The organism is Cohnella sp. SGD-V74 (genome assembly GCF_003001675.1).
GTDB lineage: Bacteria > Bacillota > Bacilli > Paenibacillales > Paenibacillaceae > Cohnella.
On record NZ_PVYW01000008.1, the window covers coordinates 230,686 to 288,356 of the forward strand.

A 57,671-nucleotide genomic window follows, 5' to 3' on the forward strand; every position below is an offset into this window, starting at 1 on the left:
GGGGGGCGATCTTCATCGTTGTGCTGCTGCTCGTGCTGCGGCTGGACAACGAATTTCCCGAGCGGAACAAAAGGGAGGCGGCGCAGGGCAACCGGTTCATGATTACCTACCGGGCTGCCTGGTTCGTGCTGATCCCGGGACTGCTGTACGGATTAATGGAGGCTTCCATGAACAGCAGCTTCCCGCTGTACGGCTTGCGGATCGGACTGGAGGGACACTGGATATCGCTGCTGCTATTGGCGTTCGGCGTGGGTTCGCTTGTGCTGCAGCTTCCGCTTGGCATGCTCAGCGACAGAATCGGGCGCAAGCCGGTGCTGATCGTCTGCGGACTGACGGGTGCTTTCGCGTTCCTGGCGATTCCGGCGGCGGGAAGCCAAGTCGCGGCGCTGTTCCTGCTGTTCGCCCTTGCGGGAGGAGTGGTCGGCTCGTTCTATACGCTCGGCCTCGCTTATGCGGCGGATATTTTGCCCCGGCCCATGCTGCCGACGGCGAACGTGATCGCTTCGATTCATTTCAGTGTCGGCAGTATGTTAGGCCCGGCGCTTGGCGGATTCGGCATACGCTACGTATCCGTTCACAGCATATTTCTCATTCTGGGGGCCGCGTTTCTCGTATTCTCTTTGCTGGGTTTCGTATTCCGTCCGGGAAGAAGCCAAGGCCCGGCCGAGCAAGGCGGGGTGCCTTGACAGCCGGGCCTCGGTGCGAGGGTGAGCGTTATTTCTTTACAGCTTCCAAATCCGGTACAGAATGACCGCCGCTTCCGCGCGGGTCAGCGCATCTTTGGGCGCGATTTTGCCGTTCTTGCCGTTGATGACGCCGGCCTTCACGAGAGCCTCCGCGCTAGTTTTCGCGTCGCCGGTCATACTCGCCGCGTCGGAGAACGCGTCCAGGCTTCCGCCTGCCTCCAGAGGTTTGCCCGCTGCTTCCAGCGCGCGTCTCGTCAGCACGATCATGTCCTGCCGGGAGAGGCTGCCGTTCGCGTTCGCTCCGCCGCCGTTGTTCAGGTCGTCTGCGTTCGGCAGCTCCAGCGTCTTGACGAGAAGCGCGACGAAGTCCGCTCTGGATACGGAGGATGCCGGAGAGAAGCGATTGCCTTCCTCGCCTTGCACGATTTCTCGGGATGCCATGACTTCGATTGCCTGTTTAGCCCATGGCACGTTTCGTACATCTTCGAAAGTTGCGAATACGAATGCTGCTGCATAAGTGCTGAAGTGGCTCGTTCGGAACACGACGGTTCCCGTTGCCGCGTCGTAACGTCCGTTCGGGATCGCCGTCGTCCGACCTTCTCCGTCGATATACCATACGACGATTCGCTCTGGATTTAGACGCTCCTCCGCCGTCGGCGTATACGGAACGGATACCGTAACGTTTGCCCCGGAGCCCCACGCCACCTCTTCGCCGTTTGCCGTCAGGCTGAGTTCGATCAACGGGTGATTGCCGATCCGCTCGCGAGTCGCGGCATCGAGCTTATCTCTGGAGCCTTCGGCAACGCGAACGGACACGTGCTCCGTGTCTACGCCCGCGCCGGACAGCAACCCGCCGGGAAGTTGAAGCGTTGCGTAAGGCGTCTGCACCGACAGCAGGAAGTTGTCCTCACTCTGCAAGATTCGGGTCGGCAATTGCGCTTCATAGGTTGTAGTGTCTGCTTGTTTCGTCAGCTCGATGACGATGTGTTTGGCGCCGTTCGCGGCTGGAACCGCCTGTTCGAGCGCCTTCTTCAAGCTGTCGTAGGAGACAGCGGCAATTGCGCGACCGTTCTCATTCTTGATTTCGGGTTTGATCCTGCCGTTTTCGGCCCCCATCGAAGGAGTGCCGCCGCCATTATTGCCTCCGCCGTTGTCGACTTTACCGACGAGCGTCAGTACTCCGAACACGGAAGGGTCCATATAGCCCGTGCCGGTCGTATCGTTCCAAGCGGCTACGCTCTGACGGGCGCCGTCCTTCGCGTCGTTGATCTGGGCGTCGAACCCGAGCTTGACGTCGTTGCCCGGCGTGATCGTCTTAAACGGGATCTTCATCTCGACCGTATAATTCGTTCCCGATACTTGAACGGCCGACTCGAAGCCGTCTCCGAGTCCGGGCGGATTAAACGAAGTTTCGTTGTCGAAGTTGATTCTGAACTGTCCGTCGTCGCTCTGATAGAACGACGTCTTGCCGTTGTTCTCGTCCAGGAACACTTCGACGGAATCCTGCTCCCATACGTTCGCGTTCGACTTGTCGAGCTGCGCGTCGCTGACCCGGATCAGGACGTACAGATGCCTGTCGTCCCAGAGCGCCTTGGCCGTTCCGGTCGCTCCGTGCCAAGCCGTCTGGTACCGGCTGATCGGCATTTCCGGCGCCAGGCTCCAAATCTGGTCCGCCGCACCGTCGATCTTCGGCGTACCGAAACGGGCAATCGATTGATTTGCATCCGTCGACTCGGGCTCATGCTCCGCAATGAAAGCTTCCGGATCGATAACGCCGTAGTAAGCCGGCTTCGCCTGCAGGTTCTTATCGAACAGCAGCGGATTGGAAGAGGCTCGCCAACTCGTGTTATCGTCCAAGCCCCAGAAAGTTACGCGCTTGATGTCCGAGGCATGAGCTTTGAACAGCTCGAACAGCCGGGCGTACAAGTACCCTTGGGCGTTGGCCAGCCTCTCGGATAGCTCGTAGTTGCTGCCCGCCTGAACGTCCAGCTCGGTAATGCTTACCTCCACGCCAAGAGAAATGAATTTCTCCAAAGACAGCTTCACGTTTTCCGGGTTCGTATTAACGTTGTAATGTCCCTGCATGCCGACGCCGTCGATCAGCAGTTTGTCGGGATTGTCCAACGCGTACCGGTCGTTGATGTCTTTGACCATATTGTAGATGGCCTGCGCCTTATTCTGGTTATCCTCGTTGTAATCGTTGTAATACAGCTTGATATCCCACTCCGGATGTTCGTCCAGCACTTCCCTCGCCGCCAGGAACGCCTGCTCCACGTAGTCCGGCCCGATGGCGCGGTACCATGGAGTTTGCCGCAAGGACGCCTGCCAGTCCGCGGGCTCCGGCGGATTGTCGTTCATTGCTTCGTTGACGACGTCCCAGGAAATGACCCTGTCGCCGAAATGCTCCATGACAGTGCGGATATGAGTCCGCAAGTTGTCGAGCGCCTCTTCCCGGCTCAGCGGGTTGCCGTCTGCCGTATTCATCCACGGAGGAGATTGCTGATGCCAGACCAGCACGTGTCCGTGCATCTGCATCCCTTCCTCCAGCACCTTATCGACTAGCGCATCCGCCGTCTCGAAAGTAAAGTTGCCCTTCGAAGGCTGCAAGGCGTCCGGCTTCATCGCGTTGCCGGCGGTCGCTGCGTTGTGGTGCATCTTCAGCAGCTCCAGACGGACGCCCTCGAGATCCTCCGCGGAGATCGCGTTGCCGATCAGGAAGCTTTCCTGGTAAGCGTCTTTGATCGGAGTCAAGTCTTTCTGAATTTCGCTCGGTCCGGAACCTGTGGGCTCGAAACCGATATCGTCGATATAAAAGGAGGCCGTGGCATTATTCGAGCTTTCTAAGTAGATCGTCAAAAATTCGCTGCTCACGTTGTTGTAACGGTAGCTTCCTTCGAACTGGACCCAGCCGTCCGCGGCATTGATTGTTTTGGCCGACAGCTGCACGTAATTGGCGCTGCTTCCGTCGCCGACCTGCGTGGACAGCTGAAGCTGGGAGCTGGCGGGCTCGATCAGCTTCACCCAAGCCGTCACCTTGTACTCGCGGCCTTTGTCCACGTACTTCTCCACACGAAGCGCCGGTCCGTGCCAAGTGCCGGTCCTGCCTTCCACCTTCAAGGCGTAGGAGCCGCCCTCCGTATGGTTCGCCTCGTCGGTGACGGTCAGCGTCTCCGTCCCGGCCCTGCCCGCAAAGCCGCCAGCGGTTTCATCTTCGAACGTTATCGCGGCGAACTCCAAAGCCGGCGGTCTCGGATTTTCTTCCTCTTCTCCCGGGGCCGTCTTCTCCGTAATGCGTATATCCCCGATGTAAAAAGGAACCGACGCGCCGTTATCATTGGATTGAACACGCAAGGCCCTGTCCTTGCTCGTATCGACGGTGAATTCCCGCGTCAGGGAGAAGGCCGCTCCTGCGACCAGGTCCGCGCCTGCCAGCCAGCCGTAGCTGTCGACGGTTTGTAAATACGCCTGCGCGCCCGCAGGTACGGTCTCGTTCTCGTCGATGTACCCGCTGACGGTTACCGTGTAGGTTTTGCCGTTTTCCAGACCGATGTCGCCGAAGCCGAAGTCCGCCGCGTCCCAGTTGTTCGCTCTGTTGCTCACATACAAAGCCGCGCCGTCGTCGTTCCCGTCGAATGCTTTCCCTGTGACCGGCGTCAAGCTGGCTCCCCCGGCCTGCGCTGCCGCTCCGGCGCCTTCGGCGAACGTTTCATGGTAGATCGTCGTATCCGCCGCCGCTTCGCCGCCGTCGGCTCTCGCAACCGGGGCAAGCCATCCCGACGGTACGAGCAGCGCGGACGCAAGCAGCAGATGGGCGAATTTCCTGAATTTTTTAACCATTCATCACATTCCCCTCCAAAGTGATATGGCGAAATCACTAAAGCGCTTACACAATAATTGGAAAACCCTCCTTTCCTAAGCAAGATTATAGCGACTTCCGAAAACGCGGTTTACCCGGGGAACTTAACATCGTACTGCATTTTTTAAAGAAGTGGGCGGAAAACGGGGGTAAGAGAAGGAAGAAACGGAAGCAAGGGGGGCGGAAGGGAGAGTCGGAGTGGGATTGGAGACGAAAGTGCGGCGTGAGGAGTAAGCAACGGGCAGGAACAGAGATTTCGGGTGAGAAAGGAAGAACGGATGAGAACGGGCAGCGGGAAGGATGGTGAGAGGGGTTGGAGAAAGGAGGGAGCTTAGGAGGCGAGCGCTTCGTTCGTGATTTTCTCGATGTCGATCGGGGAGCGGGAGCCTTCGCTGACGAGATCGGGGAGGATGTTTCGCAGGAAGTAATCGACGCAATGGAGCTTGATTTGTTTGATTTTGATCAAGGCGTTGCGGTACATCGTGACGAATTCCTTTTCCGTGTTGCCCAGCTGCAGCTCCGAGAAAGCCTCGTAGATCTGATCCATTTTGTCGGCGACTTCCAGGATCTGGCCTTCGACCGAGTTGTCTTTGCCTTCGCGCAGCTGTCTGTGGAAGATCGGCTGGAATTCGGCGGGAATGTGCTCGTCGATGAAATGGTCGACCATGCCTTCCTCGACCTGCTGCAGCATGGCTCGCAGCTCCAACGAAGAATGCTTCACGGGCGTCTTGATGTCGCCGATGAATATTTCTCCGTAATCGTGGCTGCTCGTAATTTCGTACAGCTTCTTCCAGTCGATGGCGACTCCGTTGCTCTCTTCGATGTCCGCCAACGTTTTCGCGTACTGCACGACCTTCCACGAATGCGCCGACACGCTGTGCTCCTGAAACTTGAACTTGCCCGGGCAGCGGATAATCCGCTCCAGGTCGGTTAACGATTGAAAATACGTATGAATTCCCATAGACCTCATTCCTTTCGCATATCTGGATGACAAGCAGTTGCTTTACACCCAGTATACAATCGGTTTGTTAAGGGAGAATTAACGGCGGGTCATGTGCGTCTTTGTTAGAAGAAAATCAATCTCAGAGACCCCGCCGCCGACAGTCCGAGCACGCAATATTGGAACCAGCGCTCGGGCAGCTTGGCCAGCACGCGAATGCCGACCCAGGCTCCGACGACAATCGGAACGATCATCAGCGAGTTGAAGAGCAGCGAATCCCAAGTGATGATGCCGAGCTGTACGGAGAAAGGCACCTTCAGCAGGTTGACGAGGAAGAAAAACCAGGCTCCGGTGCCGACGAACACCTCCTTGGGCAGCTTCTTGGCCAGCAAATAGATCGACATGACGCCTCCCGCGGCGTTGCCGATCATCGTCGCGAATCCGGCCGTTCCTCCCAGAAAAGGATTGAACCACGAAGCGAGCCATCCCTGGCCCGAGAATTTGTCGCCGAACCGCTCCCGAATAAGATGCAGCGCGATAAGCGCCAGCACAAGCCAGCCGATGGTCAGCTTAAGCGTATGATCGCTGACGATGTCCAGGAAGAAATAACCTGCGACGACTCCGACCAAAACCCATGGAATAAGCACGATCAAATATTTCCAGACGACCTTGCGCCGGTAATAGGCAACCGCGATGATATCCCCGAAAATGAGCATCGGCAGAATGATGCCTACGGAATCTTTGGCCGGGAACGCCATCGCCATCAGAGTCACCGCGAATATCCCCGAGCTCGGAATCCCCGTCTTCGAGAATCCGATCATTAAACCGGCGGCAACGCCGATCAAGAGCTCCAATCCGTCCAGTTGCAAGAAACCTCTCCCCGATCTCGCTGTTTCGTTCATTGTAACACGGAAGCCCATTTACGAAACAAACGAATTATGAGACGGAATACCAGAGAATTCCTGCTGAGTATCCCGTATTTCCGTTAGCTGCTGTCGAGGACGAATTATGACGTTAACAACTACGACTGACAATTGACTTACAAATAGCTTGCCAGATCTCTTGCGCGTAAAGAATGTCTGCCGGACCGTTAGGGGCGGCCAACGGCCCGGATTCGCACGCGTAACGGTCTGCCGGACCGTTAGGGGCGGCCAACGGCCCGGATTCGCACGCGTAACGGTCTACCGGACCGTTAGGGGCGGCCAACGGCCCGGATTCGCGGGTGTAACGGTCTACCGGACCGTTAGAGGCGGCCAACGGCCCGGATTCGCACGCGTAACGGTCTGCCGGACCGTTAGGGGCGGTCAATTCGAGTGGCTCTATCTGAATTCTTTCGGTGTGTGCGCTCATGTGTGTGAATTGGCCCGTCGTAGAAAACAGCCCCCGGCATACACCGAGGGCTGTTGACTTTGCTTACCGCTGGAAAAACTCGATCCATTCCTTATCCGGACCATGAATGAAGAAGTAGCGATGTCCGTTCGGCAGCGCCGTAATCTCCTCGAATCCGGGCACGAAGGGGATGTTTAAGCTTTTGATCCGCTCGTGCTCCGCCTCGACGTCGTCCACGGTTACCGCGAAATGGTGCACCTTGCCCTCTGCGGGCAGTTGGTCGTTATACCCTTGGATCAGTTCGATCTCGGTTTCGTCGGAGCCTCCGGCTCCGAGAAAGGCCAATTGCAGCACGCCATTCGTATGGGCGACCCGGCTTTTGACCTCCAGTCCCACAATCTCCGTGTAGAAACGAATCGTCGTTTCGAGATCCTTCACCATTACGCCGACATGATCGATTCTTTTCGTTGCCATCCTTATAACCTCCGAATCCTGGAAATGCCTCTATCCTACTGGATCAAATCCGAGTCGTCAAGGAGGATATGGCTTAAACGGAATCTCCTGCCATCCCTAAGATGCAGTTCTACTCTAAAAAAAGTTGAAATTAGTTTAATCGCGAAACGGTGGGAAAATCAAAGTTTGATGAATTTTTTGAAAAATGGTATAGAAGGGAAAAGGATTTAACCTTGAAATTATAGGAAAAAGGACAAGTTAGATTCAATATATTCTGAAACTTTTAATTAATAAGTTGAAAATAATTGATATTTGTTTAAAGGTGTGATAGAGTGTAAGCGCAATCATCATTTCGTAAAAGGGGAAGAGAAGGATGACGATGAGACAGGGATGGCGACAGAGGCTGGCTCTTCTGCTCGTTTTCGCTCTGGCGTTCGGCGTCGCCGCGCCGGGCGGGGGCGGATGGAGCCGAGCGGCGAGCGCCGCGAGCGTGAATCTGATCGCGAACGGGGATTTCGAATCCGGGAACCTGGACGGTTGGAATACGAGCGGCAACAGCAAGTTCAAGGCGACCGATTCCGAAGCGCGCGGCGGTTCCTACGCGCTTGAGATCGGCGGGCCGCAAAACTGGAACGGCATCAAATATACGGCCGACGTGGAGCCGAACACGAATTATGCGCTGAAGTTTTACGGCAAAGGGGCGGGAGGAGCCGCCTACAAAGTGCTTCAGGCATCCGATGAGGCGCAGCTGACCGAGCATTACACCGGAGCGAACGACAACTGGACGCTCTATACGGTGGAATTCAACAGCGGCGCTAACGACGGGGTCGTCATCTACTTGTCCGATGCGGGCGGTGTCGCTTTTTACGACGATTTCACGCTCGAACGGGTGTTGAACAATCTGTTCTCCAACGGAGATTTCGAATCCGGGAACTTGGACGGCTGGAATACGGGCGGCAACGACAAGTTCAAGGTGACCGATGCCGAAGCGCGCGGCGGAGCTTACGCGCTTGAGATCGGCGGACCGCAAAACTGGAACGGCATCAAGTATACGGTGAACGTTGCGCCGAATACCGATTATACGCTGACGTTCTACGGCAAAGGCGCGGGCGGCGCGGCATACAAGGTGCTGCAGGCATCGGACGAAGCGCAGATCACGGAGAACTATACGGGCGCCCATGACGACTGGCATCTGTATACGGTGAACTTCAACAGCGGAGCGAACTCCGCGATCATTGTGTACCTCTCCGATGCGGGCGGCACGGCCTACTACGACGATTTCTACATCGGCGATCCGATCGTTAGCGTCCTGCCGCAAGCGAGCGGAGTGACGATCGGCGGCGCGGCGAAAGTGGCGGGCGCGCTCGTCGGTTCGTTCGACTACGCGCATTCCGGCGGGACGGCGGAAGGCTACTCGATGTACCGGTGGCTGCAAGCGGACGAAGAAGACGGGGCGTACGCGCCCATTCCGAGAGGCTGGGGCCAGACATTCACACTGACGCAAGCCCAGGAAGGCAAGTACGTGAAGCTGGAGGTGACGCCGGTGGACGCCGCGGGCGTTGCAGGCGAGCCGGTGCTGGGCGCAGACGCGGTCGGACCGGTGGCGGCCGCGACAGCCAACGACTGGCTGGGACTGCGGCTCGGCGAGGCCAGCCGCGAATTGAGCGCCGCGCCGATCGGCGACGGATATGCGCAATATCCGCTTGCCGCCTGGAACAGCCTCGACGAGGCGATTTCCGTAGCGGAATCGGTGTACACGGCGAATACGGCGACGCAAGGCGATATCGATCTGTTGAATGCGGCGATCGCGGCTTTCGACGGTTCGCGCAACAAGAAAGACGCGGGCTTCGACCGTTTCGTCACGACCTCCGGCACGAAGCTGATGGACGGAAGCGATGAGCTGCGGTTCATTTCGTTTAACTATCCGGGCGGGCTCTACAACGAAGACGAAGGCCCTTACGGCATCATGCCGACGGAATTCGAAATGGAGGACGCGCTTCGGACGGCCGTGCAGACCGGCGGCCAAGTGCTGCGCACGTATACGCTGACCGTTCGGGATAAAGCCGATCCTCCGCATGTGCTGCGGCATATCGACGGACCGGGCGTACTGAACGACGAGGCGTTCAAGTCGATGGACAAGCTGCTGGAGCTGGCGAACAAGCACGGCGTGCGGCTCATTATTCCGTTTATCGACAACTGGGATTGGCCGCCGGGCGGCATTACCGACTTCGCCCATTTCCGGGGCAAGGGCCGATTCGATTTTTACACCGATCCGCAGTTGATCGAGGACTTCAAGCTGGTCATCGAGCAAGTGATGAACCGCGTTAACACCTACACGGGCGTGCGCTACAAGGACGATCCGGCCATCCTCGCCTGGGAGACGGGCAACGAGCTGATGGTCGCGCCGGAGTGGATGTCGGAGATCGCGGCTTTCTACAAGAGCGTGAACCCGAACCAGCTGCTCGTCTCGGGCAACCAGATGGAGCTGCCGCATTTCTACCGGAATCTCTCTCCGCAAGCGCTGGCCGACCCGAACATCGATATCGTCAAGAGCCACTACTACGACGGCAACTACGCGAACCGGGTCAGAACCGACAAAGCGCTGGCGGAGGCGCACGGCAAGCCGTTCTTCGTCGGAGAGTTCGGCTTCAAGCCGACGTCGGAAGTCGTCTCGATGCTCAACGAAACGATCGCGGGCGGAGCGTCGGGCGCGCTGATCTGGAGCTTGCGTCCGCACAGCGCCCAGGGCGGATTCGTTCGCCACAGCGAGTACGAGGTCGGCGGCATTTTGTATCGCGCTTACCATTGGCCGGGCATGCCGTCCGGAGATTATCTGGATGCGACGAATTTGCTGCGCGTCGTGCGCGACAAAGCTTACGAAATTCAAGGGAAGCCGGTGCCTCCGCTGCCTTCTCCGGAACCGGCGCCTGAGCTGCTTGCATCCGATTCCGTGACCAAGCTGTCTTGGCTCGGTTCGACGGGAGCCAGCTACTATACGGTGGAGCGGGCGGAATCTCCTGCAGGTCCTTGGACGGTCGTGGGAGAGAACGTGCTCGACGATGTCGAGCCGGGCGAGAACATGTTCTCCGACTGGACGGCGGTAACCGGAACCGCATATTACTATCGGGTCAAAGGAATAAACGCGAGCGGGGCGAGCGATTATTCGCCGACGCTCGGTCCGATTGCGGCGAAATACGTGCTGGAAGACGATCGGACGGACGAGTCGAAGCAGTATTACTCGGAGCCGGGCGCGGTCGTGTACCGGACGCCGAGCGCGATCAAAGGCTTTGTCGTCGACGCGCAAAGCGCCGGGGGCGGAGAACCGTTCACGTTCCTCGTCTCGGACGACGGCATTGCGTACGTGCCGGTGACGCCGGTGCGTGCAGGCACGGAATATACGTGGACTGCGCCTTCCGTTTCGGCGGCGAACCATCTGAAAATCGTCTACCCGGACGGCGATGAAAATAACGGCACGATCGTCCGCGTCGAAATCGAGTTCGTCGGAGACGGCTCCGCGCTGACGCCGGTTCAGCCGCTTCTGACTTCGGGCGTATTGACGGATCGGCTGGACAATTTCAATTCGATTTTCTACAGGGAAGGTCAGTTGGCGTTCGATACGGCGACTCCCGAGCTGTACGGCGGGGACGGCTCCAGGCTGGCGCGCGGCGGCAGCGATGAAGCGTTCGTCGTGTACCGGACGCAAGGGGAGATGAAGGCGTTTAAGCTCGAAGGGTATTACGCGGCGGAGCCGGCTTCGGAAGACGCGTTCCGATTCTACGGCTCGACGGACGGAGAAACCTATTCGGAGCTGGAGACGGAAGTCGTGCCGCTCGGCGGCGATCGCTTCAAGGCGAACAGCATGGCGAAGCAGCTTCCGGCAGGCATCAAGTTTTTGAAAGTCGTCTTCCCGGAAACGGGCAATCCGCAAATCGGCGGCGTGCAAATCGCGGTCGGCGCGGGAACGATCTCGCTGCCGGGCGAGCCTCCGGCTCACGTGATCGATGCCGGGGACCATTACGGCGGAGAGAATCTGCTGCTTGCCAAAGCCTACCGGACGGAACCGGAAGGCGGAGTGCAGCTAAGCTTGGATTCCGAAACGAAGCGGTCAGGCGAATACGCGCTGCGTCTGGCGTTCGATCTCGGCTCCGTTTCACGGGCGGGCATCGTGAAACCTTTGGCCGATGCAGACCGCAGCCGCTATGACACCTTGCAGCTGTGGGTGCGTCCGGACGGCCAGCCGCGCGCGCTGAGCGTCGCGTTGAAGGACGAAGCCGGACGAACGTGGACGAGAACGTTTACGGCATCCAACGTGCAAGGCGGCTATATCAGTCTGCCGCTTAACGCGCAGCAAGCGGATTTGACGACGCTGACCGAGTTTTCGCTTCATGTGCTCGGCGGCACCGGACCGTCGGCAGGGTACGTGCATCTCGACGATATCCGCTTCACCCAGACGCGTGTGATCGACGACTTCGAAGGCTATGCCGGCAATGAGGCGGCTTTCGCGGCTCGTTACGGAACCCGCAACACGGGCGGCGGCGCGATTGCCGCGTCGCTGTCGGATGAAGTCAGGGGCGGCGGAACGTACTCGATGCAAGTCGACTACGACATGACGGGACCGGGTTATGCCGGCCTCATCACGCAGCTTCCGAGTGCCGACTGGTCGGCGTATACCGGCTTGCAGTTCTGGATTCAGCCGGGTCCGAGCTCGCATAAGCTGACGATTCAAGTGAAAACGGGCGCGGGCGAATATATGGAAGCGACCGCAGAGATCGAGGGCGGCGCGGATGCGCATCTCGTAGAAATTCCGTTCGCCGACTTCGATTATCCGTCCTGGTATGGCGGGTCGGGGACGCTGGATCCGCGAGAAATTTTAGAATTCAACATGTACTTGGGCTTGTTGAACGAACCGGCGGGATCATTCCACCTGGACGACATCCGCTTGACCGGCCAGGCCGGTCCGGGACCGAACCCAAATCCGAACCCGGGATCGGGATCAGGATCAGGTTCGAGTCCGGGCAGCGGAACGGCTGACGGAACCGTCGCGATCGACAATCCGAGCGTCGACGCAAGCGGCAACATCGCGGCCGCATTGTCGGACGCGACCAGGCTGACGATTCCGGCGAACGCGAGCGCTTGGGCGCAAGCGAAATCGCTGGTCGTAAGCGGCAACGGATTCTCGGCAGCGATTCCGGCCGACGTCATTCGGCAAATTCAAAGCCTTGCGGGAGCAGGGGCGTTGGCGGACAGCGACATTTATTTCGAAGCGGTGCCTGTTGCCGGCGCGAACGCATTGCTGGATCAGGCGGGCCGGAAAAATACAGTCGGCATACGGGCGGCGGGAACGGTGTATACGTTCCGCATCGGCCTCGTCGGACCGGACGGCAAGGAGTTGCCGCTCGAACGATTCGAAGGCGGCATCGCGCTGTCGTTCGAGCTGAATGAAGGAGCGGATCGCGACCTGGTCGGCATCTATTGGATCGGCGCGGACGGTTCGCTCGAGTACGCAGGCGGAGAGATTGAGGGCAATCGGATTACGGTTCGCGTTCGCCACTTCAGCGCTTATGCTCCGCTTGAATACCGCAAGACGTTCGCGGACGTGAAGAGCGGACATTGGGCGGCCGACGTTATTGCGAAAGTCGCGGCCAAGCACATCGTGCAAGGCGTAAGCGCGACGGAATTCGCTCCGTCTCGCAGCGTAACCCGGGCCGAGTTCGCGGCGTTCCTCGCCCGCGCGCTGAAGCTGGAAGCTTCCGGGGCGGCGCCGTTCGCGGACGTTGCCGCAGGCAAGTGGTACGCGGGCGTTGTCGCCGCCGCATCCGAGGCGGGCATCGTGCAAGGGCGCACGGCGGACCGGTTTGCCCCGGATGAGACGATTACAAGAGAGGAAATGGCGGTCATGATCGTTCGGGCGTACGAGCGCCGGACAGGCGCGAAAGCTTCCGGTCAACCCGATGCCCCGTTCGCGGATGCAAGCGAAGTGAGCGGATGGGCTGCGGCATCGGTGGATGCGGCGTCCGCGCTCGGACTGATTCAAGGCAAGGGCGGCAGTCGGTTTGATCCGAAGGGCAGTCAGCTGCGGTCGGAAAGCGCTCAAGTCATCTGGAATTTACTCACTCGTTAAGCGCTGGTTTTCCGGCGCACGTTCCCCCTTCCGGCACGCTCGGGAGGGGGATTTTTTCCGGAGAGGAGGTGGTGCGGGCATCGTCCCTATACAAGCGGTTTTTTCGGAGAGGAGAAGAGAGAGCCGGCTGATCTATTAAGGAGGTTGGAAGTGATGAACGGTTCTGTCGGTACCGCGCGCGTTCCTGCATTAAGGTTTCGGAGAGGTTTGTTTATGGCTTTGGCCGCCGTTCTCTTGCTCGGAGGGCTGTCGCTGGCTCCGCCCAAAGCGGAGGCAGCCGTTAACCTGGCATACGGAAAACCGGTTACGGTATCGTCTGCGGAATCGGGCGCGTACGGAGGGCAGTATGCGGTTGATGCGAACGGAAATACAAGATGGGCATCCGCCTGGTCGGATCAGCAGCATATCATCGTCGATCTTGGCAGCGTGCAGACGGTCGCGCGCGTAAGGCTTGCATGGGAGGCGGCCTACGCGCTCGGATATCAAATTCAGACTTCGACGAACAACACGACGTGGACGACCGTCTACTCGAACTACAACGGAACCGGCGGCAGCGACACGATCAACTTTGCGGCGACGCAGGCGCGATATGTGAAAATGTACGCGTTCCAGCGCGCGACGGCGTACGGGTATTCGTTGTACGAGTTCGAAATTTACAACAATCAAAGCACGGGAGGAGGAACAGGGACGACGAACTTGGCCTACGGCAGGCCGGTAACCGTCTCGTCATCCGAATCGGGCGCGTACGGAGGGCAGTATGCGGTCGATGCGAACGGCAATACAAGATGGGCGTCCGCCTGGTCCGATCAGCAGCATATCATCGTCGATCTCGGCAGCATGCAGACGGTAACGAGCGTCAGGCTCGCATGGGAGGCGGCCTATGCGCTCGGGTACCAGATTCAGACTTCGACGAACAATACGACGTGGACGACCGTCTATTCGAACTACAACGGAACCGGCGGCAGCGACACGATCAACTTTGCGGCGACGCAGGCGCGATATGTGAAAATGTACGCGTTCCAGCGCGCGACGGCGTACGGGTATTCGTTGTACGAGTTCGAAATCTACGGAAGCTCATCCGGCGGAGGGGGCGGCGGCCCGATCGGAGTGCTGCAATATTTGCAGAGCATCAGCGGCAGCCAGACGGTGGTCGGCATTCATAATCGGGAACCGAACGCCCAGCCCGCTCTGCAAACCAACACCGTATTTGGCATTACCGGACGCTACCCCGGTCTGTGGAGCGGGGACTTCCTGTTTTCCCAGAGCGACGTGAACAACCGCTGGAACATGATCTACGAAGCGAAGCGGCAGTGGGACAACGGGGCGCTCGTCAACATTATGATGCATGTGACGAATCCGAAGCAGGGCGAAGTGGGCTCATGGGACGGAGGAGTCGTCAGCTCCTTGACGAACGCCGAGTGGAATTCCTTGATTACGAACGGCGGCACGCTGAACACGGCATGGAAGCAGCGTCTCGATACGTATGCCGTCTACCTGCAATACTTGGAGGACAACGGCGTAACGGTGCTGTTCCGTCCGTTCCATGAAATGAACCAGGGCGTTTTCTGGTGGGCCGGCCGCTCCGGTCCGAACGGCACGGCGGCGCTGTACCGGTTGACGCACGACTATTTGGAAAATGTCAAAGGCTTGAGCAATCTCGTCTGGGTGTGGAACATGCAGGATCTCGACTTGAACTGGAGCGCCTACAACCCAGGCAACAATTATTGGGATGTGTTCTCGGTCGACATCTACAACCCGGACGGATTTACGACGGCCAAATACAATGCGGCGATCGGCGTCGCGGGCAACAAACCGATCGCGATCGGCGAATGCGCGGTGCTGCCGACGGCAAGCCAGCTTCTGGCCCAGCCGCGCTGGACGTTCGTCATGAGCTGGGCCGAGCTGACGTTCCAGAACAATTCGAACGCGCAGCTTCAGGCGCTGTACAATGCGTCTAACGTCATTACGAGGGACGAGCTTCCGACGTTCTTGTAACGAGACGCGCAAACGATAAAAACAAACCTCGGCCCGTTCGGACCGAGGTTTGTTTGGGTTAAAGCGCGTCCAGCTGGTGCGGAAGCCGCTTACGGGCAATCGCCGAGCAGCTGCCAGACGTCCCATTGGCCGCTTCTCAGATCGGGCCTTTCGTTCAGCGTCCACCATTTGGCTTGATACTTTTTCCCGTTATACGTGACTTGGTCTCCGTTCACATACACTTGCGATGAGCTCCAGGGAGCCGGACAGGTGACCGTGTCTGAAGTCGTCGCCGTATGCGCATTGCTTGCCGGAGATACGTTGCCGGCCTCGTCGGCCGCGTAGACGGTGAACGTGTAGGCAGTGTTCGGCGACAGTCCCGTTACGTTGTAGGTAAGCGTCGAGCCGTTAACGGTGTCAACCAGCGTAGAACCGTTGTAAATCCGGTATTCCGAGACGCCGACGTTATCGGTCGCCGGTCCCCACATCAGAGATACGCTGGTCGCCGTAACGCCCATGTCGTGCAAGCCTGCCGGAGCTGTCGGAGCTTGCGTGTCCGGGACGGGAGGGGTTGTCGTTGCCGCCGCCGTATTGCTGTCGGGCGACGAATTGCCCGCAAGATCCCGCGCCACGACCTTGTACGAGTAGGAGGTATTGGCCGCAAGTCCGGTATCCTGATAAGCGGTCGTCGCGCCGTTCACCGTGCCGACGAGCGCTCCGTTGCGATAGATCCGGTACTCGTTAACGCCGACATTGTCGGTCGCCGCCGTCCAGGCGATCGATACGGTCGAGGAAGTCTCGTTCGTTACGGCCAGATTGGTCGGAGCGGTAGGCGGAATCGTGTCGGCCGGACCGGCGAAGTTGACGTCGATCACGTTATAGAAGGCGTTGGCCGTATCGGCGATTTCCCATACCGCCAGGATGACGTGGTAGCCGGTACGAACCGGAATGTCGCACGTATGGGAGAACGTAAACGGCGGCTGGCCGCTGTATGGCAGGTTGCAGAACGGAGTCAGGTCGAACGAAGCTCTGGACAGCGGCGCGTTCGGATCCCAATCCGGCTTCGTGATGTAATACTTCCAACTGGCGGTGGAATGCGCGGCTGTCAGCTTCCAGGTGAAGGTCGTCGGTCCCGGGGTGACGTTCACCTTCGCCCAGCGGGTGGCGGACTGCTCATCCAGCTTGGGGAAGACGCCGCCAGCGCTGGCGATCTTGCCGTCGGCCGGGCCGGCGTTGGGCCAGCCTTTGGGCGCTTCGAGGCTTTGCGGCTCGTAGACGATCGCTCCGCAATCGGTATTCACATTGTTTTTGCACAGAATCGCCCTGCTGGAAGGAGAATCGACGTATCCGTGAGCGGATGCGCTGTCGGCCAGCCACGCGGAGAGGGCGAACGCGATAACCATTCCGCCTGCGGCGACGAGCAGCTTAAACCATCTGGCAGAGTCTAACCGGACTTGCTTCATCATTAATAATTCCTCCTCATAATTAGGGTTTGGCCGGGCTTTTTGAACAGAAAAGTTTCTTTGATCACCTCCGATTTTGACGGATCGCTGAAATGGGCGGAACATGAGGACGCAACGACGGTTCGGCGAGGAATTACAGGATCGGCAGGAAAACCATCACCCCCTTTACTCGTTCGGTAATCGGACCTGATACGATCATCGGCGACTGAGTGCGCGAGCGGTGCGGCGGACAGGGACGGGAATTAGCGAGAAGCGGTAGAAGCGTATGGGGAAAGCCTGAAAAGAAAACGCTTACTTATAAAATAAACCCGAAAATCGGAAAATGAAGGGAGAAAAATATATAAAAAGGATAAATTCCTACAAAAAGGAGAAAATGCTGCATCGAAGCTTTGATGTTCCTCCGATCAGCCGCATTGAAGCTCGCCGATCCGTTTACGCCCCTATTTGCGGCACGCGGACAGAGGTACAAGCGCGACAAGCCTTCCGGCCATAAGCTGAAGGATGACGGACAACCGTAAAGCGGCGCCTGCGCGGGAGCGAGGCGGGCGCCGCAGGCATGTCCGGGCTAAGAAGGGAGAGGTGCGAAATGGCGAACATCACCCGTTCGCAAGCGCGGAAGCTGCTTGGAAAGCACGTCTACGCGGTCCGCAAGGACGGCTCGGTCGCTTCGGGCAAGCTTGTCCGGATCTCCGGAGACAAGCTCATTCTGGAGCAGCCGCGAGGCAAAAAAGCGAGGACCAACGCGATTCTTCCGCTCGTCCTGTTCGATCTGCTGGCGCTGGGCACGGTGGCCGGCGGAGGCTGGGGAGGCGGTTGGGGCGGAGGCGGCTGGGGAGGCGGCTTCGGCGGAGGATTGGGCGGCGGTTGGGGCGGTGGCTGGTGGTAAACGGCGGTCTCCACCCGCGACGACGCCCTGTGCGCGCATTTACGTATATAAGGACTTGAAGAGCTCGACGACTTTTAACGACGGAATAACGCTGAGCGTATCGTAACCGAGCCGGCGGTAAAACCGCAGAGCCCGATAATTATGATCGTCGACGAATACGTGCGACGCGACGCAGCCCTGGCTTCGTCCGTAGATCTCGGCGCGCTGCATCAGCGCCGTTCCGTATTTTTTGTTCTGATGCCTGGAATCTACGGCCAGCAAGTCGATGAACAGCTTCGGATGCCGAAACTCCATGTGGAGAAAGCCGAGCGGGGGGCTTCGGTCCGTCTTCGACGCGACCAGCGTAGCGCCTTTGCGAAGCCGCTTGACGATATCCGCATGCAATCTTCCGTCCCTGGGATGCTGCCAAGGGGAGATCGGAACGAGCTGCGTGCGGACGAGTTCCACGATGGCTTTGTCGTCGCGAGTTCTTCTCCATCGGATCAACGGTATTCCTCCTTCTTTTTATAGAAGCTCGACATAGGCCCGGAAGCTGCGGAATTGCGGTTTTATAACGTATGAACAAGTCGTTCCGCCCGGAACGGCTAAGATGTGTATTGACGAATGTCCCCGCGGGGAATATAATAAATGCTAAATCGACTGAACATTCAATAGCCGTGATGAGGAAAAAGCGATAGGGCTCTTATGCTCAGAGAGCGTCGGATTAGCTGAGACCGATGCCTTAATCCCTGTTAGCGAAGTCTCCTCGGAGCTGTTCCCCTGAACCGCCGCAAGGCTCATTAGGGAGAATCGGAGTGGCGCTCGTTATTGCGCTTGGAGTACGAACGGCGGCATGATCTGCCTCGTACTTTATAAGGCCGTCATCGCGAGGTGACCGGCAAACTCGGGTGGTACCACGGAAGCTATTAGCCTTTCGTCCCTAGACGTCATTTTGTCGTCGGGACGAAGGGCTTTTTTGATTCGTTGAAAGGAGGAAAAAAGATGAGCGCACAGGAAACTACCATCAAATCCAAAGAAGAATTGATCGCAAAATGGAGCAAGCCGGAAGTGATCACCGGGTCGGAAATGCTGCTTCGCAGTCTGTTACTGGAGGGTGCGGAGTGCGTCTTCGGCTATCCGGGCGGCGCGGTGCTCTTCATCTACGACGCTATGCACGGCTTCGACGATTTCCACCATCTGTTGACGAGGCACGAGCAGGGCGCTATTCACGCGGCGGACGGCTACGCCCGTTCCACCGGCAAAGTCGGCGTCTGCATCGCGACTTCCGGCCCGGGGGCGACAAACCTGGTCACGGGCATCGCGACCGCGTACATGGATTCGGTGCCGCTGGTCGTCATTACGGGCAACGTAGCGACGCATTTGATCGGAACGGACGCTTTCCAGGAAGCGGATATCGTCGGCATCACGATGCCGATCACGAAGCACAGCTATCTCGTGCGCAAGGCGGAGGATCTGCCCCGCATCATTCACGAAGCGTTCCATATTGCCAACAGCGGACGCAAAGGTCCGGTGCTCATCGATATTCCTAAGGACGTGTCGGCCGAGAAGACGCTGTTCCAGCCGGTATCCGGCGTGCAGCTTCGCGGGTACAACCCGACGGTCCAACCGAACAAAAACCAGGTGGACAAATTGATCCGCGCGATCGAAAGCTCCGAAAAACCGGTCATTCTGGCGGGCGGCGGAGTCGTCTACTCCGGGGCGCACGAAGAACTGTACGAGTTCGTCACGAAGACGGGCATTCCGACGACGACGACGCTGCTCGGATTGGGCGGCTTCCCGAGCGGCAACGAGCTGCACATGGGCATGCCCGGCATGCACGGCACGTGGACGGCGAATACGGCGATCCAGTCGGCGGATCTGCTGATCAACATCGGCGCGCGCTTCGACGACCGCGTCACGGGCAAGCTGTCCGGCTTCGCGCCGAAAGCGAAGATCGTTCACATCGACATTGATCCGGCGGAGATCGGCAAGAACGTGCCGACCGACATTCCGATCGTCGGCGACGTCAAGGCGGTGCTGCAGCAGGTGAACGCCCTTGTCAAACCTGCGGCGAAGGCGGACGCCTGGCGCAAGCAGATTCAGGAATGGAAGGCCGAGAAGCCTTATTCCTACGTGGATTCGGAGACGGAACTGAAGCCGCAATGGGTCGTCTCGATGATCCACGAGACGACGCGCGGCGACGCGATCGTCACGACGGACGTCGGCCAGCATCAGATGTGGGCGGCGCAATACTACCCGTTTAACCAGCCGCGCTCATGGGTTACCTCGGGCGGTCTCGGAACGATGGGCTTCGGCTTTCCGTCCGCGATCGGCGCCCAGATGGGCAACCCGGACAGAACGGTCGTCTCGATCAACGGCGACGGCGGCATGCAGATGTGCGCCCAGGAGCTGGCGATCTGCGCGATCAACAACATTCCGGTCAAAGTGGTCATCATCAACAACCAGGTGCTCGGAATGGTTCGCCAGTGGCAGGAACTGATCTACGACAACCGGTACAGCCACATCGATCTGGCCGGCAGTCCGGATTTCGTCAAGCTGGCGGAAGCTTACGGGGTGAAAGGCTATCGCGCCGCGAACAAGGACGACGCCCTTCGCGTCTGGAAGGAAGCGCTCGAGCATCCGGGTCCGGCGGTCGTGGAGTTCGTCGTTCGCAAGCACGAAAACGTCTATCCGATGGTTACCCAAGGTAGCACGATCGACCAGATGATCATGGGGGATGCCGAATGAACCGTAAATTTACGATAGCGATTCTCGTCAACGACCAGCCTGGCGTGCTGCAACGGGTTTCCGGCCTGTTCGGCCGCCGCGGCTTCAATATCGAGAGCATTACCGTCGGAGCTTCCGAGGAGCCGGGTCTGTCCCGTATGGTCATCGTCACGACGGGCGACGACCATACGCTGGAGCAGATTCAGAAGCAACTGTATAAGCTGATCGACGTCATCAAAGTCATCGACGTCAGCGGCAACCCGATGGTCGGCCGCGAGCTCGCCCTGATCAAGATCAGCGCCGAGCCGTCGATGCGCCCCGAAATTCTCGGCATCGTGGAGACGTTCCGCGCGGCGGTCGTGGATATCGGCCCGTCGAGCCTGATCGTTCAGGTCGTCGGCGATTCGGAGAAGATTGACGCGATGATCGAGCTGCTTAAGCCTTACGGCATCCGCGAGCTGTCGCGGACGGGCGTAACGGCGATGAACAGGGGCGCCAGATAAGGAGCCCTTGGCCTGGACAAGCAATCGTACCCGCGGAGCGGGTATTCGAGGAGAGAAACCCGACGCGCGAACCGGGCCGCCGGAGCCGTCTCTCTTGGAACGCCCGCTTCGAGGGTCGACAAATATTGACTTATTTTAAGGAGGAACACAGTTCAATGGCAGTTAACTTGTTTCATGAGAAAGACGCCGACCTCGGCGTTCTTAAAGGCAAAACGATCGCAGTTATCGGTTACGGCAGCCAAGGACACGCGCAAGCGCAAAACCTCCGCGACAGCGGCGTAAACGTCATCATCGGTCTGCGCGAAGGCAAATCCGCGGAAAGCGCGCGCAACGACGGCTTCGAAGTACTGTCCGTCGCCGACGCTACCCGCAAAGCGGACGTCGTGCAAATTCTGATGCCGGACGAGACGCAAGCAAGCGTCTATAAAAACGAAATCGAGCCTAACCTGAAAAAAGGCGCCGCTCTGATGTTCTCCCACGGCTTTAACGTACACTTCGGCCAAATCGTCGCTCCGGCGGACGCGGACGTTCTGCTCGTCGCTCCGAAATCCCCGGGCCACATGGTTCGCCGCACTTATGTCGAAGGCTTCGGCGTTCCGGGACTGATCGCCATTCATCAGAACGGTACGGGCAAAGCGTTCGAGATCGGCATGGCTTACGCCAAAGGCATCGGCTGTACCCGCGCAGGGGTTATCGAGACGACGTTTAAGGAAGAGACCGAAACCGACCTGTTCGGCGAACAAGCCGTTCTGTGCGGCGGCGCTTCCGCGCTCGTCAAAGCCGGCTTTGAAACGCTTGTCGAAGCGGGCTACGCGCCTGAGATGGCTTACTTCGAGTGCTTGCACGAGCTGAAGCTGATCGTCGACCTGATGTACGAAGGCGGACTGGCGTCCATGCGCCACTCCATCTCCAACACGGCGGAGTACGGCGACTATGTCACCGGCCCTCGCGTCGTAACGGAAGAGACGAAGAAGGAAATGAAACGCGTGCTGTCCGACATCCAGCAAGGCAAGTTCGCTCGCGACTTCATCCTTGAAAACCAATCCGGACGCGCCTTCCTGACGGCTACCCGCCGCAACGAAGCCGAGCATCCGATCGAAGTCGTCGGCGCTCAGCTGCGCGGCATGATGCACTGGATCAAGAAATAAGACCAACCGCCACGCGCGGATACGAAACCCCGGCATGCGCTGCCGGGGTTTTTGTTAAATAACGACAGACGGTGTGCTATAATTTGAAGATAGCTCAGATTTGCTTCAGGAGGTGCGGGTAATTCCCCCGACATGAGAAAAATTTATATTTTCGACACGACGCTTCGCGACGGAGAGCAGTCTCCGGGCGTGAACTTGAACACTCAAGAGAAGGTAGAGATCGCGCTGCAGCTCGAGAAGCTGGGCGTCGACCGCATTGAGGCCGGTTTCCCCGCGGCTTCTCCAGGCGACCTGGCGGCGGTCAACGCCGTGGCGAAAGCGGTCAAGAACGCCACCGTCATCGGCCTTGCCCGTTCGCGGGAGCAGGATATCGACGCCGTGAAGGAAGCGCTTAAAGGCGCGGAAGACCCGGGCATCCATCTGTTCCTGGCCACTTCCCCGATTCACCGCCAGCACAAGCTGCGGATGGATAAGGATCAGGTCCTGGAGACGGCGGATCGGGCGATTCGCTATGCCAAGCAATATTTCGACAAAATCGAATTTTCTCCCGAAGACGCGGGCCGCACCGAACTGGACTATCTGTGCCAGGTTACGGAAATGGCGATCAACGCCGGGGCGACCGTCGTCAACATTCCGGACACGGTCGGCTACATGACGCCTCAGGAGTTCGGCAACATCTTCAAAGTGCTGAAGGAGAAGGTGCCGGGAATCGAGCGCATTCAGCTGTCCGCCCACTGCCATGACGATCTCGGCATGGCGACCGCGAACGCGCTGGCCGCGATTCTGAACGGAGCCGACCAGGTGGAAGGCACGATCAACGGCATCGGCGAACGCGCCGGCAACACCTCGCTGGAGGAAGTGGCCCTGACGCTGGCGACGCGCGCGGAGTTCTTCCAGGCGACGACGACGCTGAACCTGAAGGAGATCGCGCGCACGAGCCGCCTCGTCAGCAAGCTGACCGGCATGGTCGTGCCGGGCAACAAGGCGATCGTCGGCGCGAACGCGTTCGCGCACGAGTCCGGCATTCACCAGGACGGCGTGCTGAAGGAGAAGACGACGTACGAGATTATCTCGCCGGAGACGATCGGCCTGCGCGACAGCAAGCTGGTGCTCGGCAAGCACTCCGGACGCCACGCGTTCCGCGAGAAGCTGATCGATCTCGGCTACGAGCAGTTGACGGAGGATCAAGTGAACGCCGCGTTCGGCAAGTTCAAGGATCTTGCCGACCGCAAGAAGAACGTCAGCGATGAGGACATTCGCGCGCTGCTCGAAGAGAAGCTCGTCGAGACGCCGGAAGTGTTCGCGCTGGAGAAGCTGGTCGTGTCGTTCGACAGCCATGCGACTCCGACGGCGACGGTTACGCTGAAGACGCAGCAAGGCATCGTGAAGAAGGAGTCCGAGGGCAACGGCTCGGTCGACGCGATCTATCAGGCGATCGACGCGCTGACCGGCGAGACGGTCGAATTGGACGATTACACGATCAAGTCGGTCACGGACGGAACGGACGCGCTGGGCGAAGTCCACGTCGTTCTGAAGCAAGGGGATACGTCCGCCCAAGGACGCGGAGTCAGCACGGACATTCTGGAAGCGAGCGCACGGGCCTACGTGGACGCGCTGAACAGGCTCATCGACAAACGCAACGCGCCTGCGCGCAACAAGCGCGACAACGTCACTCTGATCTAACAGAAATGGGGAGCTTCGGATGAACTATCGGTATTCCAAAAGGCTCGACTCCTTCTCCTCGTCGGCGGTTCGGGAAATTCTGAAGCTGACGCAGAGAAAATCGATTATCTCCTTCGCGGGCGGACTGCCCGCGGAGGAGCATTTTCCGGTCGCGGCGATCGGGGAAGCGTTCGAGCGGGTGCTGGCGGCGGGCAACAAGGCGCTGCAGTACGGCTTGACGGAGGGCTATCTCCCGCTTCGCGAGAGCATCTGCAAGTGGATGGAGCCTAAAGGCGTAACGATTACGCCGGACGATCTGCTCATCACGACCGGCTCGCAGCAAGCGATCGATCTGCTGACGCGGATCTACATCGACCCGGGCGACGTCATCCTGGTCGAGAAGCCGACCTATCTGTCGGCGCTGCAGGTGTTCCGCTCGTACGGCGCAACGCTCGTCTCCGTCGAAGCCGACGAGGACGGCATGGTGCTGGACGATCTGGCAGCCAAGCTGAAGGAGCATTCGCCCAAGCTCGTATACGTCATCCCGACGTTCTCCAACCCGACGGGCAAGGCGTGGAGCCTGGAGCGCCGTAAGGGCGTGCTGGAGCTGTGCCGCGCGAGCGACGCGCTCATTCTCGAGGACGATCCGTACGGCGAGTTGAAATTCGGCGACGCATCCGTGACTTATCCTTCTTTATTTTCGCTGGATGAGCATCCGCAAGGCTCGTGCGTCGTCTACACGAGCACGTTCTCCAAGACGGTCGCTCCGGCGCTGCGCACCGGCTGGGTCATGGCCGATCCGGAAGTGATCCGCCATCTGGCCCGCGCCAAGCAGGCCGCGGACTTGCATTCCAGTTCTCTCGACCAGCAAGCGCTGCATCAGCTGATCGAGCACTTCGATCTCGCGGGCCACATCGAGTTCGTTCGCAAGGAATACGAAGCGCGCATGCGCCAGATGGCCGAGCTGCTGTCGCAGCAGCAATGGCCGGGCGTGACATGGAACGAGCCGAAGGGCGGCATGTTCTTCTGGCTGGAGCTGCCGGAGTCGATAGACACCGGGGAACTGCTCAAGACGGCCGTCGACCTGGGCGTAGCGTTCGTGCCGGGCGTCTCCTTCTTCGCGGACGGCTCGGGCCGCAACACGATGCGGCTCAACTTCACGCACACCGACTTCGAAGGCACGGTCGCAGGCATGAAGCGCCTCAATCAGGCGATGGAGAGCGTATTGGTGAAGTAGGACGATCAGGCATCAGGCGCTGAAGAGCATATTGGTTGAGCAGGGCGATCAGGCGTCAGGCTGATGGAGCGCATTGGTGGAATAGGGCGATCAGGCGCTGAAGAGTGCATTGGTGGAATAGGGCGATCAGACGCTGAAGAGCATATTGGTTGAAGTAGGACGACGCGTCTCCGGCCTAACCGAGATCGGTTAGGCCGGCTTGGCGCTCTTTTTACGCTATCCCCTTGGATCAGGGGGCGGTCCATTGGACGAGGGACACCGTAATAAGCCCGTCCGGCGAGCCTAGGGGTCCTGCCGTAGACGGAGACACCGTAATAAGCCCGCCCGGCGAGCTTAAGGGGCCCGCTGTGGATGGGGACACCGTAATAAGCCCGCCCGGCGAGCTTAGGGGTCCCGACGTAGACGGGGACACGGCAATAAGCCCGCCCGGCGAGCTTAGGGGTCCCGCCGTAGACGGAGACACGGCAATAAGCCCGTCCGGCGAGCTAGGGGTCCTGCCGTAGACGGAGACACGGCAATAAGCCCGTCCGGCGAGCTTAGGGGTCCCGCCGTGGACGGAGACACCGTAATAAGCCCGCCCGGCGAGCTTAAGGGTCCCGCTGTGGATGGGGACACCGTAATAAGCTCGTCCGGCGAGCTTAGGGGTCCCGCCGTAGATGGGGACCAGGTAATAAGCTCGCACGCCGCGAACTCCAAATAGGCATTGCCTATAGAAACGATAGTTATTATATATTTTCATTCGCGGACGAAGTGTACTACAATTGAGAGAAAGTCTCAATGGACAATAACCTACAGGTGGAGTGGATACGACAGATGTCAGAAGTTAAAAAAATCGCCGTCATCGCCGGAGACGGCATCGGCCCCGAAGTCGTCGCGGAAGCGATCAAAGTGATGAAGAAGACGGAGGAGCTGTTCGGCTACAAGTTCGAATTCCAGCACGGCCTGTTCGGCGGCATCGCCATCGACGAGAAGGGTACTCCCCTTCCGCAGGAGACGCTGGAAATTTGCCAAAACTCCGACGCTGTGCTGCTCGGAGCGGTAGGCGGCCCGAAATGGGACAACAACTCGAAGGAGCTCCGTCCGGAGACCGGACTGCTCGGCATTCGCAAAGCGCTCGGCCTGTTCTCCAACATTCGTCCGGCGGTCGTGTTCGATTGCCTGAAGGATGCCTCCACGTTGAAGCCGGAAGTGCTGGAAGGCACCGACCTGATCGTCGTTCGCGAGCTGACGGGCGGCATCTACTTCGGCGAGAAGTTCCGCCGCGACGGCGCGCAAGGTCAGGAAGCGGTCGACACCTGCGTCTATAACGTAACGGAAATCGAGCGCATCGTTCGCCAAGCGTTCGAAGTGGCTCAGAAGCGCAGCAAGCGTCTGGCTTCCGTCGATAAAGCGAACGTACTGGAGACGTCCCGCCTGTGGAGAGAGACGGTTAACCGCATCGCTCCGGAATATCCGGACGTCGAGCTGGAGCACGTGCTCGTCGACAACTGCGCGATGCAGTTGCTGCGCCGTCCGTCGAGCTTCGACGTCATCGTGACGGAAAACATGTTCGGCGACATTCTGAGCGACGAAGCGGCGATGCTGACCGGCTCGATCGGCATGCTGTCGTCGGCATCGCTGGGCGAAGGCAGCTTCGGTCTGTACGAGCCGGTGCACGGCTCCGCTCCGGATATTGCCGGCCAAGGCATCGCCAACCCGATCGCGACGATTCTGTCCGTCGCGCTCATGTTCCGCTTGACGTTCGGCTATGAGGACGCTGCGACCGCGATCGAGACGGCTGTCAAAAACGTGCTCGACGCCGGACACCGCACCGGAGACATCGCGACCGACAAGAGCAGCGCGATCGGCACGACCGCCATGGGCGATCTGATCGTCGCGGCATTGGCCAGGTAATCGAAGACCGCCCGAACGAGGGCGATCGTCATAGAAACTCCCCGGGGCAAGCGCCCCGGGGAGTTTTTAACCTCGCGTCCTCATTTTCCGGCAGGAATTGTGTTCATGTGTAGAGAATATAGTGAGAAGAATAAGGGATACCGATTTAGCGATTCAGGGAGGGAAGGCGATGAGCTTTTGCTGTGGAGCTAGCATGATCGGGACGAAAGGGACGCTGAAGCATTACCGGACGAGAATCCATAACGTGCCGATTTTGTTTTGTCCCGTATGCCATCGGGTCGAAGTCCACTACTTGGTGGAGAACGAATACGAAATTTTGGCCGAATATGCGCATGGCGACGGAGCATCTGAAGTCGACTTCCAGGATTACGTCGATGAATCGGATAAAGCGCTGCACGAAAATTGCGTGAACAACGAAGAGGAAGATCCGATGGCGATCGTGCAAAATCAGATCGACATGTCTCTCGATCTGCTGACCTTCGCCAAGGAGCTTGGCGATACGGAATGGCAGCAGCAGTTGAAGAAGCGTCTGATCGTCCTCAGCCAACGGCGCCACAAGCTTAAGCTGAAGCGCGCGCCGGGCGGAGCGGTCTAGGCAATGCGATAGAAACGGAACAGGTTCGGAGCTGTCCGGCGGATCGTGCGATCATGCCGGGACGCTCCTTTTTTTCTACCACTGCTCAATTGACATACAGCCTTCGCCAGATCCTAGGGCGTGTAAGCAAACCCGCTCAGGGGCATCTATCACCGCCCCTGCTTCGTCACTTTTGCTTGGCGTACCTCCGGTACGCCTTCACAAAAGTTCCTTGCATGGAACGAAAATTCGGCAATATCTGCTTTCCTCGGAGGTTGCATACACGCCCTAGTCTGGAGTGCCGATGTGCGATTCTTTAGAACAACACCTCTAGTTTGAGCACCATGGGGGAGACGTTACACGATTTCTTAGAACAACGCCCTCCGTTCGACCGCCAATCGGGAGACGTTAAGCGACTATTTAGAACAACTCGCTTGGCGAAGAACTTCAATGTTACGAGTCCATGTACGCGAATTGGTCAGCCGTAGTTTTTTGGCGGATTTATTCGACAAAAGTCGCATGACTTCGGTCCGTATGCGTTCGTCACGACTCGACAACTTCTTCGGTTGACATCCGCGATCGTTAATAGATATGATTTGGTTAATTTGAAGCGGCGGGGTCTGAGACTGCTCTGGCAATGGAGGGTTCTCGATATGAACGGATGGAAAACTCGTTATTTTCCGGTTCTCGCGGAGTTCGCCCGAAGCGGCGGACACGTCGTTCGACCGGAAATGCAGGAGCTGTGGATCGAACTGATCGGATTGCCGGCATCCGTTATTCTTAGGCACCATGAAGAGAGCGTAAAGTTTCTGCTTTCCTACGCGGAACCAGAAGACCGGATGACGTTAGTCCACCGGTCTCTTTTGTTTATTACCGAGCTGCTCGTTTCCTTGCGCCTGCCCGAAGCGGCAGCGGCCGAAGAGAAGCGGGACGAGGACAAGCTGCTCTATAACGCCGGCGCGATCCACTCGGAGCACATGGACGAGACGCCTTCGAACAAATTTGAAACCGTTCTCCAACATATGGACAGCGGAGTCGCCCTGTTCGATGCCGCGGGCAACCTCCGATTCGTGAACGTGCAAATGTCGAAACTGCTGAAGGCTCCTCGCAAGGCGTTGATCGGAAGCACGCTGTTCCGGCTTTTTTTTCACGAAAATCTGAGCCGGTCGATCCGCAAGCACGTTCTGAGAATTTACCGGGGATTGGCGCTGTACCGCCGCTATCACGACGAGTTCCAGGACGCCGCCGGACGCCATCTGCTGGTCAGCATCTCGCAGCCGGACGAGCTGGAGGGGGATTACTTGGTCAGCGTGAAGGACGTGTCGGAGTATAAGCTGATCGAGCAGGCGGCATTCCAGAACGACAAGCTGGCGATGCTGGGCAAGACCGCGGCGGCGATCGCCCACGAAATCCGCAATCCGCTCACCTCGATCAGAGGGTTCATCCAGCTGCTTAACCCCTATTTATCGGAGATTGGCAAGCAGGAGTACGGCAGAATTATTTTGTCGGAGATCGATCGGGCCAACGACATCATTTACGAGTTTCTGAACTCGTCCAAGCCGTCCGCGCCGATGAAGCAGAAAGTTCTCGTGGACATGCTGCTCAGGGAGTCGATTCTCATTTCCGAGAGCGAAGCGAACATGCAGGGCTGTGAAATCCATTGTGAAAATTTCGAGCCGGAGCTGACTGTGGCAGTCGACGTGAAGCAGATCAAGCAGGTGCTGCTGAACATTATGAAGAACGCGATAGACGCTATTCAGGACGTGATCGGGGAGCGAAAAGGACGCATCGATATTTCGGCCAGAACGGAGGGAAGGTTCGCGGTCATTTCCATCAGGGACAACGGAAAAGGGATGGAGCGAGCGATTCTGAACCGGCTGTTCGACCCGTTCTTCACGACGAAGGAAGCCGGCACGGGATTGGGGCTGTCGGTCAGCTACCGGATCATCACCAACCATGGAGGCACCATTCAAGTGAACAGCCAAATTCGCGAAGGAACCGAATTCATGATTTATTTGCCTTACGTCGAGTAGTACGAGTAAAATCGGTGTAGCTGCGCTAGGGCGTGTATGCATACACACCCTGGATTAGCGGCGATGAGGGAACTTCTAGGTAACATTCGGTACAACATGGGGGAACATCGCGATGAGCGGTTGGATCAAAGGAATGAAGCGCGCGCTCTCGGTCCGCAGAAGCGAATCCGAGAACCGCAAAAGCCTCAGAATCTCGTTGATCGAGGGCATTCCGGCGAATATATTGGGGAATCTGCTTGGCGGTCCGTTGCAGACCGTCTTTTTGACGTACCTCGGGTTTAGCGCGTTCCATATCGGCCTCGTGCTGGCGATACCGCCGTTCGCCCTGCTCATTCAGGTGCTGATCGCGTTCGCGATGCAGAGCTGGCACAATCGCCGGTTTTTCGTCGCGCTGTTCGGCATCGTCCACCGGACGGTGTGGGTCGGAACCGGGCTGATCCCGCTGGCGTTTCCGGAGGATTCCTGGATTCCGGTTTACTTGGCCATGTGGCTCGTCTGCATGGTTTCCGGCCAGGCCGGGGGCGTCGTCTGGACGTCCCTGATGGCGGATATCGTTCCCGCCAGCGTCAGGGGCAAATATTTCGGCATCCGCAACACGGTCCACTGGGCCGTCGTCTGCATGACGCTGCTGCTCGGAGGGCAGATTATGGAATGGCTGCCGGGTCCGCGGGGATTCGTCGTGCTGTTCGGCATCAGCGCCGCCTGCGTCATCTGGAACGGCTGGGCGCTGACGCAATATCCAAACCCTCCTTTTCAACCGTCGGAGAGCGGAAAGTCGCTCCGCATGTTTGCGCGTCCGTTCGCGGACAGGCGGTTTCTGATGGCGACGCTGTTCATCGCCCTGTTCATTTTGCTCCAGAACGTCGCCGTTCCGCTGTTCGCGTACGTTATGCTTGAAGTGATGAAGCTGAGCGCGAGCAAAGTCACGCTGATCATCATGCTGCAAAATCTGGTGATGATGATCAGCTACTATTATTGGGGCTTGCTCAACAGCCGATATTCGACGAATGCGCTTCTGCTCTGGACATTCCCGATTATCGCGGGGTCGTGCGCGATCTGGGCGGGCATGGCCGTGCTGCCCGTGCTGCTCATCCTGATCGTGGCGCACGCGCTGCTCGGCTTCGGGCTGGCCGGCTACAACCTGCTCGTATTCAACTTCCTGATCGGGGATTCTCCCAAATCGGAGAGGCCGATGTACGTCGCCGTCTTCTCGGCTTTCACGGGCATCGCGGGATTCGTCGGGCCGATCGCGGGCGGGTGGCTGTACGATCAAGCGGTCGGAGGGCCGCTGTGGATTCAATCTTACGGCATCGCTTCATTCGCGGGCGCGGCTCTGATGGCGCTGTCGCTGGCGGTTGCGCCGTTCGTGTTCAGAAGCGGACGGCGCCCGGGCGGGCCGAAGCCTATACCTCGTTCCGGGGAAATGCATAAAGTATAGCATAAGGCCGGCGGCAGCCGCGGCGGAGGCTGTCGAACGGCGGAATTGACAATCGCAACTGTAATATTTATAATTACAGTATATCCAGTGGCGGAAATAGACGGCGAGCAGGCAGCAATGCGGATCGTCGATTTTTTTCTCCGAATTGTAATATAAGTGATTACAGTTTTGCGCAATCCATATTTATAGACGGGCGGTGGGCAACATGAAATTCGAGATCGGCGATTGGGTGCAAGCCAAGACGAGAAACGGGGAATTCGTGCACGGGTTTATCGAGTCGATAGATCATTCGAAAGGATTGGCGAAAGTATTCGTCGTTCGCTCCGATAACGAGGAGTCGACGGGCAAATCGACCTCCGTGCTGGAGCACTGGCTTCGGGAACTGCCGTCTTACGCGATGGACGAGGAGAGTTCGCTGTACAATCTGATCGACCTCGCGCTGGCGACTCGAGACGAATCGTGGTTCATGGAATTGACCCGTTCGCTGGCCGCGCGTTCCGGGCCGGAGCGCCAGGCGGAAGGATTTTCCTTCCGTCGTAAGGCGCCCGTCAATCGGCTGGGGCATACAGCAAGGCCGTAAGAGGTCGTCCTTAGCCTCCGCAAGGCGGGTCGATATCGAAGCGGGACGAGCTTGGCGCGGAAATTTGGATAGATTGGGCCGGATCTCTTGTGATCCGGCTCATTTCTTTATCGGGCCGATGGAGGTAGAATGGAAGGGTACCCAAAATTGAAAGATGAGGTGTTGGATATGGAACTGATCGTTACGCCTTCCGCGCTGTCATGCTTCAAAGGGGAATGGGGAATCGCCGACGGGGAAACGGTAAGAGTGTTCGTGCGTTACGTTAGCGGAGGGGAGCTTCCTTTTGCCTTCGGCATTACGCGGGATACGCCGATCGACGCCGCGGTGACGACGGTCGCCGACCGGGTGACCTTCTACATGGAGAGCAAGGACGTCTGGTTTCTGGAGGGCAGAAGCCTGCGCATCGATTGCCGCGGCGAAGACATCGTATTCCAATTCTCCTGAAGCCGACCGATTAGAGGTAGCAAACCCGCGCGGTTTGATGTAAACTAATAATCATTATATTTCGACACAGGTATCCGCGGGGCCGAGAAAAGGAGAATTCAGAATCATGACGGTACATAGCAAGACGAATCACTGCAAGATCGTGGACTGCACCGTCCGCGACGGAGGGTTGGTCAACAACTGGGATTTCAGCGTGGAGTTCGTGCAGGATCTGTACGAGTCGTTGAACGCGGCCGGCGTGGAGTATATGGAAGTCGGCTACAAAAATTCCCCCAAGCTGCTGAAGAGCGAAGGCAAGGAAGGTCCGTGGAGATTTCTGAACGACGACTTCCTGCGCAAGGTCATCGGCGAGAAGAAACGCACGAAGCTGTCCGCGCTCGTCGACGTCGGACGCGTGGATGAGAACGACGTGCTCGAGCGCAGCGAGTCGATGCTCGACCTGATCCGCGTTGCCTGCTACGCCCGCGACACCGCGAAGGCGATCGATCTGGGCACGCTGTTCCATAAGCGCGGCTACGAGACGACGATCAACATCATGGCGCTGTCCGGCGTCATGGACAATGAGCTCAACGAGTCGCTGGCGATGATCAACGACAGCCCGATCGACGTCGTCTATATCGTCGACTCCTACGGCAGCCTGGACCCGGACGATATCCGCTACCTGGTGGATAAGTTCAGCCGCACGCTGAAGAACAAACGTCTGGGCGTGCATACGCACAACAACCTGCAGCTGGCGTTCGCCAATACGCTGACCGCGGCGCAGCTCGGCGTCGAGCTGCTGGACTCGTCCGTCTTCGGCATGGGCCGCGCCGCCGGCAATACGCCGACCGAGCTGCTGCTCGCCAAGCTGACCCGTCCGGAGTACAGTCTTCGCCCGGTGCTCGGCATGATCGAGAAGCACATGATCAAGCTGCGCGAGAAGGAAGAATGGGGCTACCTGATCCCCGACATGATTACCGGCACGCTGGACGAGCATCCGAGATCCGCCATGGGCTGGAGAGCCTCGGACAAGCGCGATCTGTTTACGGAGTTTTACGACAAGATGACGACTCCGGAAGTGTATCAGGGCAAATAAGCGGATTGACGAATCGGAGAAGTCTCCCCTCGGCGGGGAGGCTTTTTTTGCTTGTTTAGCGGCGTTCCAGATCCGTTTGGCCACGGTTTATTTTGACAAAAATCGTTAAATAGGCTATTGTCTTGTCAAAAGCTGGCAAGTTGGGGGGCGCTTGGATGAGGGGCACGGAGCAACAGGAAGGCTGGATAACCGACACGGAGAAGGTAATGGAACCCGAACAGACGACCCGTCTGGCGAACGCGATTCGCAGACTGCGCAACCGGACTCGCCTGTCGCCGCTAATGCCGGACGGAGTCTGGCATCCCGGCATCGACGAAGAGCTGGGCGGCGTATCGCCGGAGCGGCTGTCGGGAGGACGGGCGGACGGAATTCCGTCCGCGCTCGCTTATTTGGCAGCGCTCCACTTGTGGAACGACAGCCTGAAGCGCGCCCACGATCTGGTCGAACGGCTCGGGACGCCGACGGGGAGCTTGCTGCACGGCATCGTTCACCGGCGCGAAGGAGATTTCGACAACGCGAGCTACTGGTTTCGCCAGGCCGGCAATCATCCCGCTTATCATGGCTTGCAAGCGAGGGCGGCAGCCTATCTTCGGCAGCATCCGGTCGCAGACGGCCCGACCAGGGAGGCCGCCGACCAAATCGCCGCGCAGGGGAGCTGGAATCCTTATCTGTTCGTAACCGCCGCGGCGATGCAGGCGTACCGGATCGGCGACGAAGAAGCCCGCGACAAGCTGGAATACGTGCAGCAACTGGAGCTTGAGGCGGTCATGCGCTTCCTGGAAGGCAGCTTGGGAGCCCTTCGCGACGACTAGCGGACCGATCCCGCTTACGTCCGGCGCTTGCCGCCGAACAGATGGATCATGGCCGGAACGACGAAGCCCATGAACAGCGTCGCATACAGCAATAGGCCGATCAGCGCGCCTGCGCCGATCTGCACGAGCGTGTCCAGGCCGGAGAAGATAAGCGCGCCGAACGTTCCGGCCATGATGGCGGCGGCCGAGCGGATGATGCCGCCCGTCGTCTTCAAGGCTGCGGTCATGGCTTCGGACGCCGGCGCGCGCCGGGTTTCTTCCTTGAATCGGGCCATCAGGAAGATGCCGTAGTCGACGCCGAGCGCAACGATGATGATGAAGACGAAGAACGATACGGTCCACGACAAACCGTCATAGCCCAACACCCTCACGAAGATAAACTCCAGTATTCCCATCGTCACCAAGTAATTCAAGCCTAAGGACAGCAGGATGCACACAGGCTGCGCGAACGAGCGGAGCAGAATCGCCAGCACCGCCGCGATTCCGGCGAGCACGAGCAAGCCGGTGCGGGCGAAATCGCGCCAGGAGATGTCGCGCAGCTCTCCGTACTTGGCCGAGACGCCCGTGACGAACGCCTGCGGTTCTTCAAGCCACGTACGATCCATGCTCTCGCGGACGAAGCGCGTGAGCTCGGGCATCGCGTCCATCGCCTCGTCCGAATACGGATGAGGCGCGAGGAGCAGCTCGAACTTCGCCGTTCTTCCGTCCGGAGAGATGTAATAGTTCAGCGCTTGTTCCCGGGAGCCGCTCTCCGGGCTTCCTTCCTGCAGGGGATTGCCCTTCGCCAGCCGGTTCCATGAGCCGAGCTGGGACAGGAGCAGCTGGCCGAGACCTTCCTGCAGCTGTCGGACGGAGGACAGAATGCCGAGCATGCCTTGACTTAGAGGGGCGGAATGCATCGCGATCTCCCGAAGTCCGGCCATCAACGTCTGCTGGTCGCCGGTCAGCGAGCGGATGATCTCTCCGACGTTCGGACCTTTGAGCTGTCCGGGCACCGTCAATTGCTCCGGCTTCTTGCCGAGCGGGCGGACGGCGCTGCGCACTTCGCCGACGTACGGCAGCGCGTCCAGCTCCGCGCTGACCTGTTCAAGCGCCGCCAGGCCCGACGTCGTGCGCATCGATTGCTTGGCCGTGACCGCGATCGTTACCGGGAATACTTCTCCCGCGCTGAACGCCTTTTCCGCCTGTCGGAAACCGATGACGGAATCCAGCTTCGGATCGATCTCGGACAGGTCGTCGAACGTCCGCTTGCCCTGGAACAGCAAGGCAAGCGGCGCAAGGCAGATGACGGAGGCGATCAGCACAAGCGTCGCTTTTTTCGCGGAGATTGCGGCCAGCTTGCTCCAGAGCGGCGACGGGCGGCCCGAAGGAGCGCGGCGGGCGGGCCAGAACGCCGCGGGGCCGAATAGAAGCAGCAGCGAAGGGGCCAGCGTGAGGGCGGCCGCGACCGTAATCAGCACGCCGAGCGATACGCCGACGGCGGAGCGGTACAGGCCGAACTCCGCGAACCCGAGCAGCAGGAAAGCGGCGAACACGGTGCTGGAGGCGTACAGAATTGTGCCGCCCACGCCCGACATCGTGCGGACGAGCGCCTCGACTCGGTCGCCTTCCGCGCCGCTTCCGGCCTGAAGCTCCTCCTTGTAGCGCTGGATCAGCAGGATGCAGTAGTCCGTCCCCGCGCCGAACAGAACCGCGATCAGGAAAGATTCGGTGAAGTGGGATACCGGGACGCCCCACTGGGCGAAGGCTCCCAGCACTCCCTCGGACACGGCGAAGCTGATTCCTATCGTCGCCAGCGGGAGGATCGGGGTTACGGGGGAGCGAAACAGCAGAAGCAAAATAGCGAGCACGAGGCCGATCGTCACCAGTTCGGTTCTTCGCAGTCCGCTTTCCGCGGATTTCTGAAAATCCTGGGACAGCGGCGCGCTTCCGGTAAGCAGCGCCCGAGAGCCTTCCGGGGCGGCGGCGAGCAGGCTCTTCAACTGGCCGAGCGTCGCTTGGGTAACGTCCTCGAAGTCGGCGCTCGGAAGGTTGATCAGCGCGATCCGGGTCGTGCCGTCCCGGCTGAGCAGCCGCTCCGCCAGCTCCGGCTGTGTGAGGGAGGAGACGACGCCGGCGACGTTAAGCTCGGCTTTGCGGCTGTCGATCTCCCGGAGCGTCCGGTTCAGCCAGTCGTTGTCCGACTCGCGCAAGCCCTCGTCCCTGGAGAAGACCAAGACGGCCCCGGAGAGGGAGCGATTGTCCGGATCGATGTCGTGCAGCAGATTTGTCGCCTGCACGGAATTCGCTTCGTCGGGCAGGAAACGCTGCTCCGAATGCCTTAGAATCGTCTGCAGATCCGGCAGCGCGAACAAGGAAAGAAGAGCGGCCGCCAGCCAAGCCGCCAGAACGGCCCAACGAAGCTTGGCGATCGTCCGTATCCAGTTTTCCAACGCGGGTTCCCTCCCTCCTGCGGGTATTCTCAACGGCTCAGCCGTCCGGATTTCCTGGCATGAGGAAAGGCCGATTCCCCGTCGGCGCTTGGCTTGACGAAGATCAGCCTTTCCGGTTTTGGCGTCCTATGGCGCTGGAGCCTTATTGCGGCCCGTAGCCCGTTAATTGCCCGTCTCCTCGTATGGCGGCAGCGCGGTGGCGCGGGTTCGGATGGAAGAAGCCGCTGCCGGACAGTTCGCGCCCGCCGACGGTCGTCGCGGTCATGGCGATCTCGATCGATTCCGAGTCGGCGAACCGCTTAAGCAATTCGTCGTCGGTCACGCCGTCGATATCGACGTACCAGAGGCGGGTGCCGTGATCGGATACGACCATCAGCTTCGCGCGCGAGAAGACGAGGTTCCAGACATGAGAGTGCTGCGAGATGGCGAGCTCCGCCAGGTCGTACGATTCCACTTTTGAACCAATCCTCCCTTGCCGATAGTATAATTGTACCGTGTTAATCGAAAACGTTGCAAATGAAAGTTATGAAAGGAGGCTTCGTCGTGCGTCGATATGCGTTCGAGACGATCTCCCTCGGCGACAGGGCATTTGCGTTCCGCTGGAGCGAACCGTTGCCGGCCGCCCTTCTTGCGGCGAGAGCGGCGGCTGTCTCCGCCCTCGGGCTCCCGTGGCTGCTGGAGTCGGCGGCGGCCAGCGGAACGATCGCCTTTTACTTGAAGCCTTCTTGCTCATCGATAGAAGAAGCGGCCGCAGAGCTGATCCGGCTGTGGGACGGCATCCGCGAAGAGGCCGCCGCGGAGCCCCGGCGGGTGGAACTGCCCGTCGTCTACGGAGGGGAGTTCGGGCCTGATCTGGGAGCGTGCGCGAGCCGCGCCGGCATGACGGAGGCGCGGTTCGCGGAGCTTCACTCGTCCGCCGTCTATACGGTAGAGATGATGGGGTTCGCTCCGGGATTTCCGTATTTAAGCGGGCTGGACGACAGGCTGGAACAGCCGCGAAGACCGAATCCGCGCATGCGGGTGCCGGCCGGGTCGGTCGCGGTCGCGGGCAACCGGACCGGCGTCTATCCGAACGAATCGCCGGGCGGCTGGCAAATTATCGGAAGAACGGCCGTGCCGCTGTTCCGGCCGGAGGAGAAGGAGCCTTTCCCGCTGAGGCCCGGAGATCAAGTCAGCTTCGTTCCCGCAGCCGAGCTTTCCACGCCGGGCGAGGATGAGGACAAGGACATGGATAAGTCTCCTTGGGCTCCGGCGAACCCCGCGCTCAAAGTGCTGAAGCCGGGATTGCTGACGACCGTGCAGGATGCGGGCCGAGCCGGCTGGCGACGCTACGGCGTCTCGGCCGGGGGCGCGATGGACGATCGGGCGATGCGTACGGCCAATCTGCTCGTCGGCAACGACGAGGAGGACGCCGTGCTTGAGCTGACGATGATCGGCGGCAGCTATGCGGTCGAGCGCGATTTGCTGATCGCGGTGTGCGGCGCGGATCTGTCGCCGCAGGCGGACGGCAGCCCGGTTCCGATGAACCGGCCGGTATTCGTGGCCGCAGGCTCGGAGCTGACGTTCGGCAAGGCGCGCTTCGGCTGCCGAGCCTACATGGCCGTAGCCGGAGGAATCGACGCGCCCGCGGTCCTCGGAAGCCGCAGCGCGGACCCGAGAGCGCGTATCGGCGGCGGCAGCGGGGGGCGGGCGCTGGCCGCCGGGGATGCGATCGGCGCGGCTGCCGCTTCTCCCCGCTCGACGGCTTTGCTGGAATCGCTGCGTGCGCGGGCGGAAGCGGACGGCAAGCCGGCACGACTGAGCGCCGTAAGCTGGCATGCCGCCGATGACGCGAGAAGCGCCGCCTGGCCGGGCGGAGAAGGCTTTACGCTTCGCGTCGTGCCCGGGGAAGAGTGGGAGGAGTTTACCGAAGCCTCCCGAGAGCGGCTGCTAAGCACGGCGTATCGGGTAGAAGCCTCGTCCGACCGGATGGGTCTGAGGCTGTCCGGCGAGCCGCTACTTCGCGAAGGAGGAAGCGAGCTTGTCTCGCACGGCGTCGTTCCCGGAACGATCCAGGTGCCCCCCGACGGGAATCCGATCGTGCTGGGAGCGGGCTGCCAGCCGACTGGAGGTTATCCGAAGATCGCGCACGTCATCGGGGCCGATTGGCCGCTGCTCGCGCAAGCGGCGCCCGGATGCAGGCTTGCCTTCGAGGCGGTTACGCTTCGGGAAGCCGAGCTGGCCTGGGAGCGGACGCTCCGTGAGCGTGCGCTGCTGAAAGCCGGCATCGGCTTGCGTCTCGCGCAAGCCGCAAGCAAAGGAGGGACGAAATGAGAATCGATCTGAACGCGGATTTGGGCGAAGGGTTCGGCGCCTACGAGCACGGAGCGGACGAGCTGCTGCTGGGCGTCGTGTCGTCGGCGAATATCGCCTGCGGCTTCCACGCGGGCGATCCCCACACGATGCGCGCGACTGTCGAGGGCTGCGCGGAGCGCGGCGTGGCGATCGGAGCGCATCCCGGCTTGCCGGACCGACTCGGCTTCGGACGAAGGGAACTGGCGATTTCTCCCCGCGAAGCGGCGGATTTCGTCCTGTACCAGGCCGGCTCGCTGTCCGGCTTCGCGCGCTCGGCCGGGGGGCGGCTGCGGCATGTGAAGCTGCATGGAGCGTTCTACCACATGGCTTCCAAGGATGAAGAGCTGGCGGAGGAAGTCGCGCTTGCGGTACGCAGCCTGGATCCGTCGCTGCTGCTGTACGGCCTTCCGGGCAGCAGTCTGGAAGCTGCGGCGCATAGAGCGGGGATCGGCTTCGTTCCCGAAGGCTTCGCGGATCGGGCTTACGGAGCGGACGGCGGACTCGTGCCGAGGCGAATGCCGAGAGCGGTGCTGGAGCGGCCGGAGGACGTCGTGCGGCAGGCGCTTGCGCTTGCGGGGCAAGGGAGATTCCGCACACTGTGCGTTCACGGAGACACGCCGCAAGCAGCCGAGCTGGCTCGGCTTATCGCGGAACGGCTGCGTCAGGCGGGCTTCGAGATTGGAGCTCCGATTGGAATGGACTCGAACGGTGTCGAATGAATGTCGAAAATTTGCGCTTTTATGCAGGAAAAAACACGAAGGTGTGGAAATTTTATTTTAGAGGACAACGGTCGTAGTTCTAAAGGATTTACTTTTTTTGACGAACGGGGCATTGAATAGGTAATTCGTCGGAGGCAGTGTATGTGGATTAATCGCACGGAATTGAAAACGGTATGGACGATCGTCTTGGCGATCGCGGCGTTCTCCGGTATCCAATGGGGCGGCGGCTGGCTGCAGGCGTCGTTCGATTCGCTCGACCGTTACGCCATTCATCTCATTCTGGAATCTTTGGCCTTCGCGATCTGCTTCGCCTTGCTTATCCTCGGTTGGATGGTATTCGTCCCGACTTTGTGCAGGCACAGGCTGATGACCGCCGCGTTGTTCTCGGCGGTGGGCTTGCTGGGACTGCTGCACGCCATAAGCGCTCCGAGCATGCCTTTGTACGAAGGCGCGGTCGGCGATACGCCCAGCGTTTTGCTGGAGTGGATTGCGGAGTGGATCGGAGCGATCGGCCTGCTCGTCGTATTCTCGCTGCGCAATCCGATCGTCAAGGCGCAAACCCGCATCCTGGCGATCATTCCCGTGCTCGTTACGATTGCGGTCGCCTCGGCGTTCGTTTTTCGTCGCGCGGACAGCTGGAACGTCGCCGCTATCGAGGCGATCGAATCGTATCAACAAGCCGTGGCGCTGCTGTGCTATGCGGCGGCCATCTTGGTGCTGCTGTACCGCAATCGGGTCGAACGCCCGGAATCGGTGCTGACGATCGTTCAAGCGCTTATCTGGCTGCTGCTCTCCAAGCTGGAGAAGACGCTGGGAAGCGGAATCGGCTCGCCGCAAGATCTGTTCGGGGAATGCTTCAAGCTGATCGGCTACTATTTTCTTCTGAAGGGCATTTATTTTGTTCTGATCGAGGAGCCTTACAAGCGGCAGAAAAAGACGGAAGCCCGCATCCAGTATATGGCTTATCACGACGAGCTGACCGCGCTGCCCAACCGGCGGCTGTTCTCGGAGCGAGTGCGGGCCGAGATGTCCCGTTCGCTTCACGGGGGAGGCCAATTCGCGCTGCTCTGGCTGGACATCGACCGGTTCAAGACGATTAACGATTCGATGGGCCATTCGTTCGGAGACCGGCTGCTCGTCTCGATCTCCAAGCGGCTGACGGAGTACGCGGACAAACCGGAGAACGTGTTCCGGCTCGGAGGCGACGAGTTTACGGTGCTTCTGAGCGACATTCGCGACGCGGAGGAAGCGGAGAAGGCGGCGCAGCGCCTGGTCGACTTGTTCGACCAGCCGATCAAGGTCGGTCCTTCCGCCTTTCATATTACGGGCAGCGTCGGAGTGGCGGTCTACCCGGATGACGGGAGAACGCTCGACCTGCTGCTGCAGAACGCGGACACGGCGATGTACGGGGCGAAGGAATCTCGCAACGGCTGGAAGAGATACGAGACGCGGATGAACCTGAAGGCCAAGGAGCGGCTGCTGCTGGAGAACGACCTGCGCATCGCGCTGGAGCTCGGACAGTTTCATCTCGTATACCAGCCGCTCGTCGATCTGGAGCGCGACCATCTCGTCGGAGTCGAAGCGCTGCTCAGGTGGCGGCATCCGCAGAAGGGCGAAATCTCCCCTGTGGAATTCATTCCGCTGTGCGAGGAGAACGGATTCATTTTGCCGCTCGGGGAATGGGTGCTTCGCAACGCCTGCGAACAAATGAAGATGTGGCACGACAGGGGATTGCCTCCGATCGTGCTGTCCGTCAACCTGTCCATTCGCCAATTCCGCCAGCACGATCTGTGCGCCCGCATCGAGAAGGTGCTGACGGAGACGGGGCTGGCGCCTCAGTGGCTGGAGCTCGAAATCACCGAGAGCATTATGGCCGACGTCGCCTACGCCACGGAAATGCTGAAGCAGCTCAAGAAGCTGGGCGTGCGGATCAGCGTCGACGACTTCGGCACCGGCTACAGCTCGCTGTATTATCTGAAGCGGTTTCCGATCGACAAGCTGAAGATCGACCGCGCGTTCGTGGGCGACGTGCTGACGGATCGCAACGACGCGGCGATCGTGTCCGGCATTTCGGCGATGGCGCGCAATCTGGAGCTGACGGTGACGGCCGAAGGCGTCGAGAACGAGGGGCAGGTCGCTTTCCTGAAGCAGTTGAAATGCCAGGAAGCCCAAGGCTACTACTTCTCCAGGCCCGTCCCGCCTGAGCAGTTCGAGAGCTTGTACGAGCAGGATAAGGCAAAGAGGCAGACGGCGGGATGAGGGGCGCGGCGGAGGAAAAGGGGACCGTGCGGGTGTTCGCGTACGGTTCGCTTCTGCCGGGGCTGAGCAACCACGCGGTCGTCGAGCCCTATCTGCTGTCCGCCGTACCCGGGGCGGTTCGCGGCCGGCTTGTCGATGCGGGCCCGTATCCGGCGCTGCTGCTGGACGGTTCGAATCGCATCGTACGGGGAATGTGGATGGAGATTGCGAGGGAAGGCTTGCCGGTGCTGGACGAGCTGGAGGATTTTTACGGCATCGAGGAGCTTAACGATTACGAACGGGTGCGGCTGGCGGATGCGCATCGGCCGGAGCTGACGGGCTGGGGCTACGTCTGGACCGAATCCAGAGGTTTCCCCGTCGTGGCGGCGCAGTGGTGGCCGGACGTCTTGCGCGGGCGGTCGTCGTCGAATTAATGTTGCGGAAGAGGAGCTTTCCCGGATCGTTTTATGACGTCGGGAATGCTCCTTTTTAGTGTACAGCGGCATGAACGGGCTTTGCGGCAAGTTGTGGCGAATCCCGAACAATCGCGGAGAAAGGCGTGGGATGCCGTCCCTTGCAGTTGATGCGGCAGAACGGTTCGGGTACGATAGAGTTGCCAAACTGCGGGACTCGTAAGCGACACCTCGTTTGTAATGATAGGTTGGAGGTTGCATAGATGTCATTTTTGCTTAAGTCATGGTTTATTAACGGAAGCTTGCGTCGGCGCTCCCTTGCTTTGCTGCTGCTCGGCGTCGGGCTGACGCTGTATTCGATTGTCGGCGTCGCCGGGCGGGCAGAGGCCCATGCGGTGCTGGAGAAGGCGACTCCGCAGGCGGATTCCCGCCTGGACGTCAGTCCGGAAGCGGTCGAGATCGTCTTCAACGAGAGACTGGACAGCGGAGGAGCGAAGCTGCTCGTGCTCAGCGAATCGTCGCGCGACGTCGCGAAGGGCGAGATCGAGCGGATCGAGGAAGGCAAGGGCATCCGGATCGGACTGCCGAAGCTTGCGGAGGGACATTATACCGTCTCTTATTCGGTCATCTCGGCGGACGGGCATCCGATCTCCGGGGCGTACGTGTTCACGGTCGGCAATCCGGCTCCGCTCGACGCGAGCAAGCTGAACCCGCACCAGCAGGTCGGACATGCCCACGATCACGGCGGTTCGGGGCTGGACGCGGACTCGTTCCTGCTCTATGCGGCGAGAATTCTGTATTACGCCGGACTGCTCGCGACGGCGGGCCTGGCTATGTGGAGCTTGCTGCGAAGCATGTCCCAGGTCGTCCGCGACACGCATTCGCGTTCGCTCGGCCTGTCGGGGAAATTCGCGCTTATCGCCACGCTTGCCTACGTCTTCTTCAGCCTGCGCGATCTGGGGCAGGGGGAGCCGCTGTCCGAATGGGGCCGCATCCTGACGGAGACGACGATCGGCAAGCTGTACATCGCCGAGCTGCTGCTGGCTCTGGCCGCTCCGCTGCTTCCTTCGCTGGGAGCCGCCGCGCGCGTCGCATGGGCCGCAATCGCGCTGTTCGTCGAATCCTGGTCCGGGCACGCCGCGGCGTTTAACCCGGTCTCTTATACGGTAGGACTGGATTATGCGCATCTTCTGGCCGCCGCCCTGTGGAGCGGAGGGCTTCTGCTGCTGCTCGCGGTCTGGTTCAAGGAACGGCCGGAGGCGGGCCGGTTCGCGCTCGTATTTTCCAAGTGGGCGCTGATCTCGTTCCTCGCCCTGTGGGTGACGGGTATTTTGTCCACGCTCAAATATTTGCCGTCATTGGAATACTTGCAGTATACGAACTGGGGAAAATGGCTGATCGCCAAAGCCGCCGTATCCTTGCTCGTGGCCGTCACGGCATTCTTGATCCGGCTGCGTCTGAAGAAGGGAGAGCTTCCCCGGGGCAGCCTGCTGAAGGTCGACGTCGGACTGCTCGCGGGAATCGTGCTCTGCGTCGGAGTGCTGACCTACCAGACTCCGCTGCCGGTTAACGAACCGCTGAGCTATCACAAGATGGGCACGGACATGCACGTGACGCTGCGCATTTCGCCCAACGCTCCGGGAGACAACCGGTTTAATCTGAAAATATGGCTGCCGGAATGGGTCGGCCAAGGGGAGCCGAAAAACGTTCAGCTCCGTCTGCTGCCTCTCGACAAGGAGGGGATGGGGTATATCGACGTTCCTCTCCAGCTTTACGAAGACGAGGAAATGGACGCATTCCCGGATTACAAGAAGTCGACGTATACGGCGCAGGGACCTTATTTGCCTTTTGCGGGACAGTGGAAGGCGCAAGTTCGCGTCACCGATTCAGAAGACACGGAGCGGGTCGTCGAGACGACTTATCGGATTTACTAGCGGTCGGCAGAGCGCTGGCGACTGCGATCGGCGGGGCGCCCAAAGGATGCGCATCGGCTGCGGGGATACCGAAACGAGAAGAAGCTCCGGCTGGGGCTGCGGCTGCGGCGAACTTGGCGATAACGGAGGAAGGGACGTGCGGGCCGTATGGATAACCGGAGCAAGGACAGAAGGATCAAATGGCTCATTTTGCTTATTCCGACGCTGACGATCGGCTTGTGGGAATACGTCCGGCATGCCTTCCTGCTGCCGTACGTGTCGATGGAGCTGGGCAACCTGCTCGCGCCGTTCATCGTGCTTGCCGTCACGTTGACGCTGGTGCGCAGCCTGTTCGCGCGAATGGAGCAGTCGCAGATGGCGCTGCAGCGGGAGAAGGAGGCGAAGGCGGCGCTGGAGGAGCGGGAGAGCTTGGCCCGCGAGCTGCACGACGGCATCTCGCAATCGATGTTCCTGCTCGCCGTCAAGCTGGACCAGCTGGACGAGCTGAGCCGGGACGGGCCGGTGCGGGAACTGGCGGGAGGGCTGCGCGAGACGGTGCGGGTCATGCACGAGGACGTGCGCCAGGCGATCGCCAATCTCCGTCAGCCGCCTTCGCCCGATTCGGCCGCATGGGTCGTGCCGCTGCGGGAGCTGCTCGGAGAGACGGCGGAGCTGTCCGGCGCACGGGCGGAATTCGTCTGGACGATTCCGGACGACGGCTTGACCGATAAGGAGAAGGTCGAGCTCCACGCCTGCGTCCGCGAGGCGCTCGTCAACGTAAGGAAGCACGCGCAGGCCTCCCATGTGTACGTCGTCGGGGAGCCGGACGGAGCGGGCGGCTTCCGCTGCCGCGTCGAGGACGACGGCGTCGGCTTCGACGGCGATCCGCTTCAGGCGCAGGGCCGGTTCGGGCTGCGCATGGTGCGGGATCGGGCCAGGTCGATGGGCTGGTCGTTCCTGGCCGAGCGCCGCGGGGAGCGGACGGTCGTAGAGCTCGTCAAGAGCGGAAGGAAGGCGGAGAAGGGATGAGCAGAGTCGTTCGTTTGCTGCTGGCCGACGATCATCGGCACGCGAGGGAAGGGATGCGGACGATCGTGTCCGCGCTGGAGGAATTCGTCGTCGTCGGAGAGGCGTCCAGCGGCGAGGAAGCGCTCCGGATGACGGAGGATCTGGCGCCGGATATGATCCTGATGGACATCAACATGCCGGGCATGGGCGGATTGGAGGCGGTTAAGGCGATCAAGACGTCTTTTCCCGCGGTGAAAATCGTCATGGTGACCGTGTCCGACGACGTCTCGCATCTGTTCGAGGCGCTGAAGAAGGGCGCTCAGGGGTATTTGCTGAAAAACCTGAACCCCGCCGCCTGGCGCGATTATTTGCGCGCGGTCGCCTTCGACGAGGCGCCGCTCAATCCCGAGCTGGCGATGTCGATTCTTCGCGAGTTCGCGGAGCGCAAATCAAGCTCTTCGGCGGGTGCGCCCAGAGACCGGGCGACGGACGACGGCGGGTTGACGCCGAGGGAGCGCGATATTTTGCAGGAAGTCGCGCGGGGGCAGAAAAACCGCGAAATCGCGTTATCGCTGGGCCTGTCCGAGCACACGGTGAAAAACCATCTGAAAAACATTTTGCAGAAGCTTCATCTCGACAATCGGGTGCAGCTGACGCGTTACGCGTATGAGCGGGGAATCGTCGAGCCGGAATAGGCGAAGCGGCTCCCCGTTTCAATATTGTCACAATGAACGGGACGAAATGACTCTTTCGAGTCATGCGCGGAGTGCGGGGAACGGGCTATACTGTGGAATATCTTAGACTAATCGAATCTGAAAGGTTGGATATTTCATGAAAAAAAGCGTATCTTTGCTTCTCGTTCTGTTGCTGACGATCGGATTTGCCGGATTGGCCAGCGCGCACGTGACGGTGCAGCCGAAGGAGGCGCCGGCGGGCTCCTATCAGGTGTTCACCGTGCGCGTGCCGTCCGAGAAGGACGCCGCGACGACGCAGGTGAAGGTGGCGATTCCGGACGGCGTCAACATCAGCCGTTTCGAGCCTAAGCCGGAATGGACGTACGAAGTCGAGAAGGGCGCGGAGGACAAAATCGTCAGCGTCACCTGGAAGGCGACCGGCAGCGGTCTGGGCGCGACGGAGTTCGGCGAATTCCGCATGCAGGGCAAAATCGCCGACGATGCCAAGGAGCTGAGCTGGAAAGCGTACCAGACGTACTCCGACGGCGAAGTGGTGGAATGGACCGGCGCTCCGGACGCCGACAAACCGGCTTCCGTGACGACGGTAACGGCCGCGACCGGAGACGGCCACGGCGACGGTCACGGCGCTTCGAGCGGAGCCGCCGCGAGCGAGGCCAAGGACGAGGGCGGCCGCGATGCGCTGACGCTGTCTCTGGCGATCGCGGGGCTGGCAGCGGGTATTCTGGCTCTGGCCATCGCGTTGTTCCGCAAGAAGGCTTAATCAAGGCGCGGCCAATCGCGCGGACGGACTGCAGGGAGCCCGCAACTCAATTAAGGGTTGACAGGAGCTCCCTTCGGCTGTAAAGTTTTTCATAGAATTCCACTAGGGGCGCCCGCAAGGGCTGAGATAAGGCGATGCCTTGGTCCCTTTGAACCTGATCTGGGTTATGCCAGCGTAGGAAAGTGGGCAATGTACGTCAGACTTTGGAAGGCGATGGCCGCAGGCTTCTTCATGCTTGCGTTATGGCTTTCGACGAGCTTGACACATTCAGCCGCTCCCTGCCGGGGCGGCTTTTGTTATGCGGCGAGTTGTCGCAGACAGGCGCAACGGCTGGGGCGGACCGCGCGTATTCACCGTCGCTTGCCGTATCGGCATGGGGGACGGAGTCGGTATGCATGCGCCTGAAATGGAGTCGTCGCCAAGTCTGTCCGTCGTTTCTTATCTTCTTACTCATGGCCTCCCAGCGGAATTTGACATTATGCCGCTTAAGGAGGTTTTTTGTTATGCCGATTATGACGACGCCGCTGCCGGGAAGCCGCAAGGTGTACGTGACGGGAGACAGGGAAGACATTCGGGTGCCGATGCGCGAGATCGCGCTGGCGCCGAGTTCGGGGAGGAACGGGCAGGAGGAGCCGAACGATCCGATTCGGGTGTACGACGCCAGCGGTCCGTATACGGAGGATGGTTTTCAGGCCGATGTGCGGCGGGGGCTGCCCTCCGTTCGGGGACGCTGGATCGCGGAGCGAGGCGACACGGTCGAGTACGAGGGACGCGAGGTGCGGCCCGAGGACAACGGCTTTGCGACGGCCGATGCGGCCGAGAAGAGGGGCGCGGAGGTGTTTCCGAAGCTGCATAACCGCTCTCTGCGGGCGGCGGAAGGGCGCAACGTGACGCAGCTGCACTATGCCCGCCAAGGGCTGATCACGCCTGAGATGGAATATATCGCGCTGCGCGAAGGGATGAGCGCGGAATTCGTGCGGACGGAGGTGGCCGCGGGGCGCGCGGTTATCCCGGCGAACATCAACCACCCCGAGTGCGAGCCGATGATTATCGGGCGTCATTTTCACGTCAAGATCAACGCCAACATCGGCAACTCGGCCGTCGCATCCTCAATCGAGGAAGAGGTGGAGAAGATGACGTGGGCGACTCGCTGGGGAGCCGATACGATCATGGACCTGTCCACTGGCAAAAACATTCACACGACCCGGGAATGGATCGTTCGCAATTCCCCGGTTCCGGTAGGCACGGTGCCGATCTACCAGGCGCTGGAGAAGGTCGGAGGCAAGGCGGAGGAGCTGAGCTGGGAGGTGTTCCGCGACACGCTGATCGAGCAGGCGGAGCAGGGTGTCGATTACTTCACGATTCATGCCGGAGTGCGGCTGCGCTATATTCCGCTGACGGCGAAGCGGGTGACCGGCATCGTCTCGCGCGGCGGCTCGATTATGGCGGCCTGGTGTCTGGCCCATCACAAGGAGAACTTCCTGTACACGCATTTCGAAGAGATATGCGAGATTATGAAAGCCTACGACGTCAGCTTCTCGCTCGGGGACGGCCTGCGGCCCGGTTCGATCGCCGACGCCAACGACGAGGCGCAGTTCGCGGAGCTGGATACGCTCGGCGAGCTGACCGAGATCGCGTGGAAGCACGACGTGCAGGTGATGATCGAAGGGCCCGGCCACGTGCCGATGCATCTGATCAAGGAAAATGTCGACCGGCAGATGGAAGTGTGCAAAGAGGCGCCTTTCTATACGCTGGGGCCGCTGACGACCGACATCGCTCCGGGGTACGACCATATTACGTCCGCTATCGGCGCGGCGATGATCGGCTGGTTCGGGACGGCGATGCTATGCTACGTGACGCCGAAGGAGCATCTCGGTCTGCCGAACAAGGAGGACGTCAAGGACGGCGTCATCGCCTACAAGATCGCCGCCCATGCCGCCGATCTGGCGAAGGGCCATCCGCGGGCGCGGCTGCGCGACGATGCGCTGTCCAAGGCCAGATTTGAATTCCGCTGGAGAGACCAGTTCAATCTGTCTCTCGATCCGGAGCGCGCGATGGCGTATCACGACGAAACGCTGCCGGCGGAGGCGGCCAAATCGGCGCATTTCTGCTCGATGTGCGGACCGAAGTTTTGCAGCATGCGCATTACGCAGGACATTCGCGATTACGCGGAGAAGCACGGCGTAGCGGAGGAGGAAGCGCTGGAGGCCGGCATGCAGGAGCAGGCGGAAGCGTTCAAGGCCGGGGGAAGCCGGATCTATGCGTAAGGAAGCGGAGGAGCAGGAGCGCTATTCCCGGCAGATCCGCTTCGCTCCGATCGGCGCGCAGGGCCAGCGGCGGCTCGGCGAGGCGAGCGTGCTCGTCGTAGGCGCCGGGGCGCTGGGGGCGTCGCTCGCCCAGCATATGGTCCGGGCCGGAGTAGGCCGCTTGCGCCTCGTCGATCGGGACTACGTGGAGCTGAGCAACCTGCACCGGCAGACGCTGTACGACGAGGAGGACGCCGCGGAGGCGCTGCCCAAGGCGGTCGCCGCCGCGGCGAAGCTGCGCCGGGTCAGCGACAGGGCGCGGATCGAGGCTTTCGTGGCCGACGTGGATCGGCGCAACGCGGAGTCGCTGGCGGCGGACGTCGACCTGGTGCTCGACGGCACCGACAATACGGCGACCCGGCTGCTGCTCAGCGATGTCTGCTTCGGTCGCGGCATTCCGCTCGTCTACGGCGGCGTCGCGGGCTCCGAGGGAATGACCGCGCTGCTCGTTCCCGGGGAACACTGCTGCTTGCGCTGCCTGCTTGGCGCTGATGAACCTGGCGGCGATGGAGCGCCGACCTGCGACACGCTCGGCGTTATCTCGCCCGCGGTGGAGATGGTGGCCGCTTTGCAGGCGGCGGAGGCGCTTAAGGCGCTGACTGGGAATCGCTCGGCGCTGCGCGGAACGTGGCTGACCGTGGACGCGTGGCATTTCGCGGTCAAGGAATGGAAGCTGCCGCCGCCGGTTGAAGCGTGCCCTAATTGCGGATGGGGGGAGTCGGCGGCAGCTGCCAGCAGGGAGCTTGCGAAGCATGAAGGCTTTGTCCATGCAGAGGACGACTTGTCCGGAGAGGATCATGGAGACACGGCAGATGAAGACTTGTCGGGCGATGAACCGGAGAGTGAGGCGGAAGATGCGTTGTCGGGCGATGACTCCGAGGCAGAGACGGAAAATACGTTGTCGAGCGATGATTCCGAGGCAGAGAAGCTGGTCGTCCTGTGCGGAAGGGATACGTTTCAGTTGATGCTGAAGCCGTCGGTGTCGCTCGGAGAGTGGAGAAGGCGCTTGGCAGAGGCCGGCTGCGCCATTACGGCCGATAACCGCTATCTGCTGCGGGCCTCGACGGTCGAAGGCGAGCGAATCGTCATTTTCGCGGAAGGCCGCGCGTTGATTCAAGGAGCGGGCGAGGCCGAACGCGCGCTGGACATCTATCGGCATTATTTGAGCGACGAGACAAGGAGGAGAGCGGATGAGCCGTCCGTTGGATTTTAAGCTGTACGTCATCACCGGTGAAAACTATCATCCCGGACGCAGCATGGCGGAGGTCATGGAGGCGGCTTTAAGAGGAGGAGCCGATATCGTGCAGCTTCGGGACAAAGAGAGTCCGAAGCGGGAGCTGATCGAGAAAGCGAAGCGGCTGAAGGAGCTGACCGCCAAATATGGAGTGCCGCTCATCGTCAACGACCATCCGGACGTCGCGCTGGCCGCGGACGCCGACGGCGTTCATCTGGGACAGGACGACTTGCCGATCGAGGCGGCGCGAGAGCTTCTCGGACCGCGACGCATTATCGGCATCTCCACGCACCGGATCGAGCAGGCCCGCGCCGCGGAACGGGCGGGAGCGGATTATATCGGCGTCGGTCCCGTCTATCCGACGGGCACCAAGCCGGGACGTCAGGCGGTAACGACTGCTTATGTCGCGCAGGCGGCCGCGGAAATCCGCATTCCGTTCGTCGCCATCGGCGGCATTACGGAGAGCAACGCGGAGGAAGTGCTGAGAGCGGGGGCCAGAAGGCTGTGCGCGGTGTCCGCGATCGTCGGCTATGCCGATCCCGAATCTGTCTGCCGCAATCTGCTGGAGAAGATTAACGCCTGGAGCTTGGGGGAGCAGGCAGTTGTACCGGCATCTTTGCCGATATCCGTTGCGCAGACTTTGCCGGAGCGCAGGGACGTCCGGGAAATTGCGCTCACCGTCAACGGCCGCAGCGAGCGGACGCAGGCGGCTACGCTGCTGGAGCTGGCGGCGCAGTACAAGCTGGAAGGCCGCAGCGTCGTCGCCGACCTGGACGGGGCGGTCGTCCCGCGTCAGCTGTGGGGAGAGACGCCGCTGCAAGGCGGGTGCTCGGTCGAATTCGTTCATTTTGTCGGGGGAGGCTGAGCGCGGGAATGGAAATGAATACAATTGTGCAAGACGGGATGGTGATCGGGGGGCGGAAGCTGAAGTCCCGTTTTTTTCTCGGGACGGGCAGATTTCCGAGCCCTGCCGTTTTCCTTCGCGCGTTGGAGGCGTCCGGAGCCGAAGTCATTACGTTCGCGGTGCGCCGAATCAACCTGGACAACTATGAAGACGACGGCGTGCTGCAGCATGTCGCGGACAGAGAGTTGATTTATTTGCCCAATACGTCGGGGGCCGGCAACGCCGATGAAGCCGTGCGAATTGCCCGGCTGGCACGCGCTGCGGGACTGGGGAATTGGATCAAGGTGGAGATCAGCGGCAATCCGCGCACGCTGCTGCCCGATCCGTTCGAGACGCTTAAGGCGACGGAACGACTGGCCAACGAAGGCTTCACCGTGCTGTCTTATACGTCGGACGATCCGGCGCTGTGCCGCAGGCTGGAAGATGCCGGAGCGGCAGCGGTCATGCCGGGCGGAGCCCCGATCGGCACGGGGCTTGGCATTCTGAATCCGTACAACCTGAGCCTGATTGCCGAGGAGGCGCGGGTTCCCGTCATCGTGGATGCGGGCCTGGGATCGGCAGGGGATGCCGTTCAGGCGATGGAGCTGGGAGCGGACGGCATTCTCGCCAATACACCCGTCTCCAAAGCGGTCGACCCGGTGGCGATGGCGCGGGCGATGAGGCTGGCGATTGAAGCGGGGCGGTTGTCCCGGTTGGCCGGACGCATCCCTCGGAAGCGTTACGCCTCTGCCAGCAGCGAACCGGGGGGACGGCTGTTCATACCCGAAGCTTGGGAGGGGAAAACGTGAGCGGAGCGCCGGAAGGAAACGTGGAAGCGAGGCCCGCGACGGAGGTCGCGATGTCGGCGCAATCGGCAGGGTTTGCGGAGTCGTTGCGAGCGGCAGGGGGTGCGAAGTTGGCGCGATCTGCAGGGTTTGCGAAGTCTGCGCAATCGATTGAGGTACTGATCCTCGGAGGGGGCATCATCGGTTTGTCCAGCGCATGGGAGGCGGCCAAGCGAGGCTTCCGCGTTACAGTGCTCGAGGCGGAGGAGTTCGGCGGCCAAGCCTCCGGAGCGGCAGCTGGGATGCTGGCGCCGTTCTCGGAAAATACGGAAAGCCCCGATGCGTTTTTTCGGCTGTGCGCAGACAGCCATGCGCGGTATCCGGACTGGGTTCGCGAGCTGGAGGAGCTGACGGGACGTTCGGTCGAATTGCGCGGCAGCGGGAGTTTGAATGTCGCGTTTCACGAGGCGGATTTTCTGTCCCTGCGCGCCAGACTCGAATGGCAGAGCCGGTACGGGACCGGATTCGAGCTGCTCGGCGCGTCGGAGCTGCGGCGACTGGAGCCGGAATTGTCCGAACAGGCGCTAGGGGCACTTTATTGTCCCGGCGAAAGCCATGTGTTCGCCCCGAAGCTGGTCGGCGCGTTGGAGGAAGCTTGCCGCCGGGCGGGCGTTCGGCTCGTTGCCCATGCGGGACGCGTTGCGGGTTTGGAGCGAGTTGCCGGCACGGGCGTAGCCGTCCGAACCGCGGGCGCGGGAAGCTGGCTGGCGGATCGGGTCGTCGTATGCGCCGGAGCCTGGAGCGGATTCGTGCGGGAGTGGCTGCCCGTCGACGTGCCGGTTCATCCGATCCGGGGGCAGATTTGCGCATACGATGGGAAGGGCGGCCGCATCCGCCATATGATTTTTTCCAGCCAGGCGTATTGGGTCGGCAAAAAAGACGGAAGCCTCGTATGCGGAGCTTCGGAAGATGTCGCGGGTTTCGAGCGGAGCGTCACGGAGCAGGGCATCGGGCGGCTGACGCGCTGGAGCGGCCGCGCGATGCCTTATCTGCGCGACGTCTCTCCCTCTCGGGGCTGGGCGGGCTTAAGGCCCGCGACGCTGGACGGCTGGCCGCTGATCGGCTCCGTCCCCGAAGCTCCGGAGCTGATACTGGCGTGCGGCCATTATCGCAACGGCATTCTGCTCAGTCCGGCGACGGCGGCGATCGTCGGAGACTTGCTGCAAGGGAAGAACGACGGATACGGGAACGTCTTCGGGATCGAGCGCTTCTCCCCTGCCGGAACAACGAGGAGGGGACTAGGATGAGAGGCGTCGCTCGTTCGTCCGGCGAAGCTCCCGCCCTTCGCCGTTCGCTTGTTTTGACGGTTGCCGGCTCGGACTCGGGCGGGGGAGCGGGCATTCAGGCGGATTTGAAGACGTTTCAGGAGCTTGGCGTATACGGGATGAGCGTCGTGACGGCGGTGACGGCGCAAAACAGCTTAGGGGTGCAGCGCGTGGAGGCGGTCTCCCCGGACATGGTGGAAGCGCAGCTCGAAAGCGTGCTGTCCGACATCGGAGCCGATGCCGTCAAGACGGGGATGCTGCCCCAGTCGGCCCATGTTGAAACGGCGGCGAGTTCTTTTGCGCGGCATCGGGTCAAAAGGCTTGTCGTCGATCCGGTATGCGCCGCTTCGGACGGCTCGGCGCTCATGGACGGCGGAGCGTTCGAAGCGATGAAGCGTCTGCTGCTGCCGATGGCGGAAGTCGTCACGCCGAACCTGCCGGAAGCTTGCCGGCTGCTCGGCGTCCGTTCCGACGACATTCGAACGATTGCGGATATGGAGAGATTGGCAAAGCGGCTGCTCTCGTTGGGCTCCAGGCATGTTTTTCTTAAGGGCGGGCATTGGAACGGAGAAGAGGCCGTCGACGTATTCGTCTCTGCTCATCGCCCCGAGGAGGCGCGGCGGTTCACGGGGCCGAGGTATCCGACTCTCCATACGCACGGAACGGGCTGCACGACGGCGTCCGCCATCGCGGCTTTGCTGGCGCAAGGGGCTCTTCCGGAGGAGGCATGCCGGGAAGCGAAGGCGTTCGTGGCCGCGGCGATTTCGGAAGCTTTTTCGCTCGGGGGAGGAACGGGCTCTCTCTGGCACGGCGCATTTGCGGAAAAGAGGCGGGTTTTGCGTTAATCGGCTTGCTTGCGGTTCTCCGATCCCCTATAATGGTCAATAAATGCACAAATGCGACGATGGAGAAAAGTAAGCAGTGCCTTCTTACAGGGAGGGAGCGCCGAAGATTGCGAGCGTTCCTAAGAAATCAGGCTGCCGAAGTTCGCTCCGGAGCAGATCTCTGAACGTTCGGCTGCGGCCGTCCAGTAGGAGATACCGGCTTGCGGCCCGTTACGCCGCGTGAAGCGGGAATGTCCAAGCGCCGGATCAGGCGCGTGTCCGAATGAGGGCGGGGGCGTTCCAACAAGGGTGGTACCACGGTCTTTTCGTCCCTTACGGGAGAGAAGGCTTTTTATTTTGTCGCGAGAAGGAGAATGGTGATGAAGGAACGATTAGAGGCTTTGCGGAGCGAAGCGCTGGATAAGCTGCAGACCGTGGCGGACGCCGCCGCGCTGAACGATCTCCGCGTGCATTACTTGGGCAAGAAGGGGCAGCTTACCGAAATTTTGCGCGGCATGGGCTCGCTCAGCGCCGAGGAGCGCCCGATCATCGGGCAGGTCGGCAACGAGGTTCGCGCGGCGATCGAAGCGGTTATCGCGGAGAAGCAAGCCGGCTTTGAACAGGCCGAGACTGCGCGCCGTCTGCAAGCGGAGACGATCGACGTTACGCTGCCGGGCAAAAAGTCCGCCGTCGGCGCCGTTCACCCGTTGAACAAAATCGTCGAGGAAATCGAAGACATTTTCATCGGCATGGGCTATACGGTGGCGGAAGGTCCCGAGGTGGAGACGGACTTCTTCAACTTCGAAGCGCTGAACCTGCCGAAAAACCATCCCGCGCGCGATATGCAGGATTCCTTCTATATTACGGATGAGATTTTGCTGCGCACGCAGACGTCTCCCGTCCAGATTCGCACGATGAAGGCGATGAACGGCCAGACGCCGGTTAAAGTCATCTGTCCGGGCAAAGTGTATCGCCGCGACGACGACGACGCGACGCATTCGTTCATGTTCCACCAGATCGAAGGGCTCGTTATCGGGCCGAACATTCGCATGAGCGACTTGAAAGGAACGCTGCTGCAATTCGTCCGGGAAATGTACGGCTCGCAGATGCAAATCCGCCTGCGCCCGAGCTTCTTCCCGTTCACGGAGCCGAGCGCGGAGGTCGACGTCACCTGCGCCCAATGCGGCGGCAGCGGCTGCCGGATGTGCAAGCACACCGGCTGGATCGAAATTCTCGGCTGCGGCATGGTGCACCCTAAAGTGCTCGAATACGGCGGCTACGATCCGAAGGAAGTAACCGGCTTCGCGTTCGGCATGGGCGTGGAACGGATCGCGCTGCTGAAATACGGCATTGACGACATCCGTCATTTCTACGCGAACGATACGAAGTTCTTGAGCCAGTTCGCCAAAATATAGCGCGAAAAAAATTACGATAAAAACGAGGGGAGTTTCCCATGAACGTATCCTATCGGTGGTTATCCGATTATATCGATTTGAGCGGCATTCCCGCCGAGCAACTGGCGGAGATGATGACGCGGGGCGGCATCGAGATCGATTCCGTGCCGTCTCGCAATGCGGGCGTTACCGGCGTAGTCGTCGGCTATGTGAAAAAAAGAGAGAAGCATCCCGACGCGGATAAGCTGAGCGTCTGCACCGTCGACGCCGGAACGGGCGAAGATTTGCAGATCGTCTGCGGAGCGCAGAATGTCGGCGCGGATATGAAGGTGCCGGTCGCCGTCGTTGGCGCGAAGCTGCCGGGAGGCCTGAACATTAAGCGCGCTAAGCTGCGCGGCGTGGAATCGCAGGGCATGATCTGCTCTGCGCGCGAGCTCGGCATCAACGACAAGTTGCTGCCGAAGGAGCAACAAGAAGGCATTCTCGTGCTCCCTCCCGAGACGGAGATTGGTCGCGACATCCTCGACGTGCTTGCGCTGGACGACTCGATCCTCGAGCTCGACCTGACTCCGAACCGTTCGGACTGCCTCAGCATGCTCGGCGTGGCCTACGAGGTGTCTGCGCTGACCGGCCGTCCGCTAAATTTGCCCGATCCGGCAAAAGACATTTATTCGGCTGCGGAAGTCACTTCGGATTATGTCCGGGTGTCGATCAGCTCGCCGGAGCATTGCTCGCTGTATACCGCCCGCTACATTAAAGGAGTCAAGGTCGCCCCTGCGCCGCAATGGATTCAGAACCGTCTGATCGCTGCGGGCGTAAGACCGATCAACAACATCGTCGACATTACGAACTATGTCATGCTGGAATACGGCCAACCGCTGCATGCGTTCGACGCGGGCAAGGTAGCCGGCGGACGCATCGACGTTCGTCTGGCGCAGGCCGGCGAGACGCTCGTGACGCTCGACGACCAGGAGCGCAAGCTGGAGCCGCACATGCTCGTTATCGCGGACGCGGAGAAGGCGATCGGCTTGGCCGGCGTAATGGGCGGCGCGAACTCCGAAGTATCCGAGGGCACGACGGACATCATCCTGGAATCGGCGAAATTTGACGGCAGCACGGTTCGACGCACTTCGCGCCAGCTGGGCTTGCGTTCGGAGGCTTCCGCCCGCTTCGAGAAGGAAGTCGATCAGGACCGGGTCCGCGCGGCGCTGGACCGTGCGGCGGGATTGATTGCCCGTTATGCGGAAGGACTTGTGACGGAAGGCGTCGCCGAAGCGGAAGTGTCTGCGAAGCAGCCGGCCGTCATCGATCTGTCCCTCTCCCGCGTGAACGGCATGCTCGGAACGGAGCTGTCTTCGCTGGAGATCAAGACGATTCTGTCCCGGCTGCAATTCAAGGTCGAGGCCAGCGGCGACGATATTTGGAAGGTCACCGTTCCTTCGCGGCGCGGGGACATCTCCCGCGACGTCGATCTCGTGGAGGAGATTGCGCGCCTGCACGGCTATGACGAAATTCCGACGACGCCGATCGAAGGCCCGACGACGCCGGGCTCCCTGACGAAGCCGCAGGCGATTCGCCGCGAATTGCGGACGATTCTGACCGGAGCAGGGCTGCATGAGGCGATCAGCTATTCCGTAACCTCGCTGCCGAGAACGGAGCTGTTTGCGGAGCTGGCGGCCGGCGCCAAGCCGATCGCGCTGGCGATGCCGATGAGCGAGGAGCGCAGCGTGCTGCGTACGACGCTCATTCCAAGCTTGCTGGAGGCGGCTGCCTACAACCTGAATCGGAAAAACAACGATGTCGCCCTGTTCGAAATCGGCAACGTCTATCACACGGACGAAACGACGCTGACGAGACTGCCGAATGAGAAGCCGAGAGCGGCGCTGCTGCTGTTGGGCAACCGCCGTACCGCGGCATGGAACCGTACTGCGGAGCCTGTCGATTTCTACGATGCCAAGGGCGTTCTGGAGCAGGCGTTCGACCGGCTCGGTCTGACGGGACGTATTTCCTATGAAGCCGCCCAGCCGGCTGGCTTCCATCCGGGCCGCACAGCCGCGATCGTCATCCGCACGGAGCGCGGCAGCGAGACGATCGGCTACGTCGGCCAGGTGCATCCGGAGACGCAGCGCGAGTTCGATCTGCCCGATGCATATGTGGCCGAGCTCGAACTGGAGCCGATCTACGAGTATGCGGATGCGAGCATTGAATACCGCATCCTGCCCCGTTATCCGGCGATCGAGCGCGATATCGCGGTCGTCGTGGATCGGAGCGTCGCTGGAGGAGCGCTGACGGAGACGATCGCCGCTTCCGCCGGAGAGCTGCTGGAGTCGGTGAAGGTGTTCGACGTGTATACCGGAGAGAGAATCGGCAGCGACAAGAAGAGCGTTGCTGTGGCGCTTGTCTACCGTCACGCGGAACGTACGCTGACGGACGAGGAAGTCGGAGAGGCGCATGCCCGCGTGCTTGTGCAGCTGGAACAATCTTACGGCGCGGAACTTCGGAAATAGGCAGGAAACGATATGGGAGGCAGCGAATACATCTAGACGCCGGTTGGCGGAAGATGGTTCGCTGCTTTTGTTACATACAATTACTACG

Annotated in this window: 41 protein-coding genes and 1 riboswitch (1 of these 42 running past the window's edge); of the genes, 33 read left to right on the forward strand and 8 right to left on the reverse strand. The window is 60.4% G+C overall.

What is annotated here, in order from left to right; all coding sequences use genetic code 11:
* Nucleotides 1-686, forward strand: partial view of an MFS transporter gene (locus B0G52_RS36625; protein WP_369827057.1) — the 3' portion only. Its footprint begins 7 nt before the window's first position; 686 of the gene's 693 nt are visible here — the last part of the coding sequence; its start codon lies off the left edge, out of view; its stop codon occupies nt 684-686.
* Nucleotides 687-722: 36 nt separating this feature from the next.
* Here B0G52_RS36625 and B0G52_RS14510 read toward each other — a convergent pair whose 3' ends face one another.
* The 4 genes from B0G52_RS14510 to B0G52_RS14525 form a co-directional block, all read right to left on the reverse strand.
* On the reverse strand, nt 723-4,523 hold the full coding sequence (locus tag B0G52_RS14510; protein WP_094045465.1) for a glycoside hydrolase family 10 protein: 3,801 nt from the start codon (nt 4,521-4,523) through the stop codon (nt 723-725).
* Nucleotides 4,524-4,873: 350 nt separating this feature from the next.
* A complete protein-coding gene (locus tag B0G52_RS14515; protein ID WP_094045467.1) occupies nt 4,874-5,503 on the reverse strand; it encodes a YfbR-like 5'-deoxynucleotidase in 630 nt (209 codons plus the stop codon).
* Between the two features lie 104 nt (nt 5,504-5,607).
* Nucleotides 5,608-6,351, reverse strand: coding sequence for a sulfite exporter TauE/SafE family protein (locus B0G52_RS14520; RefSeq protein ID WP_233162671.1), 744 nt, complete (start codon nt 6,349-6,351; stop codon nt 5,608-5,610).
* A 544-nt stretch (nt 6,352-6,895) separates the two neighbouring features.
* Nucleotides 6,896-7,285, reverse strand: a complete 390-nt coding sequence (locus tag B0G52_RS14525) for a VOC family protein (protein WP_094045469.1) — start codon at nt 7,283-7,285, stop codon at nt 6,896-6,898.
* Nucleotides 7,286-7,637: 352 nt separating this feature from the next.
* On the opposite strand from B0G52_RS14525, the gene B0G52_RS14530 reads away from it, so the two are divergent.
* Together B0G52_RS14530 and B0G52_RS14535 are read left to right on the forward strand one after the other, a co-directional pair.
* The gene (locus tag B0G52_RS14530; RefSeq protein ID WP_094045471.1) at nt 7,638-13,385 is read left to right on the forward strand and encodes an S-layer homology domain-containing protein; all 5,748 of its coding nucleotides are present in this window, start codon (nt 7,638-7,640) and stop codon (nt 13,383-13,385) included.
* A 153-nt stretch (nt 13,386-13,538) separates the two neighbouring features.
* Nucleotides 13,539-15,380, forward strand: a complete 1,842-nt coding sequence (locus B0G52_RS14535; RefSeq protein ID WP_094045473.1) for a discoidin domain-containing protein — start codon at nt 13,539-13,541, stop codon at nt 15,378-15,380.
* A gap of 89 nt (nt 15,381-15,469) precedes the next feature.
* Here the strand turns inward: B0G52_RS14535 and B0G52_RS14540 are convergent, their stop codons facing one another.
* Nucleotides 15,470-16,822: a lytic polysaccharide monooxygenase gene (locus B0G52_RS14540; RefSeq protein WP_094045564.1), complete on the reverse strand. Its 1,353-nt coding sequence runs from the start codon at nt 16,820-16,822 to the stop codon at nt 15,470-15,472.
* Between the two features lie 586 nt (nt 16,823-17,408).
* Here B0G52_RS14540 and B0G52_RS35915 point away from each other — a divergent pair.
* A complete protein-coding gene (locus B0G52_RS35915) occupies nt 17,409-17,708 on the forward strand; it encodes a 50S ribosomal protein L33 (RefSeq protein ID WP_094045475.1) in 300 nt (99 codons plus the stop codon).
* Between the two features lie 39 nt (nt 17,709-17,747).
* Here the strand turns inward: B0G52_RS35915 and B0G52_RS14550 are convergent, their stop codons facing one another.
* A complete protein-coding gene (locus tag B0G52_RS14550) occupies nt 17,748-18,194 on the reverse strand; it encodes a GNAT family N-acetyltransferase (RefSeq protein ID WP_158223716.1) in 447 nt (148 codons plus the stop codon).
* 495 nt (nt 18,195-18,689) lie between these two features.
* On the opposite strand from B0G52_RS14550, the gene ilvB reads away from it, so the two are divergent.
* The 13 genes from ilvB to B0G52_RS14615 all read left to right on the forward strand — a co-directional run bounded on the left by ilvB (nt 18,690) and on the right by B0G52_RS14615 (nt 33,813).
* The gene (gene ilvB / locus B0G52_RS14555; protein ID WP_094045479.1) at nt 18,690-20,435 is read left to right on the forward strand and encodes a biosynthetic-type acetolactate synthase large subunit; all 1,746 of its coding nucleotides are present in this window, start codon (nt 18,690-18,692) and stop codon (nt 20,433-20,435) included.
* Nucleotides 20,432-20,917 (forward strand): acetolactate synthase small subunit, encoded by a 486-nt coding sequence (ilvN, locus tag B0G52_RS14560; RefSeq protein WP_094045481.1) that lies wholly within the window; start codon nt 20,432-20,434, stop codon nt 20,915-20,917. The genes ilvB and ilvN overlap by 4 nt, the downstream gene beginning before the upstream one ends.
* A gap of 155 nt (nt 20,918-21,072) precedes the next feature.
* Nucleotides 21,073-22,065, forward strand: a complete 993-nt coding sequence (gene ilvC, locus B0G52_RS14565) for a ketol-acid reductoisomerase (RefSeq protein WP_094045483.1) — start codon at nt 21,073-21,075, stop codon at nt 22,063-22,065.
* Between the two features lie 132 nt (nt 22,066-22,197).
* Entirely contained in the window at nt 22,198-23,748 is a 1,551-nt protein-coding gene (locus B0G52_RS14570; protein WP_094045485.1) for a 2-isopropylmalate synthase, read from the forward strand.
* Between the two features lie 19 nt (nt 23,749-23,767).
* The gene (locus B0G52_RS14575) at nt 23,768-24,964 is read left to right on the forward strand and encodes an aminotransferase-like domain-containing protein (protein ID WP_094045487.1); all 1,197 of its coding nucleotides are present in this window, start codon (nt 23,768-23,770) and stop codon (nt 24,962-24,964) included.
* Between the two features lie 813 nt (nt 24,965-25,777).
* Nucleotides 25,778-26,857, forward strand: a complete 1,080-nt coding sequence (gene leuB, locus B0G52_RS14580) for a 3-isopropylmalate dehydrogenase (protein WP_094045489.1) — start codon at nt 25,778-25,780, stop codon at nt 26,855-26,857.
* A gap of 169 nt (nt 26,858-27,026) precedes the next feature.
* The gene (locus B0G52_RS14585; protein ID WP_094045491.1) at nt 27,027-27,452 is read left to right on the forward strand and encodes a hypothetical protein; all 426 of its coding nucleotides are present in this window, start codon (nt 27,027-27,029) and stop codon (nt 27,450-27,452) included.
* A gap of 632 nt (nt 27,453-28,084) precedes the next feature.
* Nucleotides 28,085-29,464 (forward strand): ATP-binding protein, encoded by a 1,380-nt coding sequence (locus tag B0G52_RS14590; RefSeq protein ID WP_094045493.1) that lies wholly within the window; start codon nt 28,085-28,087, stop codon nt 29,462-29,464.
* 112 nt (nt 29,465-29,576) lie between these two features.
* The gene (locus B0G52_RS14595; protein WP_094045495.1) at nt 29,577-30,902 is read left to right on the forward strand and encodes an MFS transporter; all 1,326 of its coding nucleotides are present in this window, start codon (nt 29,577-29,579) and stop codon (nt 30,900-30,902) included.
* 205 nt (nt 30,903-31,107) lie between these two features.
* The gene (locus tag B0G52_RS14600; RefSeq protein ID WP_094045497.1) at nt 31,108-31,482 is read left to right on the forward strand and encodes an IDEAL domain-containing protein; all 375 of its coding nucleotides are present in this window, start codon (nt 31,108-31,110) and stop codon (nt 31,480-31,482) included.
* Nucleotides 31,483-31,650: 168 nt separating this feature from the next.
* Complete coding sequence (locus B0G52_RS14605) at nt 31,651-31,926, forward strand: HesB/YadR/YfhF family protein (RefSeq protein ID WP_094045566.1); 276 nt, start codon at nt 31,651-31,653, stop codon at nt 31,924-31,926.
* A gap of 106 nt (nt 31,927-32,032) precedes the next feature.
* Nucleotides 32,033-33,001 (forward strand): aldolase catalytic domain-containing protein, encoded by a 969-nt coding sequence (locus tag B0G52_RS14610; RefSeq protein ID WP_094045499.1) that lies wholly within the window; start codon nt 32,033-32,035, stop codon nt 32,999-33,001.
* A 155-nt stretch (nt 33,002-33,156) separates the two neighbouring features.
* The gene (locus tag B0G52_RS14615; RefSeq protein ID WP_094045501.1) at nt 33,157-33,813 is read left to right on the forward strand and encodes a hypothetical protein; all 657 of its coding nucleotides are present in this window, start codon (nt 33,157-33,159) and stop codon (nt 33,811-33,813) included.
* A 14-nt stretch (nt 33,814-33,827) separates the two neighbouring features.
* Here B0G52_RS14615 and B0G52_RS14620 read toward each other — a convergent pair whose 3' ends face one another.
* Together B0G52_RS14620 and B0G52_RS14625 are read right to left on the reverse strand one after the other, a co-directional pair.
* A complete protein-coding gene (locus B0G52_RS14620; protein ID WP_143762567.1) occupies nt 33,828-36,245 on the reverse strand; it encodes an MMPL family transporter in 2,418 nt (805 codons plus the stop codon).
* 142 nt (nt 36,246-36,387) lie between these two features.
* Nucleotides 36,388-36,699 carry a hypothetical protein gene (locus tag B0G52_RS14625; protein WP_094045505.1) on the reverse strand — a complete coding sequence of 104 codons (312 nt, stop codon included), beginning with the start codon at nt 36,697-36,699 and terminating at the stop codon, nt 36,388-36,390.
* A gap of 89 nt (nt 36,700-36,788) precedes the next feature.
* Between B0G52_RS14625 and pxpB the strand changes: the two genes are divergently transcribed.
* The 16 genes from pxpB to pheT all read left to right on the forward strand — a co-directional run bounded on the left by pxpB (nt 36,789) and on the right by pheT (nt 57,583).
* Nucleotides 36,789-38,558, forward strand: coding sequence for a 5-oxoprolinase subunit PxpB (gene pxpB / locus B0G52_RS14630; protein ID WP_158223717.1), 1,770 nt, complete (start codon nt 36,789-36,791; stop codon nt 38,556-38,558).
* Nucleotides 38,555-39,298 carry a LamB/YcsF family protein gene (locus B0G52_RS14635; RefSeq protein WP_094045509.1) on the forward strand — a complete coding sequence of 248 codons (744 nt, stop codon included), beginning with the start codon at nt 38,555-38,557 and terminating at the stop codon, nt 39,296-39,298. The genes pxpB and B0G52_RS14635 overlap by 4 nt, the downstream gene beginning before the upstream one ends.
* A 141-nt stretch (nt 39,299-39,439) precedes the next feature.
* The gene (locus B0G52_RS14640; protein WP_094045511.1) at nt 39,440-41,557 is read left to right on the forward strand and encodes a putative bifunctional diguanylate cyclase/phosphodiesterase; all 2,118 of its coding nucleotides are present in this window, start codon (nt 39,440-39,442) and stop codon (nt 41,555-41,557) included.
* Nucleotides 41,554-41,970, forward strand: a complete 417-nt coding sequence (locus B0G52_RS14645; RefSeq protein WP_094045513.1) for a gamma-glutamylcyclotransferase family protein — start codon at nt 41,554-41,556, stop codon at nt 41,968-41,970. The genes B0G52_RS14640 and B0G52_RS14645 overlap by 4 nt, the downstream gene beginning before the upstream one ends.
* Before the next feature lie 242 nt (nt 41,971-42,212).
* On the forward strand, nt 42,213-43,883 hold the full coding sequence (locus B0G52_RS14650; protein ID WP_094045515.1) for a copper resistance CopC/CopD family protein: 1,671 nt from the start codon (nt 42,213-42,215) through the stop codon (nt 43,881-43,883).
* Nucleotides 43,884-44,030: 147 nt separating this feature from the next.
* Nucleotides 44,031-44,891 (forward strand): sensor histidine kinase, encoded by an 861-nt coding sequence (locus B0G52_RS14655; RefSeq protein ID WP_094045517.1) that lies wholly within the window; start codon nt 44,031-44,033, stop codon nt 44,889-44,891.
* Nucleotides 44,888-45,565 (forward strand): response regulator, encoded by a 678-nt coding sequence (locus tag B0G52_RS14660; protein ID WP_094045519.1) that lies wholly within the window; start codon nt 44,888-44,890, stop codon nt 45,563-45,565. The genes B0G52_RS14655 and B0G52_RS14660 overlap by 4 nt, the downstream gene beginning before the upstream one ends.
* Before the next feature lie 136 nt (nt 45,566-45,701).
* Nucleotides 45,702-46,325 (forward strand): YcnI family copper-binding membrane protein, encoded by a 624-nt coding sequence (locus B0G52_RS14665; RefSeq protein WP_094045521.1) that lies wholly within the window; start codon nt 45,702-45,704, stop codon nt 46,323-46,325.
* A gap of 94 nt (nt 46,326-46,419) precedes the next feature.
* A riboswitch (TPP riboswitch) is annotated at nt 46,420-46,523 on the forward strand.
* 305 nt (nt 46,524-46,828) lie between these two features.
* A complete protein-coding gene (thiC, locus tag B0G52_RS14670) occupies nt 46,829-48,592 on the forward strand; it encodes a phosphomethylpyrimidine synthase ThiC (RefSeq protein WP_094045523.1) in 1,764 nt (587 codons plus the stop codon).
* Nucleotides 48,585-49,844, forward strand: coding sequence for a ThiF family adenylyltransferase (locus B0G52_RS14675; protein WP_094045525.1), 1,260 nt, complete (start codon nt 48,585-48,587; stop codon nt 49,842-49,844). The genes thiC and B0G52_RS14675 overlap by 8 nt, the downstream gene beginning before the upstream one ends.
* A complete protein-coding gene (thiE, locus tag B0G52_RS36180) occupies nt 49,822-50,730 on the forward strand; it encodes a thiamine phosphate synthase (RefSeq protein WP_094045527.1) in 909 nt (302 codons plus the stop codon). The genes B0G52_RS14675 and thiE overlap by 23 nt, the downstream gene beginning before the upstream one ends.
* 14 nt (nt 50,731-50,744) lie before the next feature.
* Entirely contained in the window at nt 50,745-51,557 is an 813-nt protein-coding gene (locus B0G52_RS14685) for a thiazole synthase (RefSeq protein WP_094045568.1), read from the forward strand.
* Nucleotides 51,554-52,840, forward strand: coding sequence for a glycine oxidase ThiO (thiO, locus tag B0G52_RS14690; protein ID WP_233162673.1), 1,287 nt, complete (start codon nt 51,554-51,556; stop codon nt 52,838-52,840). Before B0G52_RS14685 ends, thiO begins: the two co-directional genes overlap by 4 nt.
* Nucleotides 52,837-53,703, forward strand: a complete 867-nt coding sequence (gene thiD, locus B0G52_RS14695; RefSeq protein ID WP_094045529.1) for a bifunctional hydroxymethylpyrimidine kinase/phosphomethylpyrimidine kinase — start codon at nt 52,837-52,839, stop codon at nt 53,701-53,703. The genes thiO and thiD overlap by 4 nt, the downstream gene beginning before the upstream one ends.
* Nucleotides 53,704-54,062: 359 nt before the next feature.
* Nucleotides 54,063-55,097, forward strand: a complete 1,035-nt coding sequence (gene pheS, locus B0G52_RS14700; protein WP_094045531.1) for a phenylalanine--tRNA ligase subunit alpha — start codon at nt 54,063-54,065, stop codon at nt 55,095-55,097.
* Nucleotides 55,098-55,135: 38 nt separating this feature from the next.
* Complete coding sequence (pheT, locus tag B0G52_RS14705) at nt 55,136-57,583, forward strand: phenylalanine--tRNA ligase subunit beta (RefSeq protein ID WP_094045532.1); 2,448 nt, start codon at nt 55,136-55,138, stop codon at nt 57,581-57,583.
* Nucleotides 57,584-57,671 lie beyond the last annotated feature (88 nt).

Coding starts and splice junctions, on each gene's coding strand:
- B0G52_RS14585 (WP_094045491.1), top strand. CDS start 27,027: ATGAGCTTTTGCTGTGGAGCTAGCATGATCGGGACGAAAGGGACGCTG.
- thiE (WP_094045527.1), top strand. CDS start 49,822: ATGAGCCGTCCGTTGGATTTTAAGCTGTACGTCATCACCGGTGAAAAC.
- B0G52_RS14525 (WP_094045469.1), bottom strand. CDS start 7,285: ATGGCAACGAAAAGAATCGATCATGTCGGCGTAATGGTGAAGGATCTC.
- B0G52_RS14575 (WP_094045487.1), top strand. CDS start 23,768: ATGAACTATCGGTATTCCAAAAGGCTCGACTCCTTCTCCTCGTCGGCG.
- B0G52_RS14570 (WP_094045485.1), top strand. CDS start 22,198: ATGAGAAAAATTTATATTTTCGACACGACGCTTCGCGACGGAGAGCAG.
- ilvN (WP_094045481.1), top strand. CDS start 20,432: ATGAACCGTAAATTTACGATAGCGATTCTCGTCAACGACCAGCCTGGC.
- leuB (WP_094045489.1), top strand. CDS start 25,778: ATGTCAGAAGTTAAAAAAATCGCCGTCATCGCCGGAGACGGCATCGGC.
- B0G52_RS14590 (WP_094045493.1), top strand. CDS start 28,085: ATGAACGGATGGAAAACTCGTTATTTTCCGGTTCTCGCGGAGTTCGCC.
- B0G52_RS14685 (WP_094045568.1), top strand. CDS start 50,745: ATGAATACAATTGTGCAAGACGGGATGGTGATCGGGGGGCGGAAGCTG.
- B0G52_RS14675 (WP_094045525.1), top strand. CDS start 48,585: ATGCGTAAGGAAGCGGAGGAGCAGGAGCGCTATTCCCGGCAGATCCGC.
- B0G52_RS14535 (WP_094045473.1), top strand. CDS start 13,539: ATGAACGGTTCTGTCGGTACCGCGCGCGTTCCTGCATTAAGGTTTCGG.
- B0G52_RS14640 (WP_094045511.1), top strand. CDS start 39,440: ATGTGGATTAATCGCACGGAATTGAAAACGGTATGGACGATCGTCTTG.
- B0G52_RS14530 (WP_094045471.1), top strand. CDS start 7,638: ATGACGATGAGACAGGGATGGCGACAGAGGCTGGCTCTTCTGCTCGTT.
- thiC (WP_094045523.1), top strand. CDS start 46,829: ATGCCGATTATGACGACGCCGCTGCCGGGAAGCCGCAAGGTGTACGTG.
- B0G52_RS14660 (WP_094045519.1), top strand. CDS start 44,888: ATGAGCAGAGTCGTTCGTTTGCTGCTGGCCGACGATCATCGGCACGCG.
- B0G52_RS14655 (WP_094045517.1), top strand. CDS start 44,031: ATGGATAACCGGAGCAAGGACAGAAGGATCAAATGGCTCATTTTGCTT.
- B0G52_RS14615 (WP_094045501.1), top strand. CDS start 33,157: ATGAGGGGCACGGAGCAACAGGAAGGCTGGATAACCGACACGGAGAAG.
- pheT (WP_094045532.1), top strand. CDS start 55,136: ATGAACGTATCCTATCGGTGGTTATCCGATTATATCGATTTGAGCGGC.
- B0G52_RS14650 (WP_094045515.1), top strand. CDS start 42,213: ATGTCATTTTTGCTTAAGTCATGGTTTATTAACGGAAGCTTGCGTCGG.
- B0G52_RS14665 (WP_094045521.1), top strand. CDS start 45,702: ATGAAAAAAAGCGTATCTTTGCTTCTCGTTCTGTTGCTGACGATCGGA.
- ilvC (WP_094045483.1), top strand. CDS start 21,073: ATGGCAGTTAACTTGTTTCATGAGAAAGACGCCGACCTCGGCGTTCTT.
- B0G52_RS14515 (WP_094045467.1), bottom strand. CDS start 5,503: ATGGGAATTCATACGTATTTTCAATCGTTAACCGACCTGGAGCGGATT.
- B0G52_RS14510 (WP_094045465.1), bottom strand. CDS start 4,523: ATGGTTAAAAAATTCAGGAAATTCGCCCATCTGCTGCTTGCGTCCGCG.
- pheS (WP_094045531.1), top strand. CDS start 54,063: ATGAAGGAACGATTAGAGGCTTTGCGGAGCGAAGCGCTGGATAAGCTG.
- B0G52_RS14540 (WP_094045564.1), bottom strand. CDS start 16,822: ATGAAGCAAGTCCGGTTAGACTCTGCCAGATGGTTTAAGCTGCTCGTC.
- B0G52_RS14635 (WP_094045509.1), top strand. CDS start 38,555: ATGAGAATCGATCTGAACGCGGATTTGGGCGAAGGGTTCGGCGCCTAC.
- B0G52_RS14645 (WP_094045513.1), top strand. CDS start 41,554: ATGAGGGGCGCGGCGGAGGAAAAGGGGACCGTGCGGGTGTTCGCGTAC.
- B0G52_RS14605 (WP_094045566.1), top strand. CDS start 31,651: ATGGAACTGATCGTTACGCCTTCCGCGCTGTCATGCTTCAAAGGGGAA.
- B0G52_RS14600 (WP_094045497.1), top strand. CDS start 31,108: ATGAAATTCGAGATCGGCGATTGGGTGCAAGCCAAGACGAGAAACGGG.
- ilvB (WP_094045479.1), top strand. CDS start 18,690: ATGAGCGCACAGGAAACTACCATCAAATCCAAAGAAGAATTGATCGCA.
- thiD (WP_094045529.1), top strand. CDS start 52,837: ATGAGAGGCGTCGCTCGTTCGTCCGGCGAAGCTCCCGCCCTTCGCCGT.
- B0G52_RS14610 (WP_094045499.1), top strand. CDS start 32,033: ATGACGGTACATAGCAAGACGAATCACTGCAAGATCGTGGACTGCACC.
- B0G52_RS14595 (WP_094045495.1), top strand. CDS start 29,577: ATGAGCGGTTGGATCAAAGGAATGAAGCGCGCGCTCTCGGTCCGCAGA.
- B0G52_RS35915 (WP_094045475.1), top strand. CDS start 17,409: ATGGCGAACATCACCCGTTCGCAAGCGCGGAAGCTGCTTGGAAAGCAC.